At 39.2% G+C, this 57671-nt stretch carries 46 protein-coding genes, 1 tRNA gene and 2 rRNA genes (2 of these 49 running past the window's edge); 30 read left to right on the forward strand and 19 right to left on the reverse strand.

The features are described 5' to 3' along the window. The 11 genes from ALPR1_RS06995 to ALPR1_RS07045 form a co-directional block, all read left to right on the forward strand. Positions 1-2216 (forward strand): 23S ribosomal RNA (locus tag ALPR1_RS06995); it begins 641 nt to the left of the window's first position. Positions 2217-2395: 179 nt separating this feature from the next. Further along, a 5S ribosomal RNA gene (gene rrf, locus ALPR1_RS07000) occupies positions 2396-2507 on the forward strand. A 378-nt stretch (positions 2508-2885) separates the two neighbouring features. Next, positions 2886-3512, forward strand: a complete 627-nt coding sequence (locus ALPR1_RS07005; protein ID WP_050776372.1) for a hypothetical protein — start codon at positions 2886-2888, stop codon at positions 3510-3512. A 66-nt stretch (positions 3513-3578) separates the two neighbouring features. Continuing rightward, positions 3579-6005 carry a heavy metal translocating P-type ATPase gene (locus ALPR1_RS07010; protein ID WP_008199501.1) on the forward strand — a complete coding sequence of 809 codons (2427 nt, stop codon included), beginning with the start codon at positions 3579-3581 and terminating at the stop codon, positions 6003-6005. A gap of 1 nt (position 6006) precedes the next feature. Beyond that, positions 6007-6195 (forward strand): cbb3-type cytochrome oxidase assembly protein CcoS, encoded by a 189-nt coding sequence (gene ccoS / locus ALPR1_RS07015; protein WP_008199503.1) that lies wholly within the window; start codon positions 6007-6009, stop codon positions 6193-6195. After that, positions 6188-8320 carry a cytochrome-c oxidase, cbb3-type subunit I gene (gene ccoN, locus ALPR1_RS07020; protein WP_008199504.1) on the forward strand — a complete coding sequence of 711 codons (2133 nt, stop codon included), beginning with the start codon at positions 6188-6190 and terminating at the stop codon, positions 8318-8320. Before ccoS ends, ccoN begins: the two co-directional genes overlap by 8 nt. A gap of 10 nt (positions 8321-8330) precedes the next feature. Then, complete coding sequence (locus ALPR1_RS07025) at positions 8331-8513, forward strand: hypothetical protein (RefSeq protein ID WP_008199505.1); 183 nt, start codon at positions 8331-8333, stop codon at positions 8511-8513. Further along, positions 8510-9457 (forward strand): cbb3-type cytochrome c oxidase N-terminal domain-containing protein, encoded by a 948-nt coding sequence (locus ALPR1_RS07030; RefSeq protein WP_008199506.1) that lies wholly within the window; start codon positions 8510-8512, stop codon positions 9455-9457. The genes ALPR1_RS07025 and ALPR1_RS07030 overlap by 4 nt, the downstream gene beginning before the upstream one ends. Positions 9458-9509: 52 nt before the next feature. Further along, on the forward strand, positions 9510-10925 hold the full coding sequence (ccoG, locus tag ALPR1_RS07035) for a cytochrome c oxidase accessory protein CcoG (protein ID WP_008199507.1): 1416 nt from the start codon (positions 9510-9512) through the stop codon (positions 10923-10925). Between the two features lie 14 nt (positions 10926-10939). Next, complete coding sequence (locus ALPR1_RS07040) at positions 10940-11365, forward strand: FixH family protein (protein WP_008199508.1); 426 nt, start codon at positions 10940-10942, stop codon at positions 11363-11365. A 1-nt stretch (position 11366) separates the two neighbouring features. After that, positions 11367-12071, forward strand: a complete 705-nt coding sequence (locus ALPR1_RS07045; protein ID WP_008199509.1) for a sulfite exporter TauE/SafE family protein — start codon at positions 11367-11369, stop codon at positions 12069-12071. Here the strand turns inward: ALPR1_RS07045 and hemN are convergent. From hemN to ALPR1_RS07065, 4 genes are all read right to left on the reverse strand, one after another. Then, a complete protein-coding gene (gene hemN, locus ALPR1_RS07050) occupies positions 12068-13426 on the reverse strand; it encodes an oxygen-independent coproporphyrinogen III oxidase (RefSeq protein WP_008199510.1) in 1359 nt (452 codons plus the stop codon). The two genes, ALPR1_RS07045 and hemN, sit on opposite strands and share 4 nt — an antisense overlap. A gap of 127 nt (positions 13427-13553) precedes the next feature. Next, positions 13554-14597, reverse strand: coding sequence for a vWA domain-containing protein (locus ALPR1_RS07055; RefSeq protein ID WP_008199512.1), 1044 nt, complete (start codon positions 14595-14597; stop codon positions 13554-13556). After that, positions 14578-15474, reverse strand: a complete 897-nt coding sequence (locus tag ALPR1_RS07060; RefSeq protein ID WP_008199513.1) for a hypothetical protein — start codon at positions 15472-15474, stop codon at positions 14578-14580. The genes ALPR1_RS07055 and ALPR1_RS07060 overlap by 20 nt, the downstream gene beginning before the upstream one ends. Continuing rightward, positions 15467-16345 carry a DUF58 domain-containing protein gene (locus tag ALPR1_RS07065; protein ID WP_008199514.1) on the reverse strand — a complete coding sequence of 293 codons (879 nt, stop codon included), beginning with the start codon at positions 16343-16345 and terminating at the stop codon, positions 15467-15469. Before ALPR1_RS07065 ends, ALPR1_RS07060 begins: the two co-directional genes overlap by 8 nt. Before the next feature lie 106 nt (positions 16346-16451). On the opposite strand from ALPR1_RS07065, the gene ALPR1_RS07070 reads away from it, so the two are divergent. Beyond that, the gene (locus tag ALPR1_RS07070) at positions 16452-16811 is read left to right on the forward strand and encodes a DUF4296 domain-containing protein (RefSeq protein ID WP_008199516.1); all 360 of its coding nucleotides are present in this window, start codon (positions 16452-16454) and stop codon (positions 16809-16811) included. Continuing rightward, positions 16811-19201 carry an endonuclease MutS2 gene (locus ALPR1_RS07075; RefSeq protein WP_008199517.1) on the forward strand — a complete coding sequence of 797 codons (2391 nt, stop codon included), beginning with the start codon at positions 16811-16813 and terminating at the stop codon, positions 19199-19201. Before ALPR1_RS07070 ends, ALPR1_RS07075 begins: the two co-directional genes overlap by 1 nt. 45 nt (positions 19202-19246) lie before the next feature. Here the strand turns inward: ALPR1_RS07075 and ALPR1_RS07080 are convergent, their stop codons facing one another. The 6 genes from ALPR1_RS07080 to ALPR1_RS07105 are packed head-to-tail and all read right to left on the reverse strand — an operon-like array spanning position 19247 to position 24893. Then, the gene (locus ALPR1_RS07080; RefSeq protein WP_008199519.1) at positions 19247-19729 is read right to left on the reverse strand and encodes a hypothetical protein; all 483 of its coding nucleotides are present in this window, start codon (positions 19727-19729) and stop codon (positions 19247-19249) included. Between the two features lie 59 nt (positions 19730-19788). Continuing rightward, a complete protein-coding gene (locus ALPR1_RS07085) occupies positions 19789-20409 on the reverse strand; it encodes an ABC transporter ATP-binding protein (protein WP_008199520.1) in 621 nt (206 codons plus the stop codon). A gap of 2 nt (positions 20410-20411) precedes the next feature. After that, positions 20412-21191: an acyl-ACP--UDP-N-acetylglucosamine O-acyltransferase gene (gene lpxA, locus ALPR1_RS07090; protein ID WP_008199522.1), complete on the reverse strand. Its 780-nt coding sequence runs from the start codon at positions 21189-21191 to the stop codon at positions 20412-20414. Next, entirely contained in the window at positions 21188-22582 is a 1395-nt protein-coding gene (locus ALPR1_RS07095) for a bifunctional UDP-3-O-[3-hydroxymyristoyl] N-acetylglucosamine deacetylase/3-hydroxyacyl-ACP dehydratase (protein WP_008199523.1), read from the reverse strand. The genes lpxA and ALPR1_RS07095 overlap by 4 nt, the downstream gene beginning before the upstream one ends. A 39-nt stretch (positions 22583-22621) precedes the next feature. Continuing rightward, the gene (gene lpxD / locus ALPR1_RS07100) at positions 22622-23644 is read right to left on the reverse strand and encodes a UDP-3-O-(3-hydroxymyristoyl)glucosamine N-acyltransferase (RefSeq protein WP_008199524.1); all 1023 of its coding nucleotides are present in this window, start codon (positions 23642-23644) and stop codon (positions 22622-22624) included. Between the two features lie 16 nt (positions 23645-23660). Next, positions 23661-24893 carry an HD domain-containing protein gene (locus ALPR1_RS07105; RefSeq protein WP_008199526.1) on the reverse strand — a complete coding sequence of 411 codons (1233 nt, stop codon included), beginning with the start codon at positions 24891-24893 and terminating at the stop codon, positions 23661-23663. A gap of 59 nt (positions 24894-24952) precedes the next feature. Here ALPR1_RS07105 and porX point away from each other — a divergent pair, with 59 nt between their 5' ends. The 3 genes from porX to ALPR1_RS07120 are packed head-to-tail and all read left to right on the forward strand — an operon-like array spanning position 24953 to position 28150. Beyond that, positions 24953-26512 carry a T9SS response regulator signal transducer PorX gene (gene porX / locus ALPR1_RS07110; RefSeq protein WP_040303325.1) on the forward strand — a complete coding sequence of 520 codons (1560 nt, stop codon included), beginning with the start codon at positions 24953-24955 and terminating at the stop codon, positions 26510-26512. Between the two features lie 5 nt (positions 26513-26517). After that, positions 26518-26949, forward strand: coding sequence for a bifunctional tRNA (adenosine(37)-N6)-threonylcarbamoyltransferase complex ATPase subunit type 1 TsaE/phosphotransferase (locus ALPR1_RS07115; protein ID WP_008199530.1), 432 nt, complete (start codon positions 26518-26520; stop codon positions 26947-26949). Further along, entirely contained in the window at positions 26939-28150 is a 1212-nt protein-coding gene (locus ALPR1_RS07120) for an alanine dehydrogenase (RefSeq protein ID WP_008199533.1), read from the forward strand. The genes ALPR1_RS07115 and ALPR1_RS07120 overlap by 11 nt, the downstream gene beginning before the upstream one ends. A 3-nt stretch (positions 28151-28153) precedes the next feature. Here ALPR1_RS07120 and ALPR1_RS07125 read toward each other — a convergent pair whose 3' ends face one another. Further along, positions 28154-28627 (reverse strand): response regulator, encoded by a 474-nt coding sequence (locus ALPR1_RS07125; RefSeq protein ID WP_008199534.1) that lies wholly within the window; start codon positions 28625-28627, stop codon positions 28154-28156. A gap of 206 nt (positions 28628-28833) precedes the next feature. Here ALPR1_RS07125 and ALPR1_RS20520 point away from each other — a divergent pair, with 206 nt between their 5' ends. From ALPR1_RS20520 to ALPR1_RS07150, 5 genes are all read left to right on the forward strand, one after another. Further along, complete coding sequence (locus ALPR1_RS20520) at positions 28834-31101, forward strand: Rv1355c family protein (protein ID WP_008199536.1); 2268 nt, start codon at positions 28834-28836, stop codon at positions 31099-31101. Between the two features lies 1 nt (position 31102). Then, the gene (locus tag ALPR1_RS07135; protein WP_008199537.1) at positions 31103-31813 is read left to right on the forward strand and encodes a hypothetical protein; all 711 of its coding nucleotides are present in this window, start codon (positions 31103-31105) and stop codon (positions 31811-31813) included. Then, positions 31803-33914, forward strand: a complete 2112-nt coding sequence (locus ALPR1_RS07140) for a sensor histidine kinase (RefSeq protein WP_008199538.1) — start codon at positions 31803-31805, stop codon at positions 33912-33914. Before ALPR1_RS07135 ends, ALPR1_RS07140 begins: the two co-directional genes overlap by 11 nt. After that, positions 33907-34992: a hybrid sensor histidine kinase/response regulator gene (locus ALPR1_RS07145; protein ID WP_008199540.1), complete on the forward strand. Its 1086-nt coding sequence runs from the start codon at positions 33907-33909 to the stop codon at positions 34990-34992. The genes ALPR1_RS07140 and ALPR1_RS07145 overlap by 8 nt, the downstream gene beginning before the upstream one ends. A gap of 88 nt (positions 34993-35080) precedes the next feature. Continuing rightward, positions 35081-35620: an inorganic diphosphatase gene (locus tag ALPR1_RS07150; RefSeq protein ID WP_008199542.1), complete on the forward strand. Its 540-nt coding sequence runs from the start codon at positions 35081-35083 to the stop codon at positions 35618-35620. Positions 35621-35641: 21 nt separating this feature from the next. On the opposite strand, the gene ALPR1_RS07155 is transcribed toward ALPR1_RS07150, so the two are convergent. Continuing rightward, positions 35642-36100, reverse strand: a complete 459-nt coding sequence (locus tag ALPR1_RS07155; protein WP_008199543.1) for a hypothetical protein — start codon at positions 36098-36100, stop codon at positions 35642-35644. After that, entirely contained in the window at positions 36087-36692 is a 606-nt protein-coding gene (locus ALPR1_RS07160; RefSeq protein WP_008199544.1) for an acyl carrier protein phosphodiesterase, read from the reverse strand. The genes ALPR1_RS07155 and ALPR1_RS07160 overlap by 14 nt, the downstream gene beginning before the upstream one ends. A 63-nt stretch (positions 36693-36755) precedes the next feature. Between ALPR1_RS07160 and ALPR1_RS07165 the strand changes: the two genes are divergently transcribed. Next, on the forward strand, positions 36756-38684 hold the full coding sequence (locus tag ALPR1_RS07165; RefSeq protein WP_008199546.1) for an AAA domain-containing protein: 1929 nt from the start codon (positions 36756-36758) through the stop codon (positions 38682-38684). Positions 38685-38844: 160 nt separating this feature from the next. Here the strand turns inward: ALPR1_RS07165 and ALPR1_RS07170 are convergent, their stop codons facing one another. The 4 genes from ALPR1_RS07170 to ALPR1_RS07185 form a co-directional block, all read right to left on the reverse strand. Then, on the reverse strand, positions 38845-39384 hold the full coding sequence (locus ALPR1_RS07170) for a DUF4924 family protein (protein WP_008199549.1): 540 nt from the start codon (positions 39382-39384) through the stop codon (positions 38845-38847). 632 nt (positions 39385-40016) lie between these two features. Then, positions 40017-41489 (reverse strand): TolC family protein, encoded by a 1473-nt coding sequence (locus ALPR1_RS07175; RefSeq protein WP_008199550.1) that lies wholly within the window; start codon positions 41487-41489, stop codon positions 40017-40019. After that, complete coding sequence (locus ALPR1_RS07180; protein WP_008199551.1) at positions 41486-44677, reverse strand: efflux RND transporter permease subunit; 3192 nt, start codon at positions 44675-44677, stop codon at positions 41486-41488. Before ALPR1_RS07180 ends, ALPR1_RS07175 begins: the two co-directional genes overlap by 4 nt. 157 nt (positions 44678-44834) lie before the next feature. Continuing rightward, positions 44835-45989 carry an efflux RND transporter periplasmic adaptor subunit gene (locus ALPR1_RS07185; protein WP_008199552.1) on the reverse strand — a complete coding sequence of 385 codons (1155 nt, stop codon included), beginning with the start codon at positions 45987-45989 and terminating at the stop codon, positions 44835-44837. 355 nt (positions 45990-46344) lie between these two features. On the opposite strand from ALPR1_RS07185, the gene lepA reads away from it, so the two are divergent. The 7 genes from lepA to ALPR1_RS07220 all read left to right on the forward strand — a co-directional run bounded on the left by lepA (position 46345) and on the right by ALPR1_RS07220 (position 54457). Further along, a complete protein-coding gene (gene lepA / locus ALPR1_RS07190; RefSeq protein WP_040302625.1) occupies positions 46345-48138 on the forward strand; it encodes a translation elongation factor 4 in 1794 nt (597 codons plus the stop codon). A 168-nt stretch (positions 48139-48306) separates the two neighbouring features. Next, positions 48307-48669, forward strand: a complete 363-nt coding sequence (locus tag ALPR1_RS07195) for a four helix bundle protein (protein WP_008199554.1) — start codon at positions 48307-48309, stop codon at positions 48667-48669. A gap of 75 nt (positions 48670-48744) precedes the next feature. Beyond that, entirely contained in the window at positions 48745-49626 is an 882-nt protein-coding gene (locus tag ALPR1_RS07200; protein WP_008199555.1) for a bifunctional 5,10-methylenetetrahydrofolate dehydrogenase/5,10-methenyltetrahydrofolate cyclohydrolase, read from the forward strand. Positions 49627-49704: 78 nt separating this feature from the next. Next, positions 49705-49788 (forward strand) — tRNA-Leu (locus ALPR1_RS07205). 165 nt (positions 49789-49953) lie between these two features. Beyond that, a complete protein-coding gene (locus tag ALPR1_RS07210; RefSeq protein ID WP_008199558.1) occupies positions 49954-51141 on the forward strand; it encodes a 6-bladed beta-propeller in 1188 nt (395 codons plus the stop codon). Positions 51142-51337: 196 nt separating this feature from the next. Further along, positions 51338-51880: a DsrE family protein gene (locus ALPR1_RS07215; RefSeq protein WP_008199560.1), complete on the forward strand. Its 543-nt coding sequence runs from the start codon at positions 51338-51340 to the stop codon at positions 51878-51880. 39 nt (positions 51881-51919) lie between these two features. Next, complete coding sequence (locus tag ALPR1_RS07220; protein WP_008199561.1) at positions 51920-54457, forward strand: ATP-binding protein; 2538 nt, start codon at positions 51920-51922, stop codon at positions 54455-54457. Between the two features lies 1 nt (position 54458). Here ALPR1_RS07220 and ALPR1_RS07225 read toward each other — a convergent pair whose 3' ends face one another. Together ALPR1_RS07225 and ALPR1_RS07230 are read right to left on the reverse strand one after the other, a co-directional pair. Continuing rightward, on the reverse strand, positions 54459-55862 hold the full coding sequence (locus tag ALPR1_RS07225; protein WP_008199565.1) for a sigma-54-dependent transcriptional regulator: 1404 nt from the start codon (positions 55860-55862) through the stop codon (positions 54459-54461). An 86-nt stretch (positions 55863-55948) separates the two neighbouring features. Beyond that, a complete protein-coding gene (locus ALPR1_RS07230; protein WP_008199567.1) occupies positions 55949-56266 on the reverse strand; it encodes a hypothetical protein in 318 nt (105 codons plus the stop codon). Between the two features lie 359 nt (positions 56267-56625). On the opposite strand from ALPR1_RS07230, the gene ALPR1_RS07235 reads away from it, so the two are divergent. Beyond that, a protein-coding gene (locus ALPR1_RS07235; protein WP_008199570.1) for an amidophosphoribosyltransferase crosses the window boundary here: on the forward strand, positions 56626-57671 show its 5' portion. 838 nt of this gene lie beyond the right edge of the window; only the first 1046 of its 1884 coding nucleotides appear in the window; the start codon lies at positions 56626-56628; its stop codon lies off the right edge, out of view.

Consider the following 57671-nt stretch of genomic DNA (forward strand, 5'->3'; position numbering starts at 1 on the left):
CACGTACCCGGAGCGAAAGCGAGTCTGAAAGGGCGATTGAGTCGGTGGGGGTAGACGCGAAACTTAGTGATCTACCCATGGCCAGGTTGAAGTTGTGGTAACACACAATGGAGGACCGAACCGATAAACGTTGAAAAGTTTCCGGATGAGCTGTGGGTAGGGGTGAAAGGCTAATCAAACTGAGAAATAGCTCGTACTCCCCGAAATGTTTTTAGGAACAGCGTCGGGAATTGTATGATGGAGGTAGAGCTACCGATAGGACTAGGGGGAGTCACATCCTACCAAATCCTGACGAACTCCGAATGCCATTATACAGAACCGGCAGTGAGGGCTTGGGTGCTAAGGTCCAAGTCCGAGAGGGAAAGAACCCAGACCTTCCGCTAAGGTCCCTAAATCTAGATTAAGTTGAACAAAGGTGGTCCAGTTGCAGAGACAGCCAGGAGGTTAGCTTGGAAGCAGCTATTCCTTTAAAGAGTGCGTAACAGCTCACTGGTCGAGCGACAGGGCGTCGATAATAATCGGGCATCAAATCTAGTACCGAAGCGAAGGATTGGCAGTTTACTGCCAGTGGTAGGGGAGCATTCCAACGACAGTGAAGATCAGGCGTCAGCCTGGTTGGAGTTTTTGGAAAAGCAAATGTAGGCATAAGTAACGATAATGCGGGCGAGAAACCCGCACACCGTAAGACCCAGGTTTCCTGATCAACGCTAATCGGATCAGGGTTAGTCGGGACCTAAGGCGAACCCGAAGGGGGTAGTCGATGGCAAATGGGTTAATATTCCCATACTGGATGTACAGGTGATGGAGTGACGGAGTGATGAAAGGAACGCGCGGTGACGGAATACCGCGTTGAAGGTTGTAGGTATTGGACGGGTAGTTAAATGCGCCTGTTTAGCCGAAAGCCGATAGTACCGGGCGTCTACGGACAACCGGATAGTTTCCCTAAGGGCTTCCAAGAAAAACTTCTAGCGTCAAGAGTACATTCACCCGTACCGCAAACCGACACAGGTGGTCGAGGAGAGTATCCTAAGGTGCTCGAGTGAATCATGGCTAAGGAACTCGGCAAAATAGCCCTGTAACTTCGGGAGAAGGGGCGCCTCTGGTGACAGAGGCCGCAGTGAAGAGGCCCAGGCGACTGTTTAACAAAAACACATGGCTTTGCAAAGTTTAACGACTAAGTATAAGGCCTGACACCTGCCCGGTGCCGGAAGGTTAAGAGGGGGAGTTATCGCAAGAGAAGCTCTGAATCGAAGCCCGGTAACGCGGCCGTACTATACGGTCTAAGTAGCGAATTTCCTGTCGGGTAAGTCCGACCTGCACGAATGGTGTAACGATCTGGGCACTGTCTCAGCCATGAGCTCGGTGAAATGTAGTCGCGGTGAAGATGCCGCGTACCCGCAACGGGACGGAAAGACCCCATGCACCTTTACTGCAGCTTAGCATTGGTACTGGACAAATGATGTGTAGGATAGGTGGGAGACTATGAAGCGGGTTCGCCAGGATTCGTGGAGTCACTGTTGAAATACCACCCTTTGTTTGTTTGGTATCTAACCCTGAACAGGGGACATTGCTTGGTGGGTAGTTTGACTGGGGTGGTCGCCTCCAAAAGGATAACGGAGGCTTCCAAAGGTTCCCTCAGTACGCTTGGTAACCGTACGAGGAGCGCAATAGCATAAGGGAGCTTGACTGTAAGGCCGACAAGCCGAGCAGGGTGGAAACACGGGTATAGTGATCCGGCGGTTCTGAATGGAAGGGCCGTCGCTCAAAGGATAAAAGGTACGCTGGGGATAACAGGCTGATCTCCCCCAAGAGCTCATATCGACGGGGAGGTTTGGCACCTCGATGTCGGCTCGTCACATCCTGGGGCTGAAGAAGGTCCCAAGGGTTGGGCTGTTCGCCCATTAAAGTGGCACGCGAGCTGGGTTCAGAACGTCGTGAGACAGTCGGTCCTATCTGTGCGGCGTGGGAGTTGCGAGACTGACTTAGTACGAGAGGACCGGGTTGGACCGACCGCTGGTGTACCGGTTGTGATGCCAATTGCATTGCCGGGTAGCTACGTCGGGAAGAGATAAGCGCTGAAAGCATCTAAGTGCGAAACTCCCCTCAAGATGAGACTTCCAAACAGGGCCGTCAGAGACGATGACGTTGATAGGCTACAGGTGTAAAGGCAGTAATGTCATAGCTGAGTAGTACTAATTGCCCGAAAGCTTACCGCTGTTTGTTACAGTTTCTGCCAAGACATGTTTCCCGATAACTATCGGGACTGAAGTACAAAGTACCAAGAAAGAACTTAAGATATTTACCTACTTAATGTAGGGTAGAATCAAGAGCAGAGAGACGAGAAACAAGAGCATAACTCTTGGATCTAAGATCTGGTATCTTGCCTCTATAAGATTTAGGCGGCCTAGCGCAGGGGTCCCACCTCTTCCCATCCCGAACAGAGAAGTTAAGCCCTGCCGCGCCGATGGTACTGGGGTTACACCCGGGAGAGTAGGTCGCCGCCACATTATTTAAGCCAGCTATAACAGCTGGCTTTTTTTTGTTAATCTCCTTCCTAGCATGTAGTGACCATGGCTGTTTCTGCCATAGCTTCGTAGGTGTAAAATTGAGATGGGGTCCAAGAAGAAACTTTTGGATGAAATCGAATGGATTCAGTGCCGAAAGCAAAGGGGTTACACCCGGGAGAGTCGCCCGCGATAATTATCGGGGGCCGCCACATTATTCAAGCCAGCTATAACAGCTGGCTTTTTTTTGCCTATTTTTTTACACTGCTTATTTATTTAATAAATAATTAGTTTAAATGTTGACTTTTATCATGTTCTATGGTGGAATTCATCATGAGCTACTAAAACTTTCAGAAATAGCTTTGGGGAAAGATTTTTACCATGAACCCCAGACCTATCCAAAAAACGTCATCTGACCTAATTGATTTAGATATCCATGGATATTCTAGCCATCGATTGGATCAAAGTTTTGACCCTAGAATGGGAGGAGTTAGAAGCCTAGAGGAAACAAATAATTGTAACCTTTTTGCCGTTAACCTAAATCAGGTGATGGATTGGCTACAAGATCATGATTTTCCGAAAGCTTTCGAAAAGGAACCTTGCTCAATTCCCCTGTTATTGTTTGTGCCTAATTTTTCTACGAAACATTTGCTCTTTCATTATGATGGAACAACACAGTCTGCAAACCTAATTAAGGGCTTCTTACAACTATTTCAGAATAAAATATCCAAAAGTAAAGCCACTGTAATATCACCTAGTTTTATTCCAAAATCTCGATTGAAGGAAGAACAAGAACTTATCGAAATGATATCTTCTGCCACTTCCGAAACAAGTTTCATCAAGCTCAATTTCTTAAAGATTGGAGATTTCTGGTCCTATGCCGTCAAGCATCAATGTACTTTGTTAGTAACTTCCAAAACCTATCAATTAGAACTCTCTAAAGTCTTGTTTAGCTTTTATGAAGGCTCTCTTTGGGATGATAACCTTTCGTTTTACTTGGCTCAATAACTAATGATAATTGTGATTATTAACCTGTTTTTTTGTACTTTATAATTGCAGTTTCATTTGAATAATATGAAATCTTCTTTAACACGTAATTCTATTAAGAAATGCTTCCATTGTGGAGAGGCTTGCGAAGAATTTATCGTTTGGGATGAAAGGGATTTTTGTTGCCAAGGGTGCAAACTCGTTTATGAAGTTTTAGCAGAAAATGACCTTTGCAGTTACTATGACTTAGAACAGTTTCCAGGTGAATCCCAAAAGCTGAAAAATTCCAGAGTTAATAAATTTGATTATTTGGATGATTTAGAAGTTCAAACTCAGCTCTTGGATTTTCAAAGTGAAAATGAAAACCATGTTACCTTTTTTATCCCCATCATTCATTGTGCTTCCTGCATATGGCTCTTAGAAAACCTCTTTCAAATCCATAGCGGGGTTATTTCAAGTAGAGTAGATTTTATAAAGAAGAAGGTTCAAATTCGTTTTAACCCTAATAAAATCACCTTAAAAGAACTGGTTACTTCCTTATCTACTATAGGATACGAGCCTAAAATCAGTTTATCTGATCAAGGTGGTAATGCGAAACCAGTTATTGATAAGAAGTTAATTTCTCAATTAGCAGTTGCTGGCTTCTGTTTTGGGAATATGATGCTATTTAGCCTGCCTGAATATTTTTCTGAAACACAGCTCCTTGGAGAGGGGTTTAGTAGTCTATTTAATTATTTGAACGTAGTCTTAGCTCTTCCTATAGTGTTCTATTCCGCTTTAAATTATTACCAATCTGCTTGGAATAGTTTAAAACAGAAAAAGATAAATATGGATGTGCCGATTGTCTTGGGCATTATTACATTATTTCTCTATTCCCTATGGGAGATTTTTGGGGCTGGAAATGCTGGTTATATGGATAGCCTAGGTGGACTTTTATTCTTCCTGCTCCTTGGTAAATTTTACCAACAAAAGACTTTTGCATCATTGGAGTTTGACAGAGACTTTAAGTCTTATTTTCCAATGGCTGTTACTCGATTGATAAAATCACAGGAGCAAGTAATACCCATTTCAAAATTGGAAGTGGGAGATGTAATTTTGATCAGAGATGAGGAGCTTATTCCTGCTGATGCAATATTACTAGATGATGCAGCAAGCATCGATTATAGTTTTGTGACAGGTGAAGAAATTCCCGTACCTAAAAGAAAAGGGGAGCTAATATATGCAGGAGGAAGACAAAAGGGAGAGCCTATCATGCTCACTATCCAAAAGTCACCTTCTCAAGGGTATTTAACCGACCTCTGGAATAACGAGGCCTTTGGAAAGGAAAAAGAAGGGAAACTTGAACCTTTAGCCAATAAGATCAGTGGAGTTTTTACCTGGGCTGTTTTATCGATCGCATTTCTTGCATTTGCATTTTGGGCGTCTCAAGAGCTATCTGTCGCAGTTAAAGTCTTTACTTCTGTTTTGATTGTCGCCTGTCCTTGTGCATTGGCTATGTCGACTCCTTTTACTCTGGGTAATACTTTAAGGATTTTTGGCAAAGGGAAGCTATACCTTAAGAACGCTAGCGTTATCGAGCATTTAGCTATAGTGGATACTTTGGTTTTTGACAAAACAGGAACCTTGACTTCTCCTTCCCAAGCTGTCATAAAATATCATGGTGAACCATTAACTGAAGAGACAAAATCTCTTTTGAAATCCATGGTATCCAGATCCTCTCATCCTTTAAGTAATCGAATAAATCACTGGCTTGGATCTCGCCCGATAGTACCAATCTCTAATTTTAAAGAAATTAAGGGATGCGGCCTCGAAGCAGAATACCAAGGTCAGCTGGTTAAAATAGGGTCACAGTCTTATACAGGAGCCCAAGATAAAGTTTATGTGGAAGATGGTAACCTAGTGTTTTTAGGAATAGGAGATCAAGTTTTGGGGTACTTACATATCCAATCAGGGCTTCGAGATCAATCTCCTGAGATGATTAAGAAACTGGCCGAACAATACGAAGTACATTTATTGACAGGAGATCAAAGTCATGAGGAAGTGACTCTGCGAAAGAAGTTTGGAGATCAAATCACTTTTAAATTTAACCAAAGTCCACAAGACAAGCTTCAATACCTTCATGCATTAAATAAAAGAGGGAAACATACGCTAATGGTGGGAGATGGTCTCAATGATGCAGGAGCACTGCAGGAAAGTGAAGTGGGAATAGCAGTGACGGAGCATATTAGTCATTTTTCACCAGCCAGTGATGCCATCATAGATTCTTCAATGATTTCAAAAATTCCTGATTTTTTGGGTTTTGCGAAAGTGAATAGACGAATCATTGTGTTGAGTTTCATTCTGAGCTTTGCTTATAATTTGGTAGGTATTAGCCTAGCTGTTCAGGGAGTCTTAAGCCCAGTAATTTGTGCTATTCTAATGCCTTTAAGTAGTATATCAGTCGTGTTATTTACGAGCCTTGCCACCAATTTAATTGGGGTGAAAAGGGGGCTGATCAAACTAAACAAGAACTAATATGGAAGTGATTTTTCTATTGATCGGTGTCAGTTTGATCCTAGCAGGGACATTCTTATATCTATTTTTCAAAGCAATGAAAGATGGACAGTTTGATGATGACTACACCCCTTCAGTGAGAATTTTATTTGATAGTAAACATAAAAAAGTGAAAAAAGATCAACCATCAAAACCTAATTCAAATGAATGATTCTACTTTAGAAACGTTCCATTATGACAATAAAATTGTCAAGTATTTTGGAGCCGCCACCATTATCTGGGGGATCGTAGGAATGCTGGTAGGGATATTAGCTGCTACCCAGCTATTTTTACCTGAGGCGAATTTGGGGAATCCCTATACTACCTTTGGTAGAATAAGGCCCTTGCATACGAATGCAGTCATCTTTGCATTTGTTGGTAATGCCATTTTCGCAGGGGTTTATTATTCCATGCCCCGGTTATTAAAAACCCCAATGTGGAACAAAACCTTGAGTTGGTTCCATTTTTACGGATGGCAGTTAATTATTTTGGCAGCTGCTATTACCCTTCCTTTGGGATTAACTACATCCAAGGAATATGCTGAATTGGAATGGCCCATTGATATTGCCATTGCTTTAGTTTGGGTTGCTTTTGGTGCCAATATGATTGGTACTTTAATTAACCGAAGGGAGCGTCATATGTATGTGGCCATCTGGTTTTACATGGCCTCTTTCGTCACCGTTGCTGTTTTACATATTTTCAACTCTCTAGCTTTACCAGTTGACTTCTTCAAAAGTTATTCTGCTTATGCAGGAGTTCAAGATGCTTTGGTACAATGGTGGTATGGACACAATGCTGTCGCATTTTTCCTGACGACCCCATTCCTAGGATTGATGTATTACTTCCTTCCTAAGGCAGCTAACAGACCTGTTTATTCTTACAAGCTTTCCATTGTCCATTTCTGGTCTCTCATATTCATTTATATGTGGGCAGGACCTCACCATTTGCTTTACACTGCCTTGCCAGAATGGGCTCAGGTTTTGGGTACAGCCTTTTCCATTATGCTGATTGCACCCTCTTGGGGAGGTATGGTTAATGGTTTGTTGACGTTAAGAGGAGCTTGGGATAAGGTGAGTAACGAACCAGTACTGAAGTTTATGGTTGTTGCTTTGACGGCCTATGGTATGGCCACATTTGAAGGCCCAATGCTTTCCCTTAAAAATGTCAATGCTATTGCTCACTATACAGATTGGATCGTAGCACACGTGCATATAGGTGGTTTAGGTTGGAATGGCTTCCTGACATTTGGTATGTTATACTGGATGTGGCCTAGATTGTTCAAAACAAAGATGTACTCGACCAAAATGGCAAATACGCACTTTTGGCTGGGAACCCTTGGTATTATTTTCTATGCCTTGCCGATGTATGTAGCTGCCTTGACTCAATTCTTAATGCTAAGAGAGTTTGATGAAATGGGTCGTTTGGCTTATGGAAATTTCCTTGAAACTGTAGTAGAGTTAGTTCCAATGTATATGCTGAGAGCACTAGGTGGAGTATTATACCTTAGTGGAGCTATCCTAATGGTTTATAATATGTGGATGACTGCTAAGCAAGGTGTTTTTCAGGAAACGGAAGAGGACGCTGCACCTGCTCTTGCCAAAAACTACAAGCCTGCTGGTGAATTCTGGCACAGAGCATGGGAAAGAAAACCAATTTTCTTTACAGTTTTAGCTACTGTTGCTATTGCAATTGGTGGAGCAATTGAAATTATCCCTACAATTCTTGTGAAATCAAATGTGCCTACAATTAGCTCTGTCAAACCCTATACTCCTTTGGAGTTAGAAGGCAGGGACCTTTACATTGCCAATGGTTGTGTGGGTTGCCATTCTCAAATGATTCGGCCTTTTAGATTTGAAACGGAACGCTATGGTGAATATTCCAAAGCTGGAGAATTCGTGTATGACAGACCATTCCTTTGGGGCTCCAAAAGAACAGGCCCTGATTTACATAGGGTAGGAGGAAAATATCCTGATAGCTGGCATTACTTCCATATGGAGGATCCACGAAGTATGTCACCAGGTTCCTTGATGCCTCCATATCCTTGGTTGAAGACAAATGAGTTAGATTATTCAGATCTCCCTGCAAAAATAAGAACCCTCCAAAAGTTAGGGGTTCCTTATCCAGAAGGTTTTGATCAGCAAGCTACGGCAGATTTAGAGTCTCAGGCAGCTGTTATTACAGCAAGCTTAAAAGATGCAGGCGTAGAAGTAATGCCAAATACTGAAATCGTGGCCTTGATCGCTTACTTACAAAGACTCGGTACTGATATTAAAGCCACAGCCACCAATAACCCTTAATTGAAAAGTCATGTATAAAGAAGTTTTAAGATCCATAGAGAACATCGAAATCTATCCAGTGATTTCCTTGCTGATTTTTGTGATATTCTTTGTGATCATGTTTATCTGGGTATTAACAGTGCCCAAGAATTACATTGATCATATGAAGTCATTGCCAATGGAAGAGGATGAAATAACTAAGAAAGAGCCATGAAAAAGATACTAACCTTTATGATGGCATTTGTTAGCCTTTTGGGAACAAATGCTGTTTTCGCCCAATCTGAATCCAATTCCATGATGGCTAAATTGTCTGAAATGGATAGCAATCAGTTGACCGTGCTAATCATCATGGGTGTGATCCTTGGGATCATCGTATTATTGCTAATTCTCATCATTTACTTGATGTCATTTATTACGACAGTCTTTAGAAGAGAGAATCCGGCCATGGCGGCAGAACCAACATGGTGGGAGTCATTTAAAGAGAAGTTTATTACAGGGGATGTTGAGGAAGAGGCAGTTGAAAAGAAAGAAATGTCCGATCACTCTTATGATGGGATTACGGAGTTGGATAATTTCATGCCCCCTTGGCTTCAATATGTGTTTTTGTTTACTGCCATCTTTGGGGTTGCTTACTTTATCAACTACTCTGTATTGGGCTATGGCAAAACAGGTATAGAAGAATATGAGGAGGAGCTTAGAATTGAAGCAATTGCTTCTGAAGAACGAAAAGCAAATGCAGTTGCTGGTATCGACGAAACAACCGCCGTCTATGATGAATCTTCAGGTGCATTAGCTGTTGGTAAGTCAATTTTCGAAACCAATTGTGCTGCTTGTCATGCTGCTGATGGAGGAGGAGGAGTTGGTCCGAACCTCACAGATGAATATTGGATTCATGGAGGGACTATCAAAGATTTATTCACAGTCATCAAATATGGCGTTGTGAGTAAAGGGATGGTTCCTTGGCAGGATCAGTTGAGCCCAGAAGAAATTCAAAATGTAGCCAGTTATATTTTGAGCTTAGAAGGGACTACACCTGCTAATCCAAAAGCTCCGCAAGGTGAAATTGTAGGTGCTTCATCAGAGGTAATACCAGCAGAAACACCGGATAGCACTGCTGTCGACGGTCAGGCTGATACCTTATCAGTTGAATCAGAATGATTAACAATAGCTGGGAGAAGTTAACTTCTCCCAGCATAAATATGCCTTAATTATGGCCAAAAAAAATCCACATTTAAATCCGGAAAACTTCCGTGACTCTTTGGCAACTGTCCAAGATGATGGCAAGAGAAACTGGGTTTATCCCAAAAAGGTTAAAGGATTATTCTATAAATACAGAACTTACCTGTCTTGGTTACTTTTGGCGATTTTATTTGCAGGGCCATTTATTAAAGTGGATGGAAGGCCATGGCTCTTGTTCAATATATTTGAAAGAAAGTTTATCATTTTTGGAGCTGTTTTCTGGCCGCAGGATACTTATTTGCTAATCTTTCTTCTTTTGATTTTTTTCTTATTTGTCATTCTTTTCACCGTGGTTTTTGGTCGTGTCTTCTGTGGATGGGCTTGCCCGCAGACACTGTTTATGGAAATGGTTTTCCGTAAGATTGAATATTGGATTGAAGGGGATGCCAATCAGCAGCGGGCACTAAACAATGCTCCTTGGAATTCAGAAAAGATTATTAAAAAGGGAGGTAAAACGCTGATCTTTGCCTTGATCTCTTTGATGATTGGACATTTGGTGATGGCTTATTTGATAGGTGTGGACCAGGTGATAGAAGTAGTTACCCAGCCACCTTCAGCTCATATGGCCGGATTTATTGGTCTAATAGCTTTTTCGGGAATTTTCATGTTTGTGTTTTCTTGGTTTCGGGAGCAAGCTTGCTTGGTAGTTTGTCCTTATGGAAGACTTCAAGGGGTTTTATTGGATGATAATTCCATTAATGTAATGTATGATTTTGTGAGAGGAGAGCCTCGGGGACCCATTCGAAAAACCAAGTTAGAGGAAGAACCTAAAGGCGACTGTGTAGACTGCAATTTATGCGTTCAGGTATGTCCTACCGGTATAGATATCCGTAATGGCATTCAAATGGAATGTGTCAATTGTACGGCTTGTATTGATGCATGTGATGAGGTGATGGAGAAAGTTGACAGACCTAAAGGCTTGATCCGATATGCTTCAAATAATAGTATAAAGAAAGGTTTTCAGAAATTGATTACAGGAAGGGTTAAAGCTTATTCTGTAATATTATTGATTTTAGTAGGAGCATTTATCGCTTTGATTTCTACCCGTGAGCCAATCAATGGAACTGTAACTAGATTTCCTGGTATGACTTTTCAAGAAAGGGAAGATGGTAGAGTTTCTAACTTGTATGAAATCACTTTGATAAATAAGACTTTTGAACCACAAAAAGTGGTCCTCGAGCCACTTGCTGAAGGGATGGATTTAGAGGTTGTTGGAGATACTCACTGGACTCTAGAGCCTCAGTCAAAGTTTGAGGGAAGGTTTTTTCTAGTTAGAAATCAGAGTGATGTAAAAGTAAATCAAGAGGAGGTACATTTAAAATTGAGTGCAGAGGGAGAAGAGTATGGGGACATTAAAACTAATTTCATGGCTCCAGTAAATAAATAGCTAAAAGAATTGATATGAATTGGGGAAAAGGAATCATGTTATCCATTATAGGATTTATTTGCGTCGTCATGACGATGGTGGTAATATCTGTACGAATGGATGGGATCGAGCTGGTTACAGATAGCTATTATGAAAAGGAAATTGTCTATCAAAATCAAATTGATAAAGAACAGGTTACTCTGGATCAAGGAAAGGATGTGATCAGTCTTAATTCGCAAAAAAAGGTTGTTCTGATAGATTTGCCCCATGGGGTGAAAGGAACTTTGCATTTGTACCGACCATCGGATGTTAGCCTTGATAAAATCTTACCGTTACAGGGGAAAGAAAATGGTAAAATCGAGGTTCCGGTTGGGAAACTTAAGGCAGGGTATTGGAAAGCTCAATTGAATTGGGAAGAGAATGGCGTAGCTTATTACCAGGAAAAGAAAATGACTTTTTAAGATGCTTTGGACTGCTATAGTTTTAGGGTTTTTAGGTTCATTCCATTGCGTAGGAATGTGCGGTCCTATTGCCTTGGCAGTTGGGGGTTCAAACAAGAATACTTTTCTTTTAAAGAAGATGATCTATCATTTCGGACGTAGTTTAACGTACGCCTTATTAGGATTGATTGTAGGAAGTTTGGGGTTTTCTTTGGCCTTGGCAGGAATACAACAAGGCTTATCTATTGCCATGGGTGTGGCAATTGTGATTTTGGCGATTAGCTTTAAAAAGTCTGATCTATTAATGGAGAAATCATTTTTTTCCAACTTTATCCTTTGGATAAAAAGAAAGCTGGGATTCTATATTAAATCTGGAAAAACTTCTGCCTATTTGACTACAGGGATGATCAATGGACTATTGCCTTGTGGTATGGTCTATATGGCACTTGTAGCAGCTTTAGGGATGCAAAATCCCTGGACAGGGGCAGCATATATGTTTTTCTTCGGGCTAGGAACTATACCTCTATTGCTAATACTCATGTTTTCTGGCAGTCTTTTTTCAATTCAAACCAGAGTAAAACTCCAATCTTTGATTCCTTATTTGGGAGTCTTAATTGGAGTGTTATTTATTTTTCGGGGTTTAGGTCTTGGAGGTTTTGGTTTGAGCCCTGAAATCCAACTTTATGAGTATGGCACCCAACAAGTTGAAATAACTGTTTGCCGTTAGATAGCCTTGCTAAAAAGCTGTCTTTGGGTTTTGCTTTCAGCGAGTTTTAGGTCAAACTGCATGCAGATATGCCTGATCACCGCGATCCCTTGAGAATTCACCTTTAGCTTACTTTTATCTATTGAAAGTAAACCTTCCCATTGCATCTCTTTTAGGTTGAAGATTTGTTTTTCATTTAAACTTTCCCAGATATCTAAAGGGATTTCTGCTTGGTGTTGACAAATAATATCCAATATAATTTCACGTACAATGATATCTTTTTCACTCAAGAGATGACCTTTTTGAAAAGCCCAGGAGTCATTATTTATCATACCCTGATATGCCTCAATGTTTTTCTCATTCTGTGCATAGGCCAAATGAATATCGCTGATACTACTAGCTCCTAATCCAATAAGGATTTTAGAGGGAGAAGTGGTGTATCCCATGAAGTTTCGATGTAAGGTGTCGTTTGTTTTGGCAGTATAAAGAGGGTCGTTAGGAAGCGCAAAATGGTCCATTCCTATTTCTCTATAACCTATTTTGATCAAATTTGCTTTACCAAATTCATATAACTCTCTTTTTTGATTGTCATTGGGTAAGTAGCTTTCATAGCTTTTTTGTGCTGGAAAAACACTTGGAAGATGTGCGTAGGAATAAAAGGCAATTCGATCTGGACGCAACATCTTAACTTTCTCGAAAGTAGTGTATAAGGTGTCCAATGTTTGATGAGGAAGCCCATAAATGAGATCGAAATTAACCGATTGATACCCTGTTTGCCTAGCAATTGTAGTGGCTTCTTGGACTTTCTCAAATGGCTGGATTCTATGAATTGCTTGCTGAACTTTCATATCAAAATCCTGAATCCCATAGCTGACCCGATCAAAGCCTAGTTTATGTAATTCTTCCAAATGCTCTAAGGTGGTATTGTTGGGGTGCCCCTCAAAACTGAATTCGGCATCATCCATAACCTCCGAGGAATTTAGAATTTCTTGAAGGAAAAAAGAAAGTGATGAAGGTTTGAAGAAGGTTGGAGTTCCACCACCCAAATGTATTCCTGCGAGTTTTGGTTTTTCGCTAAATAGCTCAAGGTATCTTTTCCATTCTAATAGGATGGAATTTAAATAAGGTATTTCTACCTCATGATTTTTTGTGATCCTCTTATTACAACCACAATAAGTGCAAAGACTCTCGCAAAAAGGAAGGTGTATATAAAGTGTAATCCCTTTACTTTTTCCATAAAGTTTAAATGCTTCTTTCACTTTGTTTTCCCAATCCTCTGAACTGATATTGTTATCCCAAAGGGGGACGGTTGGGTAGGAAGTGTACCTTGGTGCAGGTTTATTGTACTTTTGAATTAATTCTGGGGATAGCTTCATTCCATTCTCTTTTTACAAAAATGGGGAGAAGCAAAGTAGGATTCAGTGACCAGATTAAGTCAAAAACCTGATTAAAATCAGTTATTGGATAAGGTTAGTTTGAATTAGTAAGAAGGTGGGTTTTTCTTTAATCCAATAAGAAATTGTTCAAGAAACTACTTTTCAGTAAGAGCCAAATAAAGAATAGAACCATACCCCAGAATAAATAAACCCGATAGTAATCTGAGGTTTCTTTATATCTGTTTTCCAGGATTTCTGCTTTTTCCATAGTATCAATCCTGTCAAAAATATTATTCAATGTACCTCCATCAGAAGCTCTGAAAAATTCACCATTTCCAATTTTGGCTATTTCCCTAAGATTAGTTTCATCAAGATAGCTTTCTACCATCTGAGGTCTTCCAAAAAAGTCTGTTCCATAGGGTACCATTCCATCTTTACCTACCGCGATGGTGTAAATCTTAATGTCTAGTGCAGAAGCCAGTTGAGCAGCAAATAAAGGGTCTACATTACCAGCATTACTTTCACCATCACTTAGCAATATTAATACCTTAGAAGCAGATTCAGATTCTTTCATTCGATTGGTGGCAGATGCGATTGCCGAACCGATGGCAGTTCCTTTTGCTTCCATCATGTTGAAGGAAATATCTTGAATGAGGTCAGTGAGTAATTTGTAATCATTGGTAAGTGGAGCCAAGGAGTAGGCTTCACCAGCAAATACCACCATACCTATTCTATCACCAAAACGACCATTAATAAAGTCAATCGCTGTAGCTTTAGCAGCTTCCAGTCGATTGGGTTTAAAATCCTGCAAATCCATGGATTCTGAAATATCCATGACTAGCATGATATCAATACCTTCAGTAAATTGTTCTACTCTTTCATTACTTTTTTGCGGTCTTGCCAAAGCAATAATGACCATTATCAGAGCTAGGAAGAAAAAACCTGTAGGTATTAACCTAAGGTAAGTCCAAGGGTTATTATTGGCTACCTTTTTAGGCAGAGAAAGCTCCAGAACCGGGTTCTTTAAGAATTTGACAAACTTTCTAAAAAGCATCAACAAAGGAATGATCCAAAGTAGATTAAGAACCCAAAGATTAGCCCATTCGTAGGTTTTTAAGGTCTCTGGAAAAAACCAAGACCAGCTAAAGAATTCAGCTATTTGCTCTTGCATGATCCAGTTTTTTTAATTTTTCTAAATGCTTTTCTTTTGCGACTTGAAGTAGGAAGTCGGTAGCCTCATTGCTTTTTTCGGTTCCCCCTGCGTAAATAATCAAATCAATGGCTCGGAGTGCCTTAAATACTTCCTGATCTCCCATTTTTTCACCAATCTCACTTGAAGTCCATTCTTGGAACGGTTGCTTTGTAAGATGTTCCATGTAAGATTTCCATAGACCTTGAACTTCATCAGCACGTTGCAAAGTAGGATTGGCCTCCAAGTCTGAGGTTTGCTTTTTCCAATCCTTTTCAAATTTATTCCAGCGTCTTTTCTCCCTGCGATCTTTCAATAATCGTTTGATTCTATCCGCAAATAAGAAATAGAAGACAATTAGAAGAAGAAGAACTCCTCCCAAAACGACTGCAATAACAATCCAATTAGTAGGTTTTTCTAAAGGCTGATAAACGTTGTTTTCTCGAAAAGCAGGCTTTTCAGGAATACTGTCCAAAGTTAATTTCAGCTTAAGTTCAGCCTCCAGCGGGAAATGAGTTATACTGTCATATCTGGCAATCTCATAAACAGGAAGAGATAGGTAAACACTGGGTTCCAGAGAGAAGTTTGAAACATAATAGATCGAACTATCTTGTGTTATACCCTCTGCAGTGCTAGAAATAAATGTCTTTTTCTCCAAAAGAACCAATGGAGAAAAGTCATATACAGAATCAGGAAAAATTAATTGTTTATCTTCTGGGTAGGTAGCTTTTAGTACATACCCAACACGTTCTCCTAATTTGGCAGAATCTTGAAGGAAATACCCATTCACATTTACTTCTTGCGCAAAAGTGATGATTGGGAAAAAGAATAAAAGAAGTGTCTTGCTGATTTTACCCACGCTTCATTCTTTTATTTCGGTATTTGAATAATTCAATCAAAGGCGCTACAATATCATCTGAAGTATCGATTTTGAGATAGTTAATCTGATTTTTCTTACAGATTTCTTGCAGGTTTACCCTTTCGGAAGAAAAAGTATCTGCAATTTTTTTAGAAAAACTTCCAAAAGCAGTATTAACCCACGTGGTCTTGCCTTCCTCTTTGTCATAAATAGGGATTATTCCCAATGCAGGTAAGGCAGATTCCCTGGGATCTGTAAGTTGGATAGCGACTAAGTCATGTCGCTCTGCCAATGCTCTAAAGGGCCTTTCATAACCCTCATCAATAAAATCTGATATCACAATAATGACACTTCGTTTTTTGATCATGTTCAGAGAGAAGGTAAACATGGAGTTAAGGTCTGTCTTGTAAGACTTGTTTTCATGGTCAAAAATTCCCCTGATGATTTTAACTCCTTGTTTTGGGCCTTTTCCAGGCATGATGATATTTTCTTTCTGATCAGAATAACTGATCAAAGCTACCTGACTACCATCAAAAACTGCTGCAAGATTTAAGACTCCTGCAATAATTTTACCCTGATCAATCTTCTTATTACCTGCTTGGCCAATATCTTGACTCCCGCTGATATCTAATAAAAAGTATACACATTGATCCTTATCTTCTCGGAAAGTCTTTACGAAGGTGCCATGACCTTTTGCTGATACTTTCCATTCGATGGTTCTGACGTCATCACCATACTGATATGGACGCAAATCATCAAATTCTAGACCCGAACCTTTGAACAGAGATTGGTAATCTCCTTGAAGGTGGTTGTTAGCCACTTTTCGGATCATTATCTCATATTTTCGAAGTTTACTGAATAGTTGATTCATTCCGGGTGATTTGAACCGCCTAAGTTAAAGTACTAGGACGAATTATAAAATCTGAGTTATATAAAGGGAGAAGGAAATATCCGTTAAAAAACCATAATTTTGAGTTGTGAAACGAATAATGCTAGTTTGCTTAAGTATTCTTTTGCTCTTCGGATGCAGTAAGAATAATAAACCAGAAGGACTCCTTAGTGAGGATAAAATGGTTAATGTCCTGGTAGATATACACTTGACAGAAGGGATTGCCAGTGCCCTGCCTATCTCATTCGATTCTTCAGAGGTGCTTTATACTTTAATGGAAAAAGAACTCTTTGAAAAACACCAAGTAGAAGATTCTGTTTTCACTAATAGCCTCAGATATTACTTACAGTACCCAAAAGTGATGGATGAAATGTATGAACGAGTCCTTGACTCATTGGCGTCAAAAGAAACAGAAGGAATCAAAAAAGATCCAGGAGAAATTTTCTAATGCAATATCCAACCAATTTAGATCATAAAATAAATTTTATTAAAGTAAAAGAACTGCTTAAGGAAGAATGTACCTCTGCCTTGGGAAGAAGCTTTGTAGATAAAATTTCCTTTTCATCGGACCCCAGATTGGTAACCAAACTTCTGGATCAAACAGAAGAGTTTTTTAATATTCTGATTTCAGGAGAGGTTTTTCCCTCCTCTAATTTTACAAACCTACATCCGTATTTAGAGAAAGCGAAGTTGGAAGGAGCTTATCTAGATGAAGAAGATTTTCATGAAATAAAATTGTCCTTGCAGACTTTGAAAGGATGTGTTGCTTTCTTTCAAAAGTTTGGAGAAGAATACCCTGCTTTAAGTCAATTGCTAGGGATGCTTTTGGACTTGGATTTAGGTTTACTGAAAAGTATCGAGCAAGTAGTAGATGAGAAAGGTAAAATAAGAAGTAATGCCAGCAAGGACCTTCAATTGATTCGAAACCAAATCATCTATGAAGAGGGCCGACTCAGGAAAGTCATGGAAAGAATTTTTCGGGAAGCCAGAGCAAAAGGTTTGACTCCTGAGGACACTGGGATGACGATTAGGGGAGGTAGAATGGTGATTCCGATTGCAGCTGAAAATAAGAGAAAACTCCGTGGTTTTATTCATGATGAATCCGCAACAGGCCAAACAGTTTTTATGGAGCCTGAGGAAGCGCTGGATATCAACAATGAGATTCGGGATTTAGAATACATGGAGCGACGTGAGATAATAAAAATACTCACAGAACTCACCAATAAACTAAGGCCTGCTATTCCTACTTTAAGAAAGGCCACAAACTATTTGGGTTTGATGGACTTTATTCGAGCTAAGGCTAAGTTTGCCCAAAAAACAGAAAGCGTTAAGCCCGTAATAACCAAAGAAAGGCAACTCATATGGACTAAGGCCCGCCATCCAATTTTGGAAATGGCCTTAAAGGCTCAAGGGAAAAAAATAGTGCCTTTGGATGTCAAGCTGATAGGGCAAGAACGACTTTTAGTAATCTCTGGACCCAATGCAGGTGGTAAGTCGGTTACATTAAAAACCGTAGCCTTGCTTCAATATATGCTACAATGCGGACTTTTAATTCCTGTCCATCCGGATTCTAAAAGCTCTCTTTTCGATAATTTTTTCATTGATATTGGAGATGAGCAAAACCTAGAAAATGACCTCAGTACCTACAGCTCGCATTTGATGAGCATGAAGAATTTTTCTCAGTTCGCTAATAAGAAAACCATTCTTTTCATAGATGAATTCGGTACGGGAACTGAGCCGCAATTTGGGGGTGCCATTGCGGAATCTATCCTGTTAGATTTGAATAAAGCCGGAGCATTTGGGATTGTTACCACTCACTATGGAAATTTAAAGCAAATTGCCAATAAAAATCAAGGCTTGGTAAATGGAGCCATGCGTTATGATGTGGACAAGCTAGAGCCATTATATCAACTTGAAATTGGTAAGCCAGGTTCTTCTTTTGCCTTGGAAATAGCCTCAAAAATAGGCATCTCCAAAGAGATCCTGCAGTATGCAAAAGACCATATTGGTGAAGAGAGAGTTCGGTACGATCGTTTGCTAACGCAATTGGAGAATGAGAAAAATCAATATTCAACTTTATTGGCAGAGGCAAAGTCAAAGGAGATTTTACTCAAAACCCGTTTGAGAGAATACAATGACCTGAAGGAAACTTTAGAGCAAACTAAGAAACGCTACATTCAGGAAGCTAAGCAAGAAGCAAAATCCCTTTTAGATCAGGCAAATAAAAAGATCGAAGCAACAATCAGAGAGATTAAAGAGGGGAAGGCTGAGAAGGAAGTTACCAAGCAGCTTAGGAAGGATTTGGATGAGTTTAAACAAGTGGTGAAGCCTGAAAAGCTTGCTGTCAAAGATCCGGAAGTGGTAGTTGTCGGTGGAAAAATCCAAACTGGAGACTGGGTAAGATTAAAAGATAATGGTGCTGTTGCGCAGGTGCTTGAAATTAAAAATAAGGAAGTTGAAATTTCTATTGGTGAGTTGAAGTCAAAAGTCAAACTTTCAAGACTTGAAAAAATCTCTCAAACCCAAAAGAAAAAAGAATTGAAATCCGTGGTGAAAGGAGGGAACTTCAACTCGAATCAAAAGATGATGGATTTTTCGCCCAATTTAGATCTGAGAGGGAAAAGAGGAGAAGAAGTGCTTTCTATCATTCAAACTTTTGTAGATGAGGGATATATGCTAGGGGTAAAAGATCTTCGAGTAGTGCATGGCAAAGGAGATGGGATCCTTCGAGAAATCACAAGAAACTTACTCAGGACTATGCCTCAAGTAGGAAAAATGGAAGACGAACATGCTGATCGTGGAGGAGCAGGAGTAACCCTAATTACATTAAAACAATAAAAGGGAGCATTTGCTCCCTTTTATTGTTTTTATCCTACTAGCTTATTATTTCTTGACCAAGTCAAATTCATAGGCTCCAGCAACTGCGGAGGTGCCGTTTTGTCTTGCCCCAGGTACCGAAATAGTAAATATCAATTTTAAATTATCACCTGTTCTGGTGAAAGACATTTCTCTTTCTGCGGCAGGCTTACTGCCAGAAAGCATGATTTTATCAAAATTATCCCCTTCAAAAGTCCAGTTTCCTGCAGCATCAAAAAGCTCATTGCTGTTTTTGCTACTATAGGATTTCGAACCACTGGAATTTAATGTTAGCTCAAAATTTTGATAGATGTCTGTAACAGCTGTCCCGTCTCTTTTTACCGTTCCACCTCCAGAGATCTCCCAAGTCAATGAGCCTTCTCCACTTAATTCTTCCAAAGCTATTTCTTCCGGAGTTTTCTGATCTGGTTCTGGACTGTCATTCCAGCAACTTTGGAGCAAAATCAAAGAAAAGAATATAGCAAAAACAGGTAGTTTTGAAGATTTCATATAAAAACTAATTGCATCAATTGAGATTAAATATACACAAGTATTGGGAAACCTTTTGCCTACTTATAGTCCTCAAGATTTAATTTTTGGGTGCAATATTCATATTCTCTCGAATCATTTGAGCAAACAATTATTATTCGGTCCTTCTTGTATTGCTCCACGAGCTCTTGATACCAATTTACTCCCTTGACATCTAAATTGGATGTGGGTTCATCAAGGAAAACTAAAGGCACATCTGAAAATAAAGCAACTCCTAATTTTACACGTTGTTTCATGCCAGAGGAAAACTGTGCTATAGGCTTATTAGCATGAGATTCTAAGTATAAGGTTTCTATAATTTTATCAATAGAAAGCCCCGGAAGAGGAGTTTTAAATTTAAAATGGAATTCTAAAAGTTCTTTTAAAGTGAATTCCTCGGGGAGCTCCATATAAGGAGCAGAAACTGTTAAGTGATAAAACCAGTCGCTGTCAGCAACTGGTTGATTTTGTGTTTGGTACGTAATATTGCCGGAACTTAATGGAATAGAGCCACTCAGGCATTTTAGTAAAGTGGATTTTCCGGATCCATTTCCACCTGTGATGGCTATCGCATCCCCTGATTTCAAATTTAAATTCAGGTTTTTAAAAATCCATTCATATTGGAAGCGTTTGCTTGCTTCTTCCACTTGGATTTTCAGCATGCTCAATGGATATATCCTTTCATGACACCTCTTTCGGAGGATCTGATAAAGTTTAGAATTTCATCCCTCTCTTTGGTAGCCGGAAGATTGATTTCTATTTCTTCTAAAGCCCGACTATTGTTCATGCTATTTAGAAATAGGTATCTATAAACTTCCTGAATATGCGCAATAGACTCACTGGAAAACCCTCTTCTTCTGAGACCTAATGAATTGACACCGGCATAAGCCAATGGTTCTCTTGCCGCCTTCGTGAAAGGAGGGACATCTTTTCGTACTAATGAGCCACCAGAGATCATGGAGTGCATTCCTATTTTTACAAACTGGTGTATGGCAGAAGAACCGCCAATAATCGCCCAGTCATCAATGGAGACGTGTCCTGCTATCTGAACGGTGTTTGCAATGATTACATGACTACCGATCACACAATCGTGGGCTACGTGCACATAAGCCATCAATAAGCAGTGACTGCCGATGACAGTGGTTTGTTTATCAACAGTACCTCTACTAATGGTTACACACTCACGAATCGTGGTGTTATCACCAATGATTACTGTGGAGTCTTCACCTTGAAATTTTAAATCCTGAGGGATTCCAGCGATGACTGATCCCGGAAAAATCTTACAGTTTTTTCCGATTTTTGCTCCAGGAAAAATTGTCACATTTGGACCAATCCAAGTATTGTCTCCTATTACAACATTTTCATGGATCATCGTGAAAGGGTCCACTTGTACATTTTTGCCCAATTTTGCTTTTGGGTCTACATGTGCCATTGGGCTGATCATGATTCTTTTCGGGTTATGCTGGCTGTCATAACTGCTTCACAGACTAATGTGTTTCCTACATAAGCCTCTCCTCGCATTTTAGCAATGCCTCGTCTGATTGGAGCCAAAAGTTCGCATTTAAAAATAAGAGTATCTCCCGGAAGAACCATTTTTCTGAATTTACAGCTTTCTATTCCTAAGAAATATGTCCAGTAATTTTCAGGATCATCTACTGTGCTTAACACAAGGATTCCCCCTGTTTGAGCCATGGCTTCTACCTGAATTACCCCTGGCATTACTGGATTGCCGGGAAAGTGTCCCATGAAAAATGGCTCGTTGATTGTTACGTTTTTTACCCCTGCTACCACTGTCTCATCAAGATAGATGATTTTATCCAATAACTGAAAAGGATACCTATGAGGTAGGATATTACTGATCTGGTTGATGTCCATTACTGGAGGCAACTTAGGATCGTAGTGAGGTATATGGTTAGAGCCTGATTTTTCCATAGCTCTTTTTAATTTTTTCGCAAATGCTACATTGGCAGCGTGACCAGGTCTAGCAGCGAGGATTTGAGCTTTTAAAGGCCGCCCTACGAGCGCTAAATCTCCTACTACATCAAGTAATTTATGTCTAGCAGGTTCATTTCTATATCTTAAGTCAACATTGTTTAAGATACCTTCCTTCTTCACCTCTACCTTCTGCTTGTTAAACATTTTTGCAAGGTGTACTAACTCTTTCTCCTCTACCACGCGATCTACCACCACAATGGCATTATTTAAGTCCCCTCCCTTTATTAGGTTGGAATTGTAAAGCATTTCCAACTCATGTAAAAAGCAGAAAGTTCGGCAAGATGCAATCTCTTGCTTAAATTGACTGATATCTGTGATTGAAGCATGCTGACTTCCCAATACCGGCGAATTATAATCCACCATGACAGTTACTCTATAATTGTCAGTGGGTAAGGCCACCATCTCCACTTCGCGGGACGGATCTTTATATTGAATACTTTCTTCAACTTCAAAAAACCTTCTAAGTGCATTTTGCTCTTCAACACCAGCATCTTCCAATACTTCTATGAATTGGATAGAGGATCCATCCATAATTGGAGGCTCTGGTCCATCAAGCTGAATAAGAACGTTGTCAATTTCCAGTCCCACTAATGCTGCTAATACATGCTCAACAGTATATACTCTAGCGCCATTTTGCTCTAGGGTGGTTCCTCTGGAAACATCAACAACAAGGTCGCAATCTGCATCTACTGTAGGGCGACCTTCTAAATCAATTCTTTGAAATTTGATTCCGTGGTTGGGTGGTGCGGGTAAGAATGTCATATTGGAGATTACTCCAGTGTGTAGTCCTACGCCTGCTAGCTCCACCTGTTTCTTGATGGTATGTTGTTTTACCTTCATCTGATATTTTAGACTTTCAGGATGATTAAGGGTGCAAATTTACGGCTTTTTTTCTAGTTCTCTTAAACGGTTTTCCAAGACATCAAGATTTTTAAAAATTGAGTATGATTTTAAGAATCCTTTCATGTCCATTCCTATATAACCAAAAACTGTGTCACCCGCTTTTTTAATAGATTTGATCACGCCGGTTTTTGCACCTATGGTTGTATTATCGGCGATTTTTAAATGCCCAATAATACCGACTTGACCTGCAATAACACAATTTTTTCCGATTTCTGTGGAACCGGAAATGCCTGATTGAGAAGCAATAACTGTATTTTCACCAATGATGACATTATGGGCAATTTGCACCAAATTGTCAATTTTAGCTCCTTTCTTTATTATCGTCGATCCCATGGTGGCACAATCAATCGTTGTATTGGTACCTATGTTTACATTGTCTTCAATAATAACGTTCCCTATTTGAGGGATTGCTTTATAAGTTTGGTCTTCTTGCGGTGCAAACCCAAAGCCATCTGCACCAATTGCAGCGCCAGGATGAATCTCGCAATTATTTCCAATAATGGTGTCGGAGCAAATTTTTGCTCCAGGGTGAATGATAGTATTGTTTCCTATTTTAACTCGGTCCCCAATAAAAACCTGGGAGTGAATTTTTACTCCGTCTCCAATCTTACAGTCTTTTCCAATGTGAGAGAAAACACCTCGAAAACCATTTTCGCCCATTGAACTGCTGGTGTCCATAAAAGAGGGTTCTTGGACTCCCATAATGCTTGCCTTGGTAAACTGACTGTAGGCTTCCAATAGCTGAGTGAAGCCAGTATATGCGTCTTTTACCCTGATCAGGGTAGTTTTGAAAGCTTTACTGGGTTTAAAGCCTTCAGAGACGATAACCGCAGTTGCTTCGGTTTCATATAAATACGATTGGTATTTCTCATTCGATAAGAAGCTGATTCCACCGTCTTTCCCTTCTTGAATCTTATCTAGTCTAAAAACTTTTTGTGTTTCATCTCCTTCTACTTTCCCCTGAAGGATTGCGGCGACTTGACCCAAAGTAAATTCCATATGCTGGCTTGATGAATTAGAAGTTTGAATTTAAGCTTTTGGCTTTACATATATAATGTTTCTCTACAATTTTGCTCATAACCTTGATATTTGGTAAATCAGCAGCTTGAGCAACATCAATAACCTTTCCTTTTTTTGTGAGGATGTTGATTCTTTCTTTAGCCAAATAACCATAATTGCTTACGGTGCCATGAGAAAAGAAATAGGTGATATCCTCTTCGGGAATGTTTAATTTATGAATGGTTTTGGTTTCCATTTCCTTTATTTCTTCTTGACTTGCTTGGTCATTTGTCAATGTGATTTTGAATAAATCCCGCGTCAAAAACATATTGGAAATATTCCGAAGCACATAATCCGGTTGGCGCTTCCAAAGTTTGACAGCTCCCCAAATATCAAGATCATCCATTTCAAGGAATTTTTTCAAAATTTCCGGATTTTGGCGAAAGTCTTCAAGTGTATGATCGTTTTGAAGGAAATAGTCAAATTCATCTGTGATCGTAAATGACTGTCCAGCTTGTCGGAGCATCTTTGCTCTCTGGATGAGATTAATTAGCATTTTTTCTGCACTGACAGTGGTCTTGTGCAAATAAACTTGCCAATACATCAGCCTTCTGGCGCTTAGAAAATTTTCAATGGAATAAATCCCTTTCTCTTCAATAACCACTTGGTCATTCTTTACATCCATCATCTTGATGATTCGGTCGGCGCCAATTGTTCCTTCAGATACTCCAGTGAAGAAGCAATCTCGCTGAAGGTAGTCTAGTCTGTCAATGTCAAGTTGGCTGGAAACAAGTTGATGAAAGAACTTTCTTTCGTAAGTATTCTTAAATATTCTTAAAACTAAATCTAATTTACCATCTAATTCTTTGTTGAAAAGCTCAATAATAAGCAGGGATAATTGCTCATGAGGGATGCTTTTTAAAAGACTGTATTCCAAAGCATGCGAAAAAGGCCCATGTCCTATATCATGTAAAAGAATGGCTATCAGTGCAGATTCATACTCTTGGTTGCTTATTTCTGTTCCTTTATTGCGTAGATTATCCAGCGTTATGCTCATCAGATGCATCGCTCCAATGGCATGGTGAAAGCGAGTGTGTAAAGCACCCGGGTAGACGAAGTCTGTCAAACCCAGCTGTTTTATTCTGCGTAACCTCTGGAAATAAGGATGATCAATGATGGTAAAAATCAACTCGCTTGGGATTGTGATAAATCCGTAAACGGGGTCGTTTAATATCTTTTGGCTTTTCAATGAGGCCGAATTTGATTGACTCAAAAGTAATTATAATTTTAAAAGAAACGGAAACGAAAATGTCTCAAAAGTTCAATATACTATGGGCAGACGATGAAATCGATCTACTCAAACCACATATTCTATTTCTAGAACAGAAAGGTTATGAAATAACTACTGCAAATTCTGGTGTAGATGCTATTGAGGAAGTGGAAGCCCATAATTTTGATGTTATTTTTTTAGATGAAATGATGCCTGGGATGACAGGGCTGGAAACTTTACAACAAATAAAACTGATCAAGCCCCAGATTCCCGTGGTCATGATCACAAAGTCTGAAGAGGAGCATATAATGAATGATGCCATCGGAGGGAAGATTGCAGATTATTTAATCAAACCTCTCAACCCAAATCAGATTTTGCTTTCTGTAAAGAAGTTGTTGCAAAATAAGCAACTGATAGACGAGAAAACAACCCTTAACTATCAGCAAGAGTTTATGAAGATAAGCATGGCCTTTGGGGATGCTCAAGATCATCAAGACTGGACTGATATCTATAAGAAGTTGATTTATTGGGAGATGCAGATTGATGCCACGGAGAATAAAAGCATGATAGAAGTGCTAGAAACTCAAAAAATTGAAGCCAATTCTTCTTTTGCCAGATTTGTAAAAGACAATTATATAGACTGGATGGAGGAAAAAAATAAGGAAAAGCCACTTCTTTCCCATCAAGTATTAAAACAGAAAGTGTTTCCGAAAGTACAGTCAGGAAAACCTTTGTTTTTAATTGTCATCGATAATTTGCGTTTGGATCAATGGGAAGATATTGAGCCGATTTTAGCTCCTTATTTTAATGTTGAAAACAAGGATACCTACTATAGTATTTTGCCTACCACTACCGCATTTGCCAGAAATGCACTTTTTAGTGGGATGATGCCTATGGATATGGCACGGTTTTACCCAAAATTATGGGAGGATGAGGATTCTGATGAAGGGAAAAATAATTTTGAGGAAGATTGGCTAAAGATCAATCTGGATAAGAATAGGATGAATATAAAAGCATCTTATCAAAAAATCCTACAAACGCAGCAAGGGAAAAATGCGGTGGATCAATTTCATCAGCTCATGCAAAATGACTTAAACGTATTGGTGTATAATTTTGTGGATATGATGTCTCATGCGCGAACAGACATGAAAATGATCCGCGAATTGGCGCCGGATGAATCTGCTTACAGGTCTTTAACCAAAAGCTGGTTTGAACACTCTTCTTTATTTGAGTTGTTTAAGAAAATTCATCATGCTGGAGCAGAAGTGATCGTGACTACTGATCATGGGACGAAGCGAGTAAACAAACCTTATCGAATCATAGGTGATAAAAATGTAACCACAAATTTGAGGTACAAACAAGGGAAAAACCTCAATTTTGAAGCAGGAAAAGTCTTTGAAATCAAGAGGCCTGAAGATGCGAAACTTCCAAGACTCAACGTTTCTTCCAGCTATGTTTTTGCTGTAGAGGACTATTTCTTCGCTTATCCGAATAATTACAACTATTATGTCAACTTCTATAAGGATACTTTTCAACATGGAGGTGTATCTTTGGAAGAAATGATCATACCGATTGTTCAGTTGTCACCAAAATCGTAATACGTTTGATTGAGTTGAAATTCGACAAAGCACTCATTTTAGAAGCAGCCAAGAAAATAGTGGAGGAATGTGGGGATGAGAAATTTTGGATATTTCAAGGAGAAATGGGTGCTGGCAAAACCACTTTGATAAAAGCTTTGGGATCCATCTTTAATATCACTGATTCTATTAGTAGCCCCACCTTCGGAATTGTCAATGAATACAGCAATGAAAAGGGGGATGATTTTTACCATTTTGACTTTTATAGGTTAGATGATCCCACGGAAGCATTGGATATTGGAATAGAAGAGTATTTTTATAGCGGAAATTATTGTTGGCTAGAATGGGCAGAAAAAGTTGCTGAATTCCTTCCAGATCAGTATTTTCTCATCAAACTAGAAATTTTGTCAAGGACAGAAAGAAAACTCACCCTTCAACACATCCGAAATGCCAGCTGAATTAAGTGAACTATCGGCAGTAGGTCTGATACCTAAAGAATCCCCTTCAAAAGTCAGGAAAGGGTCAAGAAATCTCACTATTGGGATTCCAAAAGAAATCTCTAGCCAGGAAAAAAGAGTGGTTCTTACGCCCGAGGCAGTTGGGATTTTATCCAATAATGGTCTTCGGGTGGTTTTGGAGGCTGGTGCCGGTACACAAGCAAATTTTTCAGATCAGGACTATTCTGATGCTGGAGCTAAGATCGTTTATTCCAAGAAAGAGGCTTTGGCCTGTGAGATTGTGTTGAAAATTGATGCCCCTTCCCTGGAGGAGCTAGAACACATGAGTCAAAGTGCCTGTTTAATTTCTGCTCTTCAAATAGGTAGGCAAAGTAAGCAGTTTATCGAAATATTAAATTCCAAAAAGATTACCGCTGTAGCGTTTGAATACTTAGAAGATAAGGTAGGAGGAATGCCGGTAGTAAGAGCGATGTCCGAAATTGCAGGAAGTACGGTGATGCAAATTGCAGCAGAATACCTTTCTAGTGCAAATGAGGGCAAAGGGATGATTATGGGAGGAGTGACAGGAGTTCCACCAACTCAAGTGGTAATTATAGGAGCTGGTACTGTAGCAGAATATGCTGCTAGAACCGCCTTAGGCTTAGGCGCCAATATTAAAGTATTTGATAATCATATTTATAAACTGAGAAGGATCAAGCTTTTATTGGGCCAGCAGATCTATACTTCTACGATTGATAATTTCAGTTTGAGTCAGGCTATGGCTGAAGCGGATGTAGTTATTGGTGCGCTTCGTGCTGAGAAAGGCAAAAATAAAATTGTGGTAAGTGAGGAGATGGTTGCCAATATGATGCACGGCAGTGTGATCATTGATGTAGGGATAGATGAGGGAGGTTGCATTGAAACCGCGAAAATGACTTCTCATGATGAACCGGTTTATAAGATTCATGACATTGTACATTACTGCGTTCCCAATATTGCCTCCAGAGTTGCGAGAACAGCTTCTTATTCCCTTAGCAATATCTTTACTCCAATCATCCTTCAAATGTCTGATTTAGGTGGGCCAGAAGAGATGATATTTAATTACAAATGGTTTTTACGAGGAGTTTATACCTACAGAGGAAGTCTGACCAATGCGTATTTGGGTAGGAAATTTGGGTTATCACACAAGGAACTCCAGCTATTACTAGCAGCCCGATATTAAAATTTAGGAAAGTAAATTCTGACGAAGAAGGAATTCTAACTGTTCATTAGCTTTCAGTAAAGCATCTGTAAGCTTTTCGTTTTCTCTTCTTAAAGTATATATCTCAAAAGCGTTTTTTATTACCGTTCTTAAGTAATCTTCTTCCCAAGGTTTAGTTAAGTAATGATATACCTGACCCTTATTGATCGCATCAATAACTGCTTGTATATCAGTATAACCTGTTAATAAAAGTCGTATAGGTTGAGGGTAAATTGGGATAATACTTTCAAGAAATTCTACACCAGTTTCTTCTGGCATCCTCTGATCTGTAATAATCAGATCAACACTTTCTTTCTCCAGAATTTCTCGCCCTTCAACGGCCGAAACGGCCAAAAATATTTTATAATCCCGACGGAAAGTTGCCTTAAATGCATGAAGGTTGTTTTCTTCATCATCTACATACAAAATCTTTATTTTTTCTTCCCTTTCGGTTTCCATAAACTTCTTGATCCTATGATAGGTGTTATTTATATAGCCAAATAATCTTATTTCCTGTTAAAAAACAAAGAATAATAGACTGTATTTTATCTATTTTTGACTTAAATTAAATATTCCTCACGTTTATGTCTTAAATAGTTAAGCTATCTATTTGACATAAAACGGAATAAATTATCTTTACTGAGATATTCACCCAGTTTACACAAATGTCAATTAAAATTTCTACTGATCAAAATGACCAGTACCTCCCTATATTGCTCAACCCTCAATTAAAGGATGACTGGTTAAGAATAAGTCGTCTTTTTGAAGACAATATTACAATAGTTAGTGATCAAATAGAAAGCCAAGTTTCAGATCTTATTAAATCTCAAAATCCAGATAGGACGATTCCTTCTGGGGAGTTAGATATTCTCGTAAAAGAGTTTTTCTCCGATAAAGAAAAAGTTAAATATGGGAACTGGGTGTACTATCCCTGGAAAAATATTCTGGTTCACCTACTCGCAGAAGATGAGTTTGTTAAAATAAGAACTCTTCGAAATAATTTTAAAATAACTCCGTCTGAACAAGAGATTCTTGGAAAGAAGAAAGTGGGAGTTGTGGGTCTATCTGTAGGGCAAAGTGTGGCGTTAGCCATGACTTTGGAGAGGGGGTATGGAGAAATAAGGCTTGCTGATTTTGATACGCTTGAGTTGAGTAATTTGAATCGACTGAAAGCTGGAGTGGTAAGTTTAGGCTTGGAGAAGGTGATTTTGGCAGCGAGAGAAATTGCTGAAATAGACCCTTATCTAAAAGTGAAAGTCTTCCGCGAGGGAATTACCGAGGAGAACGTTGAAGATTTTATTTTGGATGGAGGGAAATTAGATTTGCTTATAGATGAGTGTGACAGCTTAGATATCAAAGTATTACTAAGAAATAGGGCCAAGAAGCATCGCCTGGCAGTCATGATGGAAACATCAGACAAAGGCATGTTGGATATAGAAAGATTTGATTTGGACCCAGAGAGGGAGTTGTTTCATGGGCTGCTTTCAGGAGTTGATGTAAATACATTAAAAAATCTGACCAATACTGAAAAGGTATCCATTGTACTGAAAATCACAGGACTTGAGACTTTAACACCCCGTATGAAAGTTTCATTGCTTGAAATTGGGCAAACCATTACGAGTTGGCCCCAGTTAGCATCAGGAGTCTTTTTAGGAGGTGCTTCTGTGGCACATGCCTCCAGAAAATTCCTTTTAGGTGAAGATGTGAAGTCTGGGAGGTTTTATGTGGATTTTGATCAATTATTCCAACTCAAGGAATCTGAAGAAATTGGTATTCCTTCATCTGATTTTCCTGAACTTTCGGAATTTAGTTTTAAAGTTCCTGAAAATGTACTTCAGTCAGCCTATCAATTGTCAGAAAATGAGCTTCAAGAGTTGGTGAGTATGGCTAATTTGGCTCCTTCAGGAGGAAATATTCAGCCTTGGGTTTGGGTATTTGATAGAAAAGGAATTCTTCACCTCTTTCATGACAAGGTAAGAAGTCATTCCATGTTGGATTATAAAGGTACCGGGTCATTGATTGCTTTTGGTGCCGCTATAGAGAACTTAAGATTATGTGCTGGTCGCTTAGGAATTGAAATAGAAGTGATTCATCAGATTCAAGAATTTGGAGATGATTGTATAGCAAGTATTCGTTTCGTTTCGAAGGATTCAGGGGCATTGGATGTGAAGTTTAAAGAGCTTGTAGAAGGTGTTTCATTGAGATGTACGAATAGAAAAAATCCTAAACGATATAAGATTTCAAAGGAAGAGTTAGATTCCTTACTCGAGGTCTCCGAAGAAGAAGGGGTATCTCTAGAATGGACGGAACAGGAAAATGATCTTGATCAATTGGCTAAAGTTGTAGGGGGAATGGACCGATTGAGGTTCTTTCATGACCAAGGCTTAGTGGATTTTGTGAATGAGGTGAGGTGGACTGAAGAGGAAGCTTTCAAAACAAAAGATGGGATTGATATTGCGACTTTAGAATTATCTGGAACCGAAAAAGCAGCTATGGGCTTGCTAAGGGATCCTCGAACTATTAAATTCTTCAGAAAGTATTTGATGGGGTATGGATTGACGAAAATATCCAAAGACACTATTAACTTGGCAACTGGAATTTTCTTAATCAAAACAAAAAAATATGATCCCGTGTCTATTCTAAAAGCGGGTGCGGTTTTGCAAAGAATTTGGATCAAAGCCAATATGATGGGGTTAAGTGTTCAACCCGTCTCGGCAATGTTATTTATATTTCACAGAATTTTGGGTGAAAAAGACCATGGCTATACTGCTGTGGAAGAAAAAGAAATTAGAGAACTGAAGGAGTCCTTCAATAGGATTTTCAATAAAAATAATGACCAGCAAGAGATATTTATGTTTAGGGTAAATAAAGCTGGAGAGCCAAGTATGCGAGCTTATAGAAGAGATTATTCGGAAACCTTAATCAAAGTCTGAAATGTTTCATTTTAAAGCATTTAGGGCGATAGATGAACCGGAAAGGTGTCAAAAATTTGTTCAGGGGCACTCCGATGTCCTTAAGCAATATGGTGTCACCAAAGTCACCTCATCAAACAATGATTGGGTCAATAACCCATTTGTGTATGTGGTGACTGTGGAGAATGAGGAAACATCAGAAGTAGTCAGCGGTTTGAGGATTCATATAGCTCATCCAGACTTTCCTTTGCCTATGGAGCAAGCAGTTTCTCAGGTTGATCATAATATTTTTCAGTTAGTCAAAGATTATTCAAAAGAAGGTACAGGGGAAGTATCCGGACTTTGGAATTCCAAATCCATTTCTGGTTATGGAATAGGAGCTGTGTTACTGATCAGGGCTGGTATCGCTATTGCCACACAACTAAAACTAGGTTCTTTATTGGCGCTTGTGGCGGAGTATACCTTAAAACCTTCTCTTCAAAAAGGTTTTGAAATTGAAACTGGTGTAGGGAATTCAGGTACTTTCTTTTACCCAAAACTGGATTTAGTAGCTACTTCCATCGTAATGAAGGACCCAGAGAAATTACCACTTGCTGATGCCTCTGAAAGGGAAAGGATTTTTGAACTTAGAGAAAAGGTGCAATACAAAAAAATAGAAGAAGGTCCGAAAGGTAAGTTTGAAGTAGACTATGACCTTTTGATTGAAAATATTAATTGGAGAGATGATGTATAAGATTTTTGTTTTTTGCCTATTGTTTTTGGCAACAACATTTCAAGGCTTTGCACAATTTGAGAATGTTGAAAAAGTAGAATGCTTCTCCTATAAAATGACCGACCCTGATGTAGGGGTTGAAGAATTAATTCAAGAAGAATCGTTTACATATAACAACTGTAATAATTTCAATTTTGGAATTAATGAAAGTGTGCTGTGGGTAAAGTTAGAGCTAAATGGACTTAGCGACATAGAAAACCCAACGTTTACTTTAAATTCCACCTCACTGGATCTAGTCGATTTTTATTCAGTCAAAGGTGGAGAAGTGATTAGAGAACAAAAGAATGGTCGCCTTTTAGGGATAGAAGCTCGTGATGTTGATTCTCAGAAAATCATATTTGAAATTAATAATGAGGAAATTACAGCTGACTATTTTTTGGTTAGAATTCAAAATGTAGATAAAAAAATATTCACTGGTTTTGTATCCTCTAAAGAAGATTTATTAAACATTCTGAATTTTGAGGAGATCCTTTTTGGGATTTTGACAGGGATATTTATAGGCTTGTTTTTTTATAATTTGTTTTTATACTTTTCCGTAAAAGACAAAATCTATTTTATATATGTTTTGCACACCTTATTGGTTTGGTTTGCACAAGCCTCCATTCTAGGATTTACCCAGTTCCTACTTTGGCCCGATTGGGATTGGATGAATCAACGGTCTATAGTGATTTTTTCTTCTTTGGTAAGTATTGTTGGGATTTGGTTCTTAAGAATATTTTTACTCTCCAAGAGTATCGTCCCCAAACTGGATAAAGGATTTAATGTGATCTTTTTGGTTTATGGGTTTATACTATTAAATGCCATCGTCTTTTCTATTACGATAAGCTACCAGGTGCTTTTAGTCACTCAGTCTATTGTAGTAATATTTGTATTGGCTGTTGCAGTGATGATTTTGAGAAAGGGGTACAGACCAGCAAGATATTATTTGTTGGCTTGGTCCATTTTTATGGTAGGTATTTTCCTTTTTGTTTTTAGTGAAATGGGTATAATTCCATCCAATAATTTCACAGCTTACATTATGCCTTTAGGTTCAGCTTTGGAGGTGGTGCTTCTTTCATTTGCATTGGCAGATAGGATTAACATCCTTAAAAAGGAAAAAGAGAGAGAGCAGGCGGAAAGATTGGAAGTTTTGAAGGAAAATGAAACCCTAGTTAAAGAACAAAATACGCTTCTTGAAAAGAAGGTGAAGATGAGGACTGATGAGTTGGAAAGTGCACTACGCAACCTGCAAAATACGCAAAGCCAATTGGTTAATCAGGAGAAGATGGCATCTTTAGGGCAATTGACAGCGGGTATTGCACATGAAATAAACAATCCAATCAATTTTGTGAGTTCTAATATTATGCCTCTTAAAAGAGATATTAAGGATATCATGGAGGTGATTGATTTTTACAGAAATACGGGATTAAAGGAATTTACAGAGGAGTCCAAAAAGGAGGCAAAAGATCTGGAAGAAGATCTGGAGTTGGATTATGTATTGGATGAAGTAGATCAATTGCTTAAGGGAATGGAAGATGGAGCCCGTAGAACAGTAGAGATTGTCAAAGGGCTTAGATTATTCTCCAGAGTGGATGAGCAAGATGTCAAAAAGGTAGATTTGCATGATGGCATTAACAGTACTATTATCCTTTTGAATAGCTCCATCCCGGGTAAAATTAGGATTGTCAGAGAGTTTAATGAGCTTCCTATGGTGGAATGCCTGGCGGGTAAGATTAACCAGGTATTTATGAATATTATTAATAATGCCGTTCATGCTCTTTCGGACCATATGGAGGAAATTAAAGATCCGCATATAACTATTCGAACTAAATCTAAAGTGGATTACGTTACGGTAGAAATTGAAGATAATGGGCCGGGTATGCCTGATACTGTAAAAGAACGTATATTTGAACCATTCTTTACGACGAAAGCTGTTGGAAAAGGGACTGGTTTAGGCCTGTCAATTGTTTATTCTATTATTGAAAATCACAAAGGGACCCTAGAAGTGAAAACCACTCAGGGTGAGGGTACAACTTTTATTATTACCCTACCTGTAAACCAAAGTACTCAAAAATATGAGTGATAAAATCCATGTACTCTATATTGATGATGAGGATAATAACCTAAAGTCATTTAGAGCCACACTTAGAAAAGACTTTAAAATTTTTACTGCTATTGATGCAGAAGAAGGCTTGAGGATTGCCCAGGAAGAGGAAATTCATGTGGTAATTGCTGATCAAAGAATGCCCGGTATGACTGGGACAGAGTTCTTTGAAAAGATGGTGGAAATCAATCCTGATCCCATCAGAATACTGTTAACAGGATATTCAGATATTGCTTCGGTTATTGATGCAATCAATAAAGGGGAAGTCTATCGTTTTATAGATAAGCCTTGGAATATTGAACAGATTAAAAACTCTATTAAAAATGCTGCTGATATCTATTTTATGAGAATGGAGTTGAAGGAGAAGAATATCCGACTGAAAAAACTTCACTCTGAAATGAATCAGTTTGTTTACAGTTTGTCGCATGAATTGAGAGGCCCACTGATGAGTATTTCAGGAGTTTCAAAATTGGCGAAGCTTGAAGTGGAAGATGCGAGAATTCTGGAGTATTTTGAAATGATAGATTCCTCTACCAACAAGCTAGATGATTACATCTATAAGATGCTTGATTTTTATCGATCTACTAAAATTGATCATAAAGTGACTGAGATTGATTTTCAGGTGACTATAGATCAGCAGATGGAATCATATCAGGCGAAATTTGATTTAAGCCATTTTAAAATAGATTTACAAATCAACCAACGACATACTTTTTATTCGGATGATGCCAAGATTAGGGTAATCTTAAATAATTTATTCAGCAATGCAGTCCAGTTTCAAAAGCATGGACCAGGACAAAAATGGATATCCTTGAGCATTGACGTGTTGGAAAATGAGGCAATCATCAACGTGGAGGATAATGGTATAGGAATTGATAAAAATTCTCAATCCGAAGTCTTCAACCTATTTACAAGAGCTACTCAAAAGAATGTAGGGGTAGGATTGGGGCTTTATATGGTCAAAGAAGCCGTGGAGCAAATGGGAGGTAAAATAGATTTAAAATCAGCGCTAAATGAAGGAACTTGCATTACAGTGACCTTACCTAGTATGAAATAATAAAGAAAAGGTGTCATTTTACTTCTAAAGCGTATCTTTGCTGCTGATTTGAGGGAAATCTCACTTTTTAGAAACAAACAAAACAAATATGATTAATCCTTGGCACGACGTCAATATTGGGAAAAATGCTCCTGAAACGGTCATGGGCGTGATAGAAATTCCAAAAGGAAGTAAAGGCAAGTACGAATTAGATAAGAAAACAGGGATGCTCTATCTGGATAGAGTTTTGTTTTCAGCGGTTCATTACCCCGCAAATTATGGTTTTATTCCACAAACCTTTTGTGAAGATCACGATCCATTAGATATCTTGATTATTTCTCAGATTGATATTCCTTCCATGTGCCTAGTTGAGGCAAAAGTTATCGGAGTAATGAGAATGGTTGACGGTGGTGAAGCAGATGATAAGATTATTGCGGTAGCTGCAGGCGATCAGTCTGTAAATTATATTGAAGATATTGATGATCTTCCTCCGCACTTAATGAAAGAAGTTCACAGATTCTTTGAGGACTATAAGAAGTTGGAGAACAAAGAAGTGAAAGTGGAAGATTTCCTCGGCAAAGAAGATGCGATGAGGATCATTAAGGAGAGTGTGGAACTCTACGATCAAAATTTCCGAACAAAAAGATAAAAGTAGAGCCTGAGATCAATCTCAGGCTTTTTTGTTTTTCACCTGTTTTTTGGTGGCTTTTTTCTGAAGGTAGCTGATGAATTTACCATAGGACTCATGCTCATGATTGGAGATGGAGATAGACTGCTTATCCGAAAAAGCGATCGTCAGCTGTTTGAATTCCTTTTTGTTTGCTAGGATGGTTTCTTCTTCCCAAGCTAAAATATCTTTCAAAGGATAAGTTTTTTCATAGCCTCTCAAGGGAAGCCTTACTGCTATTTGATTGTTGCCAGCTGCAATAAATCGGTACCCTGCTAATAATTTCACCAAAAGCATTAATAGAACCAATGTGATCAAAGGAGCCGAAATTAAGTAGAACCAAAGCCCAAAACTTCCTTTGTAGGCAAAGTCTCTTAAAATAAAGACCAGCCCAGCAAGCAATGCCAGGACTACCAGCCCAAGGGAAAAGTAAGTAGAAATTTTTGGTTTAATTAATATCATCTTGATGTTGTATCTCTTCTAGTTTTTGCTTTGCAAAAGTCTTTAAATCTTCGAAAAAAGCGAAGAAAATGATTTCAAATTCCTCTTCCTTTTCCAAAAGCGCTAAATGTGCTTGCTCCATTTTTGAATCAAACTTGGTTCTTTTTGATAATCCCGTGAGGGAACTTTGTATTCCCTTAATAGTGGAATAATGTAAAAGCCAATTATCCTTTTTCATCCAATAGAAAAGATTTCCAAACCTATTAGGGAAATAGGCCTCGTATTTTGAAACCTGTTCATAAACTTCCAAGGTAAAATCCTCCAAGGATTGATTGGAATATCGGTTCCAGTTTTTGCCCAAAAAATAATCAAAGAAAATGTCAGTTATGACCGTAGAGTAATGTCCGAATTTTGGTCTTAGGTACGTCTGTCCTGCCCTAACCAAAGGATGGGAATCTGTAAACTTGTCTATCTCGCGGTGCAATAGGATGCCATGCCTTATTTTATCTGGATATTGAGCCATCATTTTTCCTTTGACAAAATCTCCAATGAAATTGCCTAAAAGAACTTCTTCTTGTCTGAAGGAAAGATAGGCATGTGCCAGGTAGTTCATCCGTGCTTTTGTAATAGAAAACCTGAAAGGTTTTGATTAGTTTCGATCCCAAATTACACATTGATGGATAAAATCACCGAGGAATTTAAGAAAGGGCTAAAACTTTTAAAGACGGAATGGCAAGAGGATCTGGCTCAATACCGACAGAAATTTCTAAATACCTCCATTGCAGATAAGAAAAAAGAAGGGATAACCTGGCATCCTGTTCAGCTAAAAAAGAGCAAGATTGGGATGGGGGAGCGCTTAATAGTCGAGGTGGAGAAACATGAGGATAATCAGTCTTCAGCTTTTAATTCTGGAAAGTCAGTTTCATTTTTTACCACACAGGATAGTTATCAAAGCGCAGAACACCGAGTAAATGGGGTGATCAATTTTGTAAGGAAGAATACCATGATAGTTACCTTGCAGGCAGATGAAATTCCTGATTGGATGGAAGGGGGGCGGCTTGGAGTTGATTTGCTTTTTGATGAAGCAAGTTATCGAGAGATGGAGTTTGCATTGAAGAAGATGATGTCTGAGGAAAATAAACGTGTGGAGGAATTAAAGCATGTGCTTTTAGGAGAAAAAGCCCCTCAGTTTAATGATACCCCATATAAAAGCAACCCAAATCTTAACTTCTCCCAAAATCAAGCATGCCAACTCATCTCCAATGCCAAGGATGTGGCGGTGGTGCATGGTCCTCCGGGAACGGGGAAAACGACCACGTTGATAGAAGCTATTGAGCAAGCAGTGACTGCTGGTCAATCCATTTTGGTATCTGCTCCCAGTAATGCCGCTGTGGATTTGTTGGTAGAAAAGCTGATCGATCAGGGGATTGAGACCTTGCGTCTCGGTCATCCTGCTAGGGTAGAGGAGAAGATCTTAAATCAGACTTTGGATGCCAAAACAGCATTTCATTCCAGCTACCGTGACTTGAAAAAACTTAGAAAAGAAACCGATCAATATTTAAAGCTAGCAAAGCAATACAAACGGAAATTTGGGCCTGAGGAAAGAGCGCAGCGAAAATTGATGTATGCGGAAGTTTCCAGACTCAGAGAAGCTTCAAAATCGCTGGAGGAATATATACAATATGATATTTTTCAAAAGACCAAGGTGTTTGCGAGTACACTGGTGGGAGCCTCCTCTTATAGTTTGAAGGGGATGGAATTTGATGTGGTTTTCATCGATGAAGCGGCACAAGGTTTAGAAGCTGCTACTTGGATTCCCATTTTGAAGGCTAAGAAGGTAGTTTTTGCAGGGGATCATTGTCAGCTTCCTCCTACGATCAAATCCTATCAGGCGGCTCAGGAAGGATTGGCTGAAACTTTATTTGAAAAAGTGATTGCTAGAAAATCTCAGGCTTCGCAAATGCTCCAAGTGCAGTATAGAATGCCAGAAGTGATTATGGGATTCTCCAATGAACAGTTTTACAAAGGAGAACTTCAGGCTGCCGAAAATACCAAATTGCATACTTTTCCCGGAGAGGATCAACAATTGGAATGGATAGATACAGCCGGAGCTGGATACAATGATCAAAAGGAAGCAGAAAGTCTAAGTACCTGCAATCCGGAGGAGGCCGCTTTTGCCTGTCGCTATTTAAATGAGATGATTGTGCGAATTGGAATCGGGAATTTTAAGCAAGAAGGGTGGACCATTGGTTTGATTGCCCCTTATGGAGCACAAGTTCGGTTGTTGAGATCTTTGATTTTTGAGGGATTTGAATACCCCAATTTGAAAGCTTTTTCAGATTTGATTACCATCGATACGGTGGATGGTTTCCAGGGGCAGGAGCGGGACCTGATGTTGATTTCTTTGACCCGATCCAATGAAAAAGGTGAAATTGGTTTTCTTGCAGATGAGCGGAGAATGAACGTCGCTTTGACCCGGGCGAAGCGAAAATTGGTGCTGGTAGGAGATAGCAGCACACTTGCCCTAAACCCATTTTTCGATCAATTACTGCAGTATTTTGAGAAGAATAATGGGTATCGAAGTGTTTGGGAGTTTTTGGGGTGACATGCCAAAGGGGATATCATTCTCCCTTCTTTATTTTATTTTTACCTCCACTGATCTTGTAGATCAAAAATCCTACACCTACTAAAAAATGTAAGATTAAAATTCCTACAATGATCATGATCGAAGTCGAACTCATTTTCAGTAGCTTTTGTAAAGGGTTTTAATTTTCTGGCAAGGAATGAATAGTATGATAATAACGGCTGAGGTAACTCAAAACATCTCCGAAAGCTTCTGCTGATTTCAGCTGTTCATCAGATACTTTTTTGCCTAATAGACGACAAAGTAATAGCCCATATACCCCGTTGAGGCATATTTGGATCTCATTTCCAAGGTCTTTTCCTTCTGCATCCATTACCGCTTGAAGTACATGTGGTTTTACGTTTTGGTACGTGTCGAAATAGGTTTTGTCACGTTTAAGTAAGTCCCAATGGATTTCTGATAATTCCTTTACTAAGGCATTCAATTCTGTGAGATGCCCTGAATCCATTTTCTCCTCTGCTTTTAGTTTTTGGGTAAGGTTCTCAAACCAATTTCCCACTTCCGTTTTGACTTCTTCGGTAACAGGATAATGCGTAATGACATATTGTTTGATTTCATCCATGTTGCCCTGGTAAGATCGAATCAGATCCTCCATTTGGTACATGTAAACAATGTATTCGGCAATATTTTGAGACTTTTTCTTTTCTGCTACTGACTTCATGATGCAAATGTAAGAAAAGATTGTTTTTTGCTTGTAGCCGTTTCAAAAGGAATAGTACTTGGTGAAAGGTTGGTTTTTGTCACGCTGGGGTTCCCTGATTGATTTGTTTAGGCTAAAGAAGTGTCAGTCCGAGCACTGGAGCGACGAAAGTCGCGCATATCGAGGACCTTTCGACATGGTTAAAAATGGTAGTTTGATGTAAATTTCTAAAAATCAGATATTTAAAAATTTATTCTCAGATGTTAAAGTGAATTTCAACTATATGATTATCCGAAATCTTCCAAATACTCAAATTTTCTTTGCTCACCTTGTAAAAGGACGGAAGATCGAAGCAGCCAATATTTTTGAACACTCCTAATCTTATGGTGCTTTTGGTTATTTACTGGTATAAAACGGATACATATAAAATCAATTAACTAATTCCAGACCCGGCGGGGTCAAAGCTTTAAACCTGCCTGCCGGCAGGCAGGGCCCAGGCCCCGATAGTTATCTGGGTCAACTCTGGGTAAAAATGGATTAGATTTACCCAGCGCTGGCCCGGGATTTTCTTTCGGAGACAGAATGGTTTTGCCAGCAAGGTGGAGCCTAATCTTTATTTCAAACTATCCAAAAAATTAATTAAATCTATTTGATCATTCCCCATCAACTTGCCAACCTCCACCTAAGCTTCTATAAAGCTCAACTTTTGCCAAAGCCAATTGCATTTTCAGTTGCACGACATCCAATTGGTTTTGTAGCGCATCCTCTTGAGCATTGATGATTTCCAGGTAGTTTGCAAACCCACTTTCAAAAAGCAAAAATGCATCTGCCATACCTTTGGTGGTTGTTCTCATTCGTTCTTGAGCGATTTCATATTCTTCCTGAAGCTTTTCGATATTTACCAAGGCACTGGATACTTCAGAAACAGCAGTATTGATTTTGTCTCTAAAATCTAGCTCGGCAATTTCCCTTTGCTTAATGGCGATTCTATGATTGGTTTTCAGTTTCCTATTTTGAAATATGGGCTGAAACAAGGCACCATTAATCAATGCAAATCCGGAACTGATAGGGTCGATAACCGTGCCTAACGCCATTGAATTGAGTCCTGCACCGGCATTAATTGTTAAAGAAGGGTACTTCATAGCTTGTGCGATCCCTACGCGTGCATTGGTAGAAATAAGTTCATACTCAGAAGCAGCCACATCCGGTCTGTTTTGAATCAGTTCAAGAGGCACACCAGTAGTATAGGTATGGTCCAAGGCCAATTGATCTAAAACTCCCTTGAATTCTAGAGCTCCTGGAGTTCGGCCAATCAAATTATTCAAACGGTTCTCCTGAATAACGTAGGCTTTTTCCAGCTGTGGAATCAATGCCTTTGCCCTCAACATTTGGGATTTGGTTTGCTGAATTGCCAAAGAGGTGTTTTCTCCAGCGTCGTACTGAAGTTCGACGATCTTCAACGTGTTCTTGCTCAAATCATAGTTTCTCTGCGCTACTGTCAATTGGGATTTCAACATTAAAATATTGAAATAGGTGGATGCGACCTCAGAAACCAACGCTGTTTGCACAGCTTTTTTGAATTCCTGAGTTTGCATATACTTTGCCTGAGCAGCTTCCTTTTGCCAACGTAATTTTCCCCAGATATCAATTTCCCAGCTTGCCTGCAAAGTCACAGCATAAGCTAATCTCTCCGTATAAAGTGTTTTTGGAACACCATCTGGATGGTTTCTTCTGGCTCTATTGGAACCATAATTATTATAATTTTCAGAATAATATTCACGGTTGAACCTAGCAGGATTGGAGTTTAAGCTTGGTAGAAAATTAGCCTTGGACTGCAATAAGCTTTCATTTGCAATCTCTATCTGCTTTGCAGTTTTCTGAAGGTCAAAGTTTCCGGCTAATGCTGAATCAATTAGAGAATTCAGAGTGGAATCCTGAAAGAATTCCGCCCAATTGATAGAGGCTATGTGCTCGTCTCCAACAAAAACGCTGTCTTGAAGTTTTTCGCTTCCATAGAATTCCTCTGGTAAATTGGTTTCAGGTCGGGTATAATTTTCACCGACTTTGCAACTCACCGCTACTATCAGCAAAAAGAAAAGTGTTATAAGTCTTTTAGTATGAATCATTGTTTCGCTGGTTCTGCTTTTTTACTAATTCTCAAAGGGAATCGATCTTGCAATTCTTGGAAAACATAGGATAGGACTGGAATGAAAATAAGACCTAAAGAAATCCCGAAAATCATTCCTCCTGCGGTACCGATACTCACTGATTTTGTTCCTTCGGCAGAAGATCCCACAGAAAACATCAAGGGAACCAGACCAGCAGTAAATGCAAAAGAAGTCATCATAATCGGCCTTAATCTCAATTGACAGGCTTCAATTACCGCTTCAAACACTGGTAAACCTGCTCTACGTTTTTGAGCTACGAATTCGACGATTAGAATGGCATTTTTAGCCAGGAGTCCAATCAACATAATCAATCCTACCTGCACGTAAATATTGTTATCTATACCTACCAAGTTGATGGATGCGAAAATCCCCAAAATACCAGCTGGCAAGGAGAGAATCACGGCCATAGGAAGCCAGAAACTTTCATATTGTGCTGCAAGGATAAAATAGGTAAGAATGATACTTATGATAAATATGGTGGTGGTGCTTGAGCCAGATTTCTTTTCCTCTAAACTCATTCCTGTCCACTCAAAACCTAGGTTAGCAGGCAGTTTCTCTTCGCTTAGTTTTTCAAGCATATCCATCACATCTCCTGTACTATAACCTTTGGCAGGAGTGATGTTAATTCTTGCCGCATTGTATAGGTTATATCGGAATACAGTCTCGGGACCATAGGTTTGTTCTAAGCTCACAAAAGAACTAAGAGGAACCATTTCTTGCTTATCATTTTTGACCATGATGGAGTTAATCGCATCAGGTGTTTCTCTAAATTGAATGTCCGACTGCATATAGACCATATACTGTCTTGTAAACCTATTGAAATCACCTACCCGAGTTCTACCAAAGTTTGATTGGATCGTGAACATCATATCCTTTACGCTGACTCCTAAAGCCTTCGCTTTTTCATAGTCAATGTTCAGTTTAAACTGTGGGAAATTGGTGTTGTAAGAGGTAAAGGCTTTCTCAATTTCTTTCTTTCGGGAAAGCTCAGCTACGAACTCGTTGATTAATACGCCGAATTCTGCCAAATCTCCATCAGAATAATCTTGAAGCACGATTTGAACCCCATCAAAATTACCAAAACCTTGTACTGTGGGTCTTGGATACATGTTGATCTTGGCTTCATTTAAGACACTCAATTTTTGAGTAAGATGTTTAACTACCTCTTGAATATTTGAAATATCACCGCGTTCTTTGACGCTTTTTAATTTGATATACCCCAGACCTGTTGATGCACTTTCAGAATCATCAACAATGTTGTAACCAGAGACAGTGTTCACAGAAGCTACGGCAGGTTCAAGGTGTAATAAAGAATCTGCTTGTTTAAGTAATTGGTTCGTCCTAAAAAGTGAGGATCCTTCTGGCATGGAAAGGGAGAAGATCAAGAAATTATCATCCTCTGTTGGAATAAATCCTTTTGGAGTAGTGGAGGCTAGGAAATAGGTGAATCCAGATACTAAAACTAATCCAGCCAATGTCCACCATTTACGTAGGATGGCCCATTTAATGAGACGGATGTATTGGAAAGTGAATTTGTCAAAAACAGTATCAAATTTCTTTAAGCTTTTCGTTTTGATGTCTTTGATTTTCTCCATTTTCTCGGAATCCTTGATTTTTCCGATGATCTTGATTTTAGATGGCTTCTTTTCTTTCTTTTTACCCAAAATCAAGGCACTAAGTACAGGGACCAATGTCAAGGCATTAATCGCAGAAATTAGAACCGCAAAAATGATCGTGAAGGCGAATTCCTTATAGAAAACTCCTACTGGTCCATCCAAGAAACCTGCTGGTAAAAACACAGCTGCGATTACAATGGTAATGGAGATAATGGCACCAGTGATTTCCGACATGGCTGCATTCACAGCATCCAAGACTTGCATGCCCTGATCATGGATTTTTTCATAAATAGCTTCGATGACCACAATGGCATCATCCACCACAATACCTATCGCCAATACGATGGAGAACATACTTAATACGTTCATCGTGGCTCCAATTATCTGAAGAAAGAAGAATGTACCAATGAGTGATACAGGGATGGAAATAGCGGTAATAATGGTAGCCCTAAAGTCTTGTAGAAAGATGAATACTACCAGGAAGACCAGAACAAATGCTTCTATCAGCGTTTGTTGCACATGGTGCATTGATTCGTCAATCTGATCACGAACACTGTAAGTGATTTTATAATGGATACCCTCTGGAAAGACTTTGGCTTGGTCTTCTAAAACCTTCCGTACTGCCTTGTCAATCTCTACTGCGTTTGCTCCTTGCTGCTGCACTATATCAATGGTAACAGCCGACTTTCCATCTAGCTTGTTATCACTGGCATAGTTGGATGCACCAAACTCTAATCTAGCGACGTCTTTTAGTCTCAACTGAGAACCATCCTCCTCGGATTTGATGACAATGTTTTCGTACTCTTCAGCCTCGCTAAACCTTCCGCTATGCTTTAATACAATCTCAAATGTCTCGGTAGAGTTTTCTCCAAATCTACCTGGTGCTGCTTCAAAACTCTGATCACGAACTTGATTTAAAACCTCTCTTGGAGTCAATCCATACAAGGCTAGTTTTTCAGGGTTCAACCAAATACGCATGGCATAATCCCTAGATCTCAAAATTGAAGCTTCAGCAATTCCGCTCACTCGCTTTAGCTCCCTACGGATTTTCATCCGTGTATAGGCATTTAAGAAAGTTTCATCATAGTCGCCATTCTCACTGTAGATATTGATGGTCATCAAAGATCCTTTCAATCTTTTTAATACCACGATACCAGCTTCCCTGACCTCAGCAGGAATTTGCTCCATCACCTTGGAGATCCTGTTTTGGATTTCTACAGCAGCGACGTTAGGGTCAGTCCCAGGCTCGAAGTAAACTGTAGATCTTCCTCGGCCCGAGTTAGTGGCAGTAGAGTTTACATAACTCATATTTTCTGCTCCGTTGATGGCCTCCTCTAAGGGAAGTAAGACTGAGTTGGCAACAGTTTCAGCATTTGCACCAGGATAGTAAACCTGCACACTGACACTTGGAGGTGCGATTTCAGGGAATCTTTCCACAGGCAGCATACGCATGCTGGCTGCCCCGGCTAATACCAATAAGACGGATATTACCAGTGCGAGAACGGGTCTTTGTATAATGTTTTTAAACATACTTTTTATCAGGATTTACCTGGCGAAAAAATGGGATTTGCCAAAAGGATTTCCACTCCTCTTAGAATTTAAGAGGATCAGTTTCCAGGTTTGATTTGTTCAGATTTCCTAACTCAAGCTTAGGATTTCACCAAGCCTCCGAGAAAGGGTTTTGTGATTAATTCTGGGTTAGTAATTGTCCTTGTTCTAAAGGTTTTACAAGAACCCCTTCACTCAATTTATCAAGACCCGCAGTAACGATGCGATCATTTTCTTTGAGAATATCTCCACTGACGATATAGTCATTTCCAGACCTTCCTTCAATGGTGATTTCTTCTCTTGAAACAGTATTGTCCTCATTTAAAACATAAATGAATCGCTTGTTTTGAATTGAAGTCGTTGCAGATTGTGGGACGAGAAGAGCATTGGGATATATTTGCTCCATTAAAATTTTTCCTGTATTTCCTGTTCTTAATAGTGTGTCAGGATTTTCGAAGTGAGCTCTCAAAGTGATTGAACCTGTAGATCTATTGATCTGACCTGAGTTGGCATCAATGGTTCCCACTTTATCATAAACACTCCCGTCAGCCAATACTAATTTTACATCAGGATTCATTTTCTTGGAAGTAGAGTCCTTCTTCATTCTTTCAAAATAAAGGTAGTCAGACTCACTCATGGAGAAATAAACATAGATCTCATGAACGTTTGACAAAACTGTCAATGGCGTCTCATCTGATTTTTTAACCACGTTTCCGATTGATTTTGGTATTCTTCCCATCAAACCATCGACTGGAGCTTTTATCGTAGTAAAAGCCATGTTAATACGCATATTCGCAGCTTCTGCCTCAGCTTTGGCCAAAGAAGATTGAGCTACCTCATAATCAGCAATGGTAGTCTCCATTCTTACTGGAGAAATCACTTCGTTTTCGATCAAAGGTTTTAGCCTGTCAATTTCAGTTTGTGCCTTTTTCAATTTAGCCTTTTCGAGATCCACATTGGCTAAAGCATTTTTCAAGTCCTCCATGTAGGGTTGACTGTTGATTTTAAACAATGCATCACCTTTGTTTACATATTGGCCTTCGTCAACATAGATTTCTTCTAATATCCCTTCTACCTGAGGTCTAATTTGAACATTTTCTACACCTTCGATAGATCCAAGGTATTTATAGGAAATAGCTGCAGGCTCTTCTTTTAAGGTCAAAACTGGTAAAGCAATTCCTTCATCTTCAATTTCTTCCTCCTCACAACCATAAAACCCAAAACTTAGCGTTAAGCAAGTAAGGATAATGGCAAATGGTTTAAACTTATGCTGTTTGATCTTTAGTGTTTTCATGACGAATAGGTCGAATTAGTGCTGATAACAGTTGGTATAAAATGGATTTAGAAATAATCATACCACTGCAATTTTTTGCACTTGATGAAGGTTATGGCTTGATTTTCAGCGAGTAGTGGGTCAGGGCAGGCTAAAAAGTGGGTAATTTTTGATGAAGTTTGGGGAATTTTTCCGCAAATTTTACTGATTTAAGGGACGTATGCTTCAAAATCAGAAAGCTTTGACCTCTTTTGTGGAAAGTATTTAACTAACCTTTTAACAATTTTTAATCCTATCTCTTTCAAAACAGTACCTTTTAAGAAAGGAGTAAAAATAAAAAGCGATAAGCCTAATTTTTACTACTTTTGCCCCCAGAATGGATATGCAAAAAATTAGAAATTTCTGTATCATCGCCCATATCGATCATGGGAAGAGTACACTAGCGGATAGATTACTGCAAGAAACAGAGACGGTCGCAGACCGTGACATGCAAGAGCAGTTGTTGGATAACATGGATTTGGAACGCGAACGCGGGATCACCATTAAGTCCCACGCGATTCAAATGCGGTATACTCACGAAGATGAAACCTATACACTCAATCTGATAGATACTCCTGGACATGTGGATTTTTCATATGAAGTTTCCCGGTCTATCGCAGCTTGTGAAGGAGCATTGCTTATAGTAGATGCATCGCAGGGTATCGAAGCTCAGACGATTTCCAATTTATATCTGGCCTTAGGTCATGATCTGGAGATTATTCCGGTTTTGAACAAGATAGATTTGCCTGGAGCTGATCCAGAAGCAGTGGCAGATGAAGTGATTGATTTGATCGGTTGCGATAAAGAGGATATTATTCTTGCCTCCGGCAAAACGGGGATTGGTATAGATGATATTCTGAAAGCTGTGGTCACTAGAATCCCAGCACCATCAGGAGATCCTGAAGCGCCACTTCAAGCCATGATTTTCGACTCGGTATACAACCCGTTTAGGGGAGTTGAAGTCATTTTTAGGATTTTCAATGGTACTTTCAGCAAGGGCGATAAAATTAAATTTGTCAATACCGGTAAAGAATACGAGGCAGATGAAATTGGAATCTTGGGATTGAATCAAATCCCTCAGGAAACCATGAGCGCCGGAAATGTAGGTTACCTTATTTCTGGAGTTAAAGTTGCCAAGGAGATTAAAGTCGGTGACACCATCACCCATATAAAAAGACCCTGTGCCAAAGCTATTCAGGGTTTTGAGAACGTAAAACCAATGGTTTTTGCAGGGATTTACCCAGTAGAGACCACGGATTATGAGGAGCTAAGAGCTTCCATGGAGAAGCTTCAACTAAACGATGCCTCCTTGGTATGGGAACCTGAAACTTCCATGGCCTTGGGCTTTGGTTTCCGTTGCGGATTCCTAGGGATGCTTCATATGGAGATAATCCAAGAGCGATTGGAGCGGGAGTTTGATATGACTGTAATTACCACAGTTCCTTCTGTGCAGTTCAAAGCCTTGATGACCAGTGATGAGTATCAGGTGATCAATGCACCTTCTGATATGCCAGACCCTACCAAAACTAAGCATATTGAAGAACCTTATGTGAAGGCTTCTATCATTACTGCTGGAGAGTACGTAGGTCCTGTAATCACCTTGTGTATGGATAAACGAGGTCAGATCAAAAATCAGGTATATCTCACAGCAGATCGGGTAGAACTTACCTTTGACATGCCTTTAGCGGAAATCGTCTTTGATTTCTTTGATAAGCTAAAAACCATTTCCAGAGGTTATGCCTCTTTGGATTATGAATTAATTGGATACCAGGTTTCACATATGGTGAGGTTGGATGTTATGCTTAACGGAGAACCTGTGGATGCATTATCTGCGGTCGTTCACCGAGATAAAGCCTACGAATGGGGCAAGAGACTTTGTGAAAAGCTTAAGGAATTGGTTCCAAGACAGATGTTTGAAATCGCGATTCAGGCAGCAATCGGTCAAAAAATTATCGCAAGAGAAACGGTAAAAGCCTTGCGTAAAAACGTATTGGCCAAATGTTATGGTGGTGATATTTCACGTAAACGTAAACTTCTGGAAAAGCAGAAAAAAGGGAAAAAGCGAATGAGACAAGTAGGAAACGTAGAAGTTCCTCAGGAAGCGTTTATGGCGGTGCTCAAGCTTGATTAATCTGGAAGTACGATTTACGAAGTACGAAGTTTGAAATACAAAGTACGAGATTGAACTGAACTTCTAGAACCCTATTAATCTTAAGATAACTTAGAGTGAAAATTGAAATTTGAGAAATGAGAAATGGAAATTTTAGATTAATGAAGTAACTTATAGTTAAAAATTTCCATGAGTCAAGCGTTAAAAGATCGGACTAAGAAGTTTGCAATTGATGTTTGGTATCTATGCTCAAAAATACCTCAAACGAGAGAATTCAATAATTATGTAAACCAGCTTTTGAGATGCTCTAGTTCAGTTGCAGCTAATTACCGAGCTGCAATGAGAGCAAAATCAAATGCTGATTTTATTTATAAACTTAAGATTGTAGAAGAGGAAGCCGATGAAAGTCAGTTTTTTCTTGAAATCCTAGAGAAAATTTCCTCAAAGCAAGACTTGAGACTAGAAATTGAAAGGTTAATAAAAGAATCAGATGAGCTAATTGCTATTGTTGTAGCAAGCCTTAAGACGGCTCGATCTAAAATTAAAGACTAAAAAATTGTTGGAAGCTCGTATTTCGTAAATCTTACTTCGTACTTACTTCTTCCCAAATCGTAACTCGTAAATAAAATGATCTTAATCGACGGAAAAAAAACATCCTCTGATATCAAGTCTGAAATTGCAGCTAGAGTTGCTGAAATAAAAGTTGAGGGTGGAAAAACACCACACTTAGCAGCTATTCTTGTAGGGAATGATGGGGCAAGTCAAACCTACGTAAACGCAAAAGTGAAAGCTTGTGAGTTTTGTGGTTTTGAATCTACCTTGGTAAGGTTGGAAGAAACAATTTCTGAGGAAGAGCTTTTGAAAGTAGTGGAGGATATTAACGAAAACCCTGAAATCGATGGGTTGATTGTTCAGCTCCCTCTTCCAAAGCATATTTCTGTAGAGAAAGTTACCAATAAGATTAAGCCTGAGAAGGATGTGGACGGATTTACTCCGGCAAACGTAGGGAGAATGGCACTTAACTGGCCAGCATACGTGGCAGCAACTCCTTATGGAATCGTGGAGCTGTTGAAAAGATATGAGATTGAAACTTCCGGGAAGAATTGTGTAGTCATAGGAAGAAGTCATATCGTCGGAAGCCCAATGAGTATTTTGATGGCTAGAAACGGCTATCCGGGGAATGCGACGGTGACTCTGACCCATAGCCGTACCAAGAACTTAGAGGAGATTGCACGATCTGCAGATATTTTGATCGTGGCTTTAGGTAAGCCTCATTTCGTAACTGCTGATATGGTAAAGCCAGGGGCTGTAGTGATTGATGTGGGGATCCACAGAATTGAAGATGCGAGCAAAAAATCTGGATTCAGGTTGGTGGGAGATGTGAAGTTTGATGAGGTTTCAGAAGTTGCTTCAGCGATCACGCCTGTACCAGGAGGTGTAGGTCCGATGACAATTGCATCTTTGCTTTACAACACTTTGTTGGCAGCAGAGAAGAAGGTCTACGGATAAAATTAAAAATATTTGGAAAAGCTGTGGAGTAGGGGTTGCTTCGAATAGGCAACATTTCTACTTTTGCTGACCCTAACCGCGCACGTGGTGAAACTGGTAGACACGCCATCTTGAGGGGGTGGTGCATTAAGTTGTGTGGAAGTTCGAATCTTCTCGTGCGCACAAAGAAGCTCTGAAGTAATTCAGGGCTTTTTTCTTTCCCTCGGTTTTTGAAAAATTCTCATCGGGAAGGCAAGACTTTTTTATTAGTTCGAAATGATTTAGTTTACGAATGGCTTATTAAGTTAATTCAATAAGTTTTTTTTAATTATTAAATCAAAAGTTTTTATGAGGCTAATTAAGTGGGTACTCTTAGTTTTTTTTATTTCCTGCACAGGGGAGAAATCAGAATATCAAACTGAGGAAAAATCCGAAACAGAACCAGAAGAGGGGATTGTCCTTCGGCCAATCAATATCTATGAGAAGTTACCAGACCCAATAGTTCAAATTGATAGTTTATTTGAATTTGTGGATCTGGTGCCTTTTGAAGTTCCAGAATCAGCCTTTTTATCATCCATAACTAAATTAAAACTAGTAGGGAGTGAATTTCTAGTGTTCGATAAAAAGCAATTAAAATTGATGTTGTTTGATAAGTCGGGCAAGTTCATCAGGACTTATGGATCTAAAGGGGAAGGGCCAGGTGAATATTTAGACATTTCTGATTTTGAAGTTTTTGATGGAAAAGTGTATCTGATGTCAAGAGGAAATCAAGCGTTATTGGTTTATGACGTTGATTCAGGGGAGTTTTTGGAGAAAATTCCAATTGGCATTTTTGGAGACAAGTTGGCTTCAGTAGGAAATGGAGAGTTTGTGATTTACGTAAATCATAATACTGCAAATGATCATTTTAATATTTACAGAATTGATAGTATGGGAAATATTCTGGATTCTTATTTTAGGTTTGATCCAAAAAAGGAAACAATGATAATTACTATCTCCGGTTTTATGACGAAATCTGAGCTAGGGGTCAATTTTTCAAAGCCTTTTCATGATACGGTCTATACTTATGATGTTGAAGGAAAGGACTTTAAAGCAAAATACCATACGGATCTATTAAGCGAATTTATGGTTGAAAATCAGCGAGATTTTATGGCTTTAGCATCTCCTGAGACTTTGGTGAAATCCGTTAGAGGAGGAGAATCCATGAACGGGAATTATTTGTTGGAGAATAAGGATTATTTAGTCTTTAATTTTCTGGATTATTCCACATTTAAATCTGGAGTATTCGATAAAGAGAATTCCGAATTTTCAGTGTTTGCTTATATTTCTGAAAATCCAATTTTTAGACTTTTTGATGATCCACAAGTTCTAACTGATGATAATTTGCTCTATTTCCCAGTTTATGGCGAAAAGGTGATGTCAGATGATTTTATCAATCAAAATTTTGAATCAGAGTTTCAATCTAAATTAGTTGAAAAGTTAGAGGCGAAAGGGAAGGATTACCCTTATTTTATTTGTGTAAGTCGTATCAGGTAAAATTCCATGGATACTTGGTAAGTTATTTATACTTTTTTCCACCAATGACCTCTTTTGATGTGCTGCTTCTCCAGAAGCTGGACATAATTCTATCCATTTAAAGCTATATATGTAGAAATAAAAATCTCTATTTTCCACCAATGGACTCTCAGTTGCCCAATAAATTCCCTAGCTTTTCGAGCTAATTATATTTCTTATGAACCGACTACTTAAAGCAACGCTTTTCTTTGCTGCAATTTTTATTTCCCAATTGACTATCGCACAAACTGCACAGTATCCTTTGGTGAAGGGCTATGGAGGTATTTACGAAGTGCCAGATGCCATAGAAAGACCAGATCCTAGCCTAGATTATAAAATCATCGTGGACATGTCCACAGGTGCTTCTGACCCCAAACAAATTAGCCGTTGGGTAGATAATGTTGCTCGCATGATGAACCTACATGGATTGGCTGGAGTGAAAAAAGAACAGATGCATGTAAAAGTGGTAATCCATGGGGGAGCTATTTTTACGGTTCTAAATAATGAGGAATATCAAAGCAGATATCAAGTAGATAACCCTAACCTGCCTGTCTATCAGGCATTAAAAGATGCAGGGGTAGAATTCCTGGTTTGTGGACAGTCCATGCATGCCAGAAATCTTAAAAAAGAGAATATTTCTCCTTTGATTGGTATTGCGCATTCGGCATTGACTACCATCACCACATATGTTCCTCAAGGCTACACATTGCTGAAGTTCTAATACTTGGAATAATTATTGGTATTTTTGGAGGACCAGTCTATGAAAAAAAATAGTCCTTCATCCAAAACTGCCAGTAAGGTCGTTATCGGCTTTATCTTTGCCACCATCTTCTTGATCGGTGTGGCAGGGTTGACTTATTATACCCTCAATCGTCTGGTGAAAACTGTGGCGGAACTGGCCGAACCCAATCAAAAGTTAAATCTTTTGAACGAACTGCAGGCCGAGATTTTTGAAGTTTCACAGATTGAAAGTGTTGGGCCAAAAGGAGATTTTCGGGTTCAGGACTCCACCATCAATTCCTTAAATAAGAAGTTGGATCAGCTGGATGAATGGGCCACCGATGATCTGGAGAAAGCCAATATTGAAATTATCCGAAACAACCTTTCTACGCTCATTACTGGGTATGTGGATTTATTTGAAGTAAAGAATAACCTAGCCAATCGGAATTTTACACGTGAAGCTTTAAGAAAAGTGGAGTTGGGAATCAGAAGAAGGGCTTCGGAGGTGGAAACTGCACCCCTAAGAACCATTAAGCCATCGGATATTATCCTCAATCAGCTAGAAGAGCAGAATGCCAAACTTCAGGAATTGCCTACAGGGCAGGAGCTTCAAAGAGGAAGATTGCCAGCGGATGTTGCTCGAGAGGAAGATAAACTGGTCAACTACCTCAAAAACCTTCAAAAACAAAATACCCAAGGAAATAAGGATTCCCAAGCGGGGACTTTGGATAGTATCCTTTACAATATCCGCGGGGTGATTAGCAGGATTTATCGTGAAGAGTCTTATCAAAGGCAGAAACTGGCAACATTGGAATCCGAGCTTTCCCAAAAGCAAAGTGAGATCATTGGAACTATTCAGCAGCTACTAAGAACTTTGCAAAGGCGCGTTTTGGAGGATTCCGATTCTCAAAACGTGGCAGCTTATGGACTAGCAAATGATGTTATTTTCTTTTTGGTTTTAGTTGTGGCTTTTGCAGTACTTGGCTCAGCAATTCTGGTTTATTCCATTCTTAAAGAGATTCGCCTCAATAGATCTTATCAGGAAAATTTACTCCTCTCACAGCAAAAGGCCGAACAGCTGGCAAAATCGAAACAAGAGTTTCTGGCGAATATGAGTCATGAGATCCGTAATCCACTTCATGTGATTCAGGGTTACCAGTCTGTTTTGGAAAAATCACATCTTGATACGGCACAACAATCTTATTTGAGAATGATTGGCTTTGCTTCGCAGACCTTAATGGAAATCGTGGATGATGTGCTCGATTTTTCTAAACTGGAAGCAGGTAAGTTGAAGTTGGAATTCACTCCTTTTGACCCGGTAAATCTATTTGGTTCGCTTCAGAATTTTTTCGAATTACAAGCGGACGAAAAGAACCTTGGCTTTCATTGGTCGGTCGATCTCCCGGAAGATAAGTGGTTGCTTGGAGATCAATTGAGGCTCAAACAAATCCTTAATAATTTACTTTCCAACGCATTCAAATTTACCGAGGAAGGATCTATAAATGTGGGAGTGAAATGGGTGGAAGGAATTCTTACGGTAGAAATAAAAGATACTGGTATTGGGATGAGTGAGGAAGTTTTGGAAAAGGTGTTTTTGGAATTCGATCAAGCGGATAATTCAATTTCCAGGAAATTTGGAGGGACGGGACTAGGACTGGCAATTGTGCACCGACTGGTTCATTTGATGCATGGAGAAATCAATACTTCAAGCAAAGTTGGAGTAGGAACCTGTATTTCTATCTCCTTACCTATGGAAACCACCAAGGTGCAGATCTCCGATTCCATTAATGAAGAGTTTAATTTTATAGATTTGACTGGCAAGAAAGTACTCTTAGTGGATGATGATAAAGTAGGCTTAAAATATTTAGAGACCATTTTGACATATTTCGGCGCAGAAGTGATTTCTTTTCCAGGCGGGATAGAGTATAGAGATAATTTTGAGGAAACGGAAATAGACCTTGCCATCACTGATATACAGATGCCTGAATTTTCCGGTTTTGAGGTCGTAAAATCCCTTAGAGGTTTTGATGCGTATGAAGATTTGCCTATCCTAGCCATGACAGCAAATGTCTTTGTAGAGGAAAAGGAAAAGATGATGCAGGAAGGTTTTGATGAATTGCTTTTTAAGCCATTTCAAGAAAAAGCTTTAGTCTTATGCTTAGGAAATGTCTTCCCTGATCGGGCAAAAACAAAGAGTCTTTCTTACCCTTCAGAAGCTCCGGTGGAAAGTAATGAGCTTTTTGACTTGAAGGATATGAAACGCTTCTGCATGGGAGATGAAGCTTTATTATTAGATATCCTAAAAGATTTGATCAAGGATACAGATCACGATATGAAAAAGCTTCATAATGCCAGAGAAGAGGATCGATGGGATGAAGTCTTGGAGATTTGTCACCAACTGGGAAGTAGGCTAGGTCAGATTAAGAGTCCTAGCGGAGAACTGGCCAGGAAAGTGGAAAATAGCTTGAAATTAGGCACGAGGAATGGCCTTGATGAAGTATTGAATCTATTAGAACTGGAAGTGGAAAGGTTGCTGGGAGCTCTCTCAGAAAGTTTGCTTTCTACAGAGAGCCATTAATTTAATCCAGCCCGTATTTTTCCATTTTACTATACAAGGTTTTTCTGTCCATTTTCAATATCCTTGCAGTTTTAGATTTATTGAATTTGGTGTCATTTAAGACTTTTTGGATCAATTCTTTTTCCTGCTCAATCCATTGTGTTTTGTAATCTTTTGGAGAAGGCAACTCTCCTGGTTGAGAAATTGAACTGTTTGAAAAACTTGCGCTAGACATAGAATTTGGTTCGTACAAGCCTTCTGGCAATGCATCTTTTTCTACCTGATCGCCATTTGTCAAGAGTACAGCTCTCTTGATGATGTTTCTTAATTCCCGCAGGTTTCCTGGCCAATCATAGGCTAGAAAAATATCCCAAACCTCGGGAGATAATGTTTTGACAGATTTGTTTAGGCGTTCATTACTTTCCTCCAGGAATTGTCCGGTGAAATCTTCCATGTCTTCCTTTCTTCTTCTTAAAGGGATTGCCTGAAGAGTGAATTCGTTTAGTCTATGGTAAAGATCTTCGCGAAACTGACCATCGCCAGAGTTTGCGATTAAGTTATCGTTCGTCGCTGCGATTATTCTTACGTCGATCTGGATCTCTTTATTTCCACCAATTTTCCGGATTCTCCTTTCTTGAATCGCTCGAAGTAATTGTATCTGAACTTCATAGCTCAGGTTTCCGATTTCGTCTAAGAAGATCGTGCCGCCATTGGCAGATTCAAAATGACCTGTTTTATGCTCCAAAGCCCCGGTAAAGGCACCTTTTACGTGACCAAAAAGTTCACTTCCGGCAAGTTCTTTAGGTAAAGCACCACAATCGATTGCTACGAAAGGACCATTTTTTCTGGTAGATAAATCATGAATTCGTCTGGATACGAATTCTTTACCTGTTCCAGTTTCTCCTAAAACCAAAACACTTAAGTCTGTTGGCGCAACTAATTGGATGTGTTTTTCCAGCTTTTCTGCTTCATTGGAGCTCCCTATGACATAACTACCTTTGGCAATTTTAGTGTCCTTTGATTTAGGTTGCGGTGATGAAATTGGTGTCGGTTCAACAGGCGTTGATTTTGCAGACAAAGATTCCTTCACCGTTGCCAATAACTCATCTGGGTTGATTGGTTTTGTAATGTATTCGAAAGCTCCAAGCTTCATCGCCTTAATAGCAATTCGGATGTCAGAATAGTGGGTAATTAAAATTACTTGTGTCTGCGGAAATTTGGATTTGGACCATTGTAATAGCTCCATTCCTGTTCCATCAGGCAAACGAAAATCAGCAATGATCAAATCAAAGCTTTTCGAGCTGAGGATTTGTTGGGCATCTTTAACCTTGGTGCATGTTTCAACACTGTACCCATTTTTCTCGAGAAAAGTCTTTACTATTCTTGAATAGGTAAGATCATCTTCGATTAATAATATATGCTTCATGTATTAATTTGCCGTTGGGACTACAAGTTTACAAAAAAAGCATCGGGCAACTTGCCCGATGCTTTAAATTTAGGTGAATTGAGCAACTAGTTTACTATTTCCTTGCCTTCTTGGTCGTATTTTTTGGTCAGTTTTTCTTCTGTACCATCATCAAATATTACCTCGAAAAGGAAGGTTCCATCCAACTGAGTAATTTGATATGCTTCAGCGATTGGCAAAGCTTTCAAGGTTTCGTCAGCTGCAATGGTTGATTTCACTGCATCGGGTAGAGCATCAGCTTCAATCTTAACTTTTTCCTGTTGAGCTGATACTTCTATTGGGTTTACATTTTCCAAGGTTATTTGTGGTGCAGCCATTGCTGCTCCGGTAAATAACGTAGCTATGATTAAAAGCGACTTTTTCATGGTTAATAGTTGGTTGTAGATGTTAATTGGTAAAGTAGTTAGAGTCCGGACTCCTAACCCGAGTTTTTCAAGTTCGGATCTAAATATCTTTTATGCGAAGCCTGTGCCAAGTGCCCAAATGCGTTAAAGAGCTACGTTTTTGAGAAATGTCAAAAATAATTTTGTGGAATTACACCTCAAATTGTTCTTAAGAAACCTAAAAATGTCCCTATGAATGGGCGTTATTTCTTCTATTTCGGTGATTTGCCTATTTGAGGATTAGTTGCAGAATTTAAAATCTTGAAATCGAACTTTTTTGAGGAAAAATTCTTTTAATTTCTAGTAACTTTGTCCATTCAAAATAACATTCGCCAGAATCCATGAGTGACGCCATCAAACACGAGTGCGGAATAGCAATGATCAGGCTTCGCAAACCTGTACAATATTACATCGATAAGTACGGGTCTGCCGCTTATCCAGCAAACAGGCTCTATGTCCTGATGCAAAAACAACTTAACCGAGGTCAAGATGGGGCAGGGGTTGCCAACATCAAGATTGGTACAGACCCAGGGACTAGGTATATCAGTAGATACCGTTCGATTGAGCCTTCAGCAGTCAACTATATCTTTGATAAAATCAATAAGAAGTATAAAAAGGCAAAGAAGCTAGGTGGGCATGACGCTTTGACGGATGGCGCTTGGCTTAAAGAAAATATTGCCTTTACAGGAGAAGTTTGGTTGGGACATTTACGCTACGGAACCCACGGTGAAAATAGCATTGAAACCTGCCATCCTTTTTTGAAGCAAAACAACTGGAGAAGCCGGAACCTAGTGATGGCCGGAAACTTCAACATGACGAATGTAGAAGAGCTATTCAGTAAGTTGGTTCAGTTGGGTCAGCACCCAAAAGAGAAGACGGATACGGTGACAGTGATGGAAAAGATCGGCCACTTCTTGGATGAAGAAAATCAGCGAATTTTTGATAAATACAAACATCAATATTCCAATGAACAAATCACCCATGTCATTGAGAATGAACTGGATGTTGCTAGAATACTAAGAAGATCTTGCCGAGATTTTGATGGAGGATACACGATGGCAGGAATGATTGGAAACGGATCTTCATTCGTAGTGAGAGACCCTTCAGGAATTCGTCCAGCCTATTATTATGCAGACGATGAAGTAGTCGTTGTAGCGTCAGAGAAGCCAGCCATCAAATCTGCTTTCAACATAGATTTTAATTCCATTCAGGAGATTAAGCCAGGGCATGCCTTGGTTATCAATAAAGACGGATCTTATGCAGAGTCTGAAATTCTCCCGGCAAGAGAAAAGACCTCTTGTAGCTTCGAGAGAATTTATTTTTCTAGAGGTACAGATCCGGCGATCTATCAGGAGCGAAAAGATTTGGGTAAAGCATTAATTCCGCA

It is taken from the genome of Algoriphagus machipongonensis (assembly GCF_000166275.1).
Lineage (GTDB): Bacteria > Bacteroidota > Bacteroidia > Cytophagales > Cyclobacteriaceae > Algoriphagus > Algoriphagus machipongonensis.

Excerpts from the sequence above, each read along its gene's own strand:
- porX (WP_040303325.1), top strand. The coding sequence starts at position 24,953 with ATGTCTCAAAAGTTCAATATACTATGGGCAGACGATGAAATCGATCTA.
- ALPR1_RS07125 (WP_008199534.1), bottom strand. The coding sequence starts at position 28,627 with ATGGAAACCGAAAGGGAAGAAAAAATAAAGATTTTGTATGTAGATGAT.
- ALPR1_RS07230 (WP_008199567.1), bottom strand. The coding sequence starts at position 56,266 with ATGAAAAAGTCGCTTTTAATCATAGCTACGTTATTTACCGGAGCAGCA.
- ALPR1_RS07040 (WP_008199508.1), top strand. The coding sequence starts at position 10,940 with ATGAATTGGGGAAAAGGAATCATGTTATCCATTATAGGATTTATTTGC.
- ALPR1_RS07155 (WP_008199543.1), bottom strand. The coding sequence starts at position 36,100 with ATGATATTAATTAAACCAAAAATTTCTACTTACTTTTCCCTTGGGCTG.
- ALPR1_RS07010 (WP_008199501.1), top strand. The coding sequence starts at position 3,579 with ATGAAATCTTCTTTAACACGTAATTCTATTAAGAAATGCTTCCATTGT.
- ALPR1_RS07025 (WP_008199505.1), top strand. The coding sequence starts at position 8,331 with ATGTATAAAGAAGTTTTAAGATCCATAGAGAACATCGAAATCTATCCA.
- ccoS (WP_008199503.1), top strand. The coding sequence starts at position 6,007 with ATGGAAGTGATTTTTCTATTGATCGGTGTCAGTTTGATCCTAGCAGGG.
- lpxA (WP_008199522.1), bottom strand. The coding sequence starts at position 21,191 with ATGATCAGCCCAATGGCACATGTAGACCCAAAAGCAAAATTGGGCAAA.
- ALPR1_RS07200 (WP_008199555.1), top strand. The coding sequence starts at position 48,745 with ATGATCTTAATCGACGGAAAAAAAACATCCTCTGATATCAAGTCTGAA.
- ALPR1_RS07195 (WP_008199554.1), top strand. The coding sequence starts at position 48,307 with ATGAGTCAAGCGTTAAAAGATCGGACTAAGAAGTTTGCAATTGATGTT.
- ALPR1_RS07160 (WP_008199544.1), bottom strand. The coding sequence starts at position 36,692 with ATGAACTACCTGGCACATGCCTATCTTTCCTTCAGACAAGAAGAAGTT.
- lepA (WP_040302625.1), top strand. The coding sequence starts at position 46,345 with ATGGATATGCAAAAAATTAGAAATTTCTGTATCATCGCCCATATCGAT.
- ALPR1_RS07220 (WP_008199561.1), top strand. The coding sequence starts at position 51,920 with ATGAAAAAAAATAGTCCTTCATCCAAAACTGCCAGTAAGGTCGTTATC.
- ALPR1_RS07150 (WP_008199542.1), top strand. The coding sequence starts at position 35,081 with ATGATTAATCCTTGGCACGACGTCAATATTGGGAAAAATGCTCCTGAA.
- ALPR1_RS07170 (WP_008199549.1), bottom strand. The coding sequence starts at position 39,384 with ATGAAGTCAGTAGCAGAAAAGAAAAAGTCTCAAAATATTGCCGAATAC.
- ALPR1_RS07175 (WP_008199550.1), bottom strand. The coding sequence starts at position 41,489 with ATGATTCATACTAAAAGACTTATAACACTTTTCTTTTTGCTGATAGTA.
- ALPR1_RS07055 (WP_008199512.1), bottom strand. The coding sequence starts at position 14,597 with ATGCAAGAGCAAATAGCTGAATTCTTTAGCTGGTCTTGGTTTTTTCCA.
- ALPR1_RS07140 (WP_008199538.1), top strand. The coding sequence starts at position 31,803 with ATGATGTATAAGATTTTTGTTTTTTGCCTATTGTTTTTGGCAACAACA.
- lpxD (WP_008199524.1), bottom strand. The coding sequence starts at position 23,644 with ATGGAATTTACTTTGGGTCAAGTCGCCGCAATCCTTCAGGGGAAAGTA.
- ALPR1_RS07005 (WP_050776372.1), top strand. The coding sequence starts at position 2,886 with ATGAACCCCAGACCTATCCAAAAAACGTCATCTGACCTAATTGATTTA.
- ALPR1_RS20520 (WP_008199536.1), top strand. The coding sequence starts at position 28,834 with ATGTCAATTAAAATTTCTACTGATCAAAATGACCAGTACCTCCCTATA.
- ALPR1_RS07215 (WP_008199560.1), top strand. The coding sequence starts at position 51,338 with ATGAACCGACTACTTAAAGCAACGCTTTTCTTTGCTGCAATTTTTATT.
- ALPR1_RS07085 (WP_008199520.1), bottom strand. The coding sequence starts at position 20,409 with ATGCTGAAAATCCAAGTGGAAGAAGCAAGCAAACGCTTCCAATATGAA.
- ALPR1_RS07180 (WP_008199551.1), bottom strand. The coding sequence starts at position 44,677 with ATGTTTAAAAACATTATACAAAGACCCGTTCTCGCACTGGTAATATCC.
- hemN (WP_008199510.1), bottom strand. The coding sequence starts at position 13,426 with ATGAAGCTATCCCCAGAATTAATTCAAAAGTACAATAAACCTGCACCA.
- ALPR1_RS07225 (WP_008199565.1), bottom strand. The coding sequence starts at position 55,862 with ATGAAGCATATATTATTAATCGAAGATGATCTTACCTATTCAAGAATA.
- ALPR1_RS07095 (WP_008199523.1), bottom strand. The coding sequence starts at position 22,582 with ATGAAGGTAAAACAACATACCATCAAGAAACAGGTGGAGCTAGCAGGC.
- ALPR1_RS07135 (WP_008199537.1), top strand. The coding sequence starts at position 31,103 with ATGTTTCATTTTAAAGCATTTAGGGCGATAGATGAACCGGAAAGGTGT.
- ccoG (WP_008199507.1), top strand. The coding sequence starts at position 9,510 with ATGGCCAAAAAAAATCCACATTTAAATCCGGAAAACTTCCGTGACTCT.
- ALPR1_RS07120 (WP_008199533.1), top strand. The coding sequence starts at position 26,939 with ATGCCAGCTGAATTAAGTGAACTATCGGCAGTAGGTCTGATACCTAAA.
- ALPR1_RS07065 (WP_008199514.1), bottom strand. The coding sequence starts at position 16,345 with ATGAATCAACTATTCAGTAAACTTCGAAAATATGAGATAATGATCCGA.
- ALPR1_RS07080 (WP_008199519.1), bottom strand. The coding sequence starts at position 19,729 with ATGAAATCTTCAAAACTACCTGTTTTTGCTATATTCTTTTCTTTGATT.
- ccoN (WP_008199504.1), top strand. The coding sequence starts at position 6,188 with ATGAATGATTCTACTTTAGAAACGTTCCATTATGACAATAAAATTGTC.
- ALPR1_RS07165 (WP_008199546.1), top strand. The coding sequence starts at position 36,756 with ATGGATAAAATCACCGAGGAATTTAAGAAAGGGCTAAAACTTTTAAAG.
- ALPR1_RS07030 (WP_008199506.1), top strand. The coding sequence starts at position 8,510 with ATGAAAAAGATACTAACCTTTATGATGGCATTTGTTAGCCTTTTGGGA.
- ALPR1_RS07075 (WP_008199517.1), top strand. The coding sequence starts at position 16,811 with ATGCAATATCCAACCAATTTAGATCATAAAATAAATTTTATTAAAGTA.
- ALPR1_RS07045 (WP_008199509.1), top strand. The coding sequence starts at position 11,367 with ATGCTTTGGACTGCTATAGTTTTAGGGTTTTTAGGTTCATTCCATTGC.
- ALPR1_RS07185 (WP_008199552.1), bottom strand. The coding sequence starts at position 45,989 with ATGAAAACACTAAAGATCAAACAGCATAAGTTTAAACCATTTGCCATT.
- ALPR1_RS07145 (WP_008199540.1), top strand. The coding sequence starts at position 33,907 with ATGAGTGATAAAATCCATGTACTCTATATTGATGATGAGGATAATAAC.
- ALPR1_RS07210 (WP_008199558.1), top strand. The coding sequence starts at position 49,954 with ATGAGGCTAATTAAGTGGGTACTCTTAGTTTTTTTTATTTCCTGCACA.